The sequence below is a fragment of the Pseudarthrobacter sp. 10T415 genome, from assembly GCF_056394175.1.
In genome coordinates, this window is record NZ_JBFTHJ010000008.1 from 113658 (window position 1) to 167415 (window position 53758).

The following is a 53758-nucleotide window of genomic DNA, read 5'->3' on the forward strand; positions in this document are numbered from 1 at the left end:
GCGGGTGTGGCCCTGGCGGTTCACGACGACGTGCGGCGGCCGCGCAGGGCGTCAAACACCTCGGCCAGGTCCAGGCGGCCCTCGGCGGCGCGTCCCAGGACCGCACCAATGCCCATGAAGAGCAGGGTCAGGATGAAGCCCCAGAATCCGAAGGCCAGCGCCACTATCGCCAGGACTGCTCCGGCTGCCGCGCCGCCGATGACCGGGGTCATGCCACCCTCGGCTCGTGGCCGGCGTCGTCAGCCTCATCGTCGTTGTCCTCAGACGGAACATGGATGTCCGTGATGGTGATGTTGACCTCGGTGACTTCCATGCCCACCAGGTCCTCCACCGCGGAGTAGACGGCGTCGCGGGCGTTGTCCGCCACCTGCTGGAGGGGGTGCGGGTACTCGACCACCAGGGTCACGTCCACGGCCACCTGGGTCTGGCCCACTTCAACGCTCACGCCCTGGGTGAGGTCCTTCTGGCCCACCCGCTCGCGGAGGTTTCCGATGGCCCGGGCAGCGCCGCCGCCCAGGGCGTGGACGCCGTCGATTTCCTGGATGGCGATGCCGGCGATCTTTGCCACTACGCCGTCGGCGACGGTGGTGCGGCCGCGGCCGTCGTGGCCTTCGGCCGTGCCCAGGGAGTGGGTAGCTGCCGGCTTCTTCTGCGCGGCGGTACCCGGTGCGGTGGTGGCCTGCGCTGCGTTGTTCTGCGCTGCGTTGCCGGTCTGCTGCGTGCTGGCGTTTGTCTGCGTGGTCATTACGTCACTCCTGCTCGGTTGGCGTTCTGTTCCAGGCGCGGGTTTGCGCCGTTACAGGTAAGACGCAGCGGGGCGGGAGATCGTCACGGTCTTGTTCGTGTGACGTGCATCACGTGCAGTGGGAGGTGGTCAGTACAGGAAAATGTTGATCCATTCGCGGTTGTGCGCATGGATCAGGACCAGGAACAGCACGAAGTCGAACAGCAGGTGGACGCTGACAATGTAGGACAGCGATTTGGTCACCGTGAACAGCCGGGCCTGCAGCAGGGCGAACGGGAAAATGAAGAACGGCGCCCAGGCATGGAAGCCGAGTTCCCACAGGAACGAGGTGAACAGCAAGGCCTGGAGCAGGTTGGCCTGCCAGTCCGGAAGGTGCCGGCGGAGCAGTGTGAAGGTGGTGCAGATGAAGAACAGTTCGTCCCAGATGCCCAGGACGTTGGTGCCCAGGAAGAGCCGGGCTATGCCGTCAGCGTCACTGACCGCGGGCCAGTTCTCGTAGACGCCGGTCCGGATCATGTACACGGGCATCAGGGCGTAGCCGATCACCAGGACCGCCGGCAGGTACCACTTTTCCGCCCGCGTCCACGGCTGCCCGGTCCGGATGGGGAACCGGATGGCGTGGTCCTTGGTAATGAAACGTGAGGCGGCGTAGGGGATGCCCACCGCCAGCACCATGGCGGTGCCCATGACGGCCATGTGTTCAGTGCTGATGTCCGTGGTGATGGGCACCAGGCTCATGGCGGTCAGTCCCACGGCGATCAGGGCCAGGTCGATCACCAGCTTCCGGCTGAGGAACCCCGCGAGGATAAGGGCGGCCGCCAGGAGGAGGAAGCCGGAGATCCGGTCTTCGCGGGCGAACAGGAGGAAACCAGCGGCCGACAGCATCACCGCCGGAACAACGGCCAGCCTGGCCCGAACGGGCGCCGGCCCAGCCTGCCCGGCTTCGGGGTCCGACGAGGGCATGCGCATGGAATTACCGCCAGCCTGCATCTTCCAAACCTTTGGGTCGCGGGTTTTGCCACGACTCTACTGGACGCCCTGCTTGCTGGTTTCCTGCTCTGCTGGATGCCTCCCCTAATGGACGCCTGGCGGCGGGAGGGGCCAAAAAGAAAAGCGGACGACGACGGGAGGGCCCGTCGTCGTCCGCTTCCGTGCGGTGCTGGTTGCCTAGGCGGTGGCCAGGGCGCCGCTGTTGCGCAGGCTCAGCGTGAAGGTGTTCGGGCCGCTGCAGGTCACGGCCACCTGGCAGGTGGTGGTGTTGTGGCGGGAGGAGAGATCGGTGATGGCGGCATCAAGGGTGTGGTGGAGGGCTGCCTTGTCCCAGATCTTCAGGGTTACGGAGTGAGTGGCATCGAACGTCATTATTCAACTTCCATTTCTTGCGGTGGGCGGCCTGGCTGAACAGGCCGGGTCCTCGTCGGTGAGGCAATCAGGTGGGAAAGCGCATTCCCGTTCTTCCATGGTGCATGCCGCTGCCGGAGATGGCAACCAATCGAGCCGCAATGTGAGCAATCACACCGGGCCCATGCGGCGGCAAGGGATTCACGGTTCTGTACTTTCTGGGGACCCCGGCGGGAAGCCGGGAAGCGGCCTGGTCGAGCTCTGAGGCGTCGGCGGCCGGGGGCGCACCGGTGCGCTTCATTGCTTCACCAAGTGGGTCGAGGGCCGGATATTCTCCAGCCCTGCCCTTCCATAGTGCACAGGGCTTCGGGGGCCGCCCAACCAGATGGCCGAATATTGCAGGTGAAACTCATCACACACCCGTGGCTGGGTGAGGAGGGTAGGCGGTCGGCGGGCTGGAGGGTGGTGGGCAGGAGGGCGGTAGCAACGGAAGGAGGTGGCGCGGCATTGAGCCGTTGGGTGGGGCCGCAGGGAAACCTCGGTGTGTTAGCCCGGACTATCCTTCCGGTGTCTCCGCCAGTCCATCCGGGCCGCCAGCAAGGCCGCTGTCGTCGCCTGATCCTTCTTCAACCGGGCCCTGCCCGGTGGCTGCGCCGGAATCCTGGGCAGGCTCCGCGATGACGGGCTCCGTGTGGCCGGGTTCCTCGCTGAAATCATCCGAGTACGGGGCCCGTGGGCGGGGGAGGTCATCGATCAGTTCGTTGGCAGCCAGCGCCAGCAGGTCGCGCTGGATGGACGGGAGTGAGAGGAGTCCCTGCAGGTACGCTTCCACCTCGTATTCGCCGGCATCTCCGGACAGGCTGAAGTATTTCAGCCACAGTTCGGACAGCGGGATGTCCGCCGCCTTCATCGCTGCGCGGAGGCGCCGCCGCTGTTCCGGTTCGTTCGGATCGAAGCCCATTGCGGCGTTCCTAGGCCCTGGGCGCCGGCGGCCCGGAAAGGACAGCCTCGCTCACCTGCTGGAGGGTGGCGCCGCGGTCCCTGGCTTCCTTGATGAGCTGCCGCAGGGCAGCCTCGTGGGGAACACCCTGCCGTTCCATCAGGACTCCGCAGGCGCGGTTCACCACGTCCCGGCTGTACAGCGACTGGCGCAGCCCCTCGGTCAGCTTGTGCGGAGCTTCGCTGGCCTGGATGTGCGCGATGAGGGTGGCCGCCGGTGCTGCGAAAAGCTCCAGGAGGCGTCCGCTGGAGCCGTCATAGGTATGCGGCCCTGCGGAGTAGAGCTTCAGCGAGCCGATGGCTTCCTTGCCGGCGATCAGGGGAGCGGTGACCACTGAGCGGACAGGCAGCTGCCGGACGGCCCGCCGCCATTCCGGCCAGCGGTGCTCGCCGTGGACGTCGCGGACCAGCACCGGCTGCTCCGTTGCCCAGGCAGTGAGGCACGGGCCTTCTCCGAGCTCGTACTGCACGGCGTCGGCCTGCTGGACAATGCTGTCCGTGTAGCCGCTGCTGGTACGCGTGCCGCGCGAATCCAGCAAGGAGACGCCGGCGCCGATGGTTCCCGGTACAGAGTCTTTGGCGGCCCGGGCCAGGGAGTGGACAGCTGCCACCACTTTCTCCTCGGTCAGCAACAGTCCGCGGATGCGGGCAATAAGCATGCTGAGCTCGTCAAGGGGAAGCTGCTGGGCCATGCCTCCCAGCATATGCCAATCGATTTGGCCGGTCAGGAAGTTCCCCGATTGGCTGCCGCAGTAGGATAGGCGCATGTCGAAACCGGCTGACAACAACGTTGTCCACGAACTCCAGGAAATCCTCACCGGCGCTGAGAGCGTGGTGGAGTTTCTCTCCGGGCTGTCCGGAATTGCCGCAGCTGCTGTCTCCGAGGCGGCCGGCGACCGGATCGAATGCGCCGTCACGCTGAAAGTCCAGCGGCGGCCCGCAACCGCGGCCGGCAGCAGCGAACGGGCCGTGGAGCTGGACCGGGTTGAGCAGGCCCTGGGCGACGGTCCCTGCATTGAGGCGATCCGCGAGATGACCCCGGTGCTGGTGGAAGACGTCGCCGCGGACCAGCGCTGGCCCACCTACAGCAAGGCGCTCCTGGATGCCGGCGTCCACAGCACGCTGGGCGTTCCGCTGGAGATCACCGAAGGCGCAAGCGCGGCCCTGAACTTCTTCGCTGACAAGCCGGATGCCTTTACGGAAGAGGTGTACGCGAAGGCCGTGGGCTTCGCGGCCTCGGCGCATAACACCTTCAATCTCTCCGTACGGCTCAACAGGGCCCAGAACCGTGCAGACGATCTTGAGGCTGCGCTGGAGAGCAGGACCGCCATCAACCTCGCCTGCGGCGTCATCATGGCGCAGAACCGCTGCTCCCAGGCCGAGGCCATGGAAATCCTCACCAGGGTGTCCAGCAACCGGAACCGCAAACTCCGCGATGTGGCAGCGGAGCTGATCCAGCAGCTCTCCGGAGACCGCATCCAGACCCACTTCGAGTAGGCGCCCACCCCGGCGTGGATTGCCGACGGCGTCAGGCGGCCTGCGCCGTCGTCGTCAGTCCCGCGTCGGTTCCGCCGTCCGTGCGGTGACTACCGCGGCTCCTCCGCCAAGGCCCGGCCCGCGGTCAGCCCGGACATCCCAGGACGTGCCCGCGCCAATCACCGTGTAGTCCCCGGCGTCCGCTGCGGCAAGGATGATGGCCGTGCCCTCGTCGATCGCCACGGCATGGTCTACCAGTCCGGCCGCCACGGCGCCGACGGCCCGGCTCAACGTGCCGGCCTGTGCGGCGTGGACGTCCACCGCGAATGGGGCAATCCCCAGCCCGGTGCGGAATTCCAGGTCCGCCAGGCCTTCGGAGCACTCCTCGCCGCAGACCTCGATCCCGTTGACGAGGTATCCACCAATCAGCGCCCGGCCGGGCGCCACCATCGCACCCGCGGAAAAGCCGAGGTAGGGAACGCCGTCTCCCACCAGTTGAGCGAGCGTGGGGGACGCTTTTTCGACGCCGCGCAGGTAAGCCGGCGTCAGACCGCCGCCCACCACCACGCCGTGCACTCCGGCGAACGCCGCGGGATCCGCGATGCCTCCGTTGCCGAGCAGTACGGGAACCACGTCACAGCCAATCCGTTCCTGCAGCGGACCGGCATACTCCGGCAGCCGGGTCATCGGGGCGCCGCCGCTGTCATGAACCACCACGGCAATGCGGGCCTGCCATCCCGGTCTTGCCCTCAGCTCCGCCTCGGCTGCAAACCTGTCAAACACTTCGGGGAACGAATCTGAGTCCGGCCCGGCACCCACCAGGAAAATGCTCATGCCCCTCAACATACAGAACCTTGACATGCCGTTTGCCGGGGGCTAGCGTACAACCAAATGGTTGTAGATCAGCTCCGCGAGACCGAACTGGACCGCCTCTTCCAGGCGTTCGCCGATTCCACCCGCCGCGACATCGTCCGCAGGGTGACCGTTGGCGAGTTCTCGGTTTCCGGCCTCGCAGCGCTCTACGCCATGAGCTTCGCCGCAGTCCAAAAGCATGTTGCGGTGTTGGAGCGTGCCTCCCTGGTGACCAAGGAGAAGCGCGGAAGGGAGCAGATTGTGCGGGGTAATCATGAAGGCCTGCAGAAAGCCCGCCGGCTGCTCGACGAATACGAACACATCTGGCGGCACCGCGCCGCCCGGATGGCCGACATTCTCGCTGAAGGTTAGGAAGGCATTGCCATGACAGTCATCAGTACGGACAAGAACTTCGAGGCCCTGAGCCTTACCCTGGTTGCCGAGTTCGAGGCCGGCGCGGAACGCGTGTGGCAGCTCTTCGAGGACCCGCGGCAACTGGAGCGCTGGTGGGGTCCGCCCACGTACCCGGCAACGTTCTACCAGCACGACTTTGTGCCAGGCGGCAAGGCCGGCTACTACATGACCAGCCCCGAGGGTGAAAAGTTCCACGGCTGGTGGGAGTTCACCAGCATCCAGGCGCCGCAGCAGCTGGAATTCAACGACGGCTTCGCGGACAGCGACGGCAATCCCACCGGGGAGCACGGAACCAGCCACGCCACAGTGACCCTGGAGCAGCTCGGGGACCGCACCCGGATGACCATGCTCTCCGCCTTCGAATCCGAAGAGCAGCTGGAACAGATGATGCAGATGGGCATGGAAGAAGGCCTCAAGGAGGCCGTCGGTCAGATGGACAGCATCCTCGCCGAGCACGCCAACGCCTGACGCGCCGGGCTGACTGCACCGCAAACACAAGAAGCGGACGACGCCGGAGCCTCCCGGCGTCGTCCGCTTCCGTGTGCCTGGGCTGCTGCCGGGCGCGGTTACGTCGCCGGGGCCTCCTGCCAGGCCGTCCAGCCGACCAGCCGGACAGTATCCAGCGCGGCAAGGTCGCCCTGCGAAGCATCCCGGCGCCGTTGCGCCTCGGCGGGCAGCCCCACCTCGGCCGCCGGGGAAAGCGGCAGGATCTCAAGGACGACGTCGGCACCGGGCCCGATTCCGGCGTCGGACACGTTAATAACCCAGGGGGAGCCGTCCCAGAACCTGTCGGCCACCACCGCCCCGTCCACCAGCAGCCGGGCCACATCCCCGGCCCAGTGGATTTCCAGCTCGGTGTGCCCTCCGGCCAGCGCCTGGCCGGGAAGAGGCAACCGGTAGGCCTCGGCCAGCTCAGTGATCACCGCAGGGTCCGGCGCCGCGGCCCGGTTGGCGGAGGAACCGTAGGTTGCGGGGGCAGGGCCTGCCGCCTTGACCAGCTCCGCGGCAACGTCCACGCTGGCTGCTGCCGGGACTGCGGGGAGTACCGGCAGTGTGGCTGCGGGTTCGAACGAGCGTGCCCCCGGGCGGTAGCGCAGTACTTCAGCAGTGGCCCGGGAACGGCCCTCCAGGTTGCCGCTGCCATCCAGCCACACCGGATCGCCGGAAAGGACCAGTTCGCGCCGGGCGGGGCTGCCCAGGACCCAGGCGGTGTCAACAACCTCTGCCGGGAGGACCAGGATGTCCAGCCGGGCGTCCCCGTGGCGAGCGGTGGCCACGACGGGTTCGTTGCCGTGGATCCGGTAGGAGCCCGCAGCGTCCGATCCTCCAGCGCCATGGACCTCTGTTCCGGCGGCGAAGCAGAGTTCCACGGGTATTCCGGGCTCGGCCGCGAGGACCAGGGTGGGCAACGAATCCGGGTCCTCGGCGGACGGCTCCAGGAACGTCAGCGGGGAGGCCGTGGCCCAGGCGATGGTCACGCCGGCCACCTCGAGGTTCACGGGCCAGTGCGCCACGGTGCCCGCCGGAATGTCCACCGGCTGCCCCGGAAAGGTGACCGGGCCGGCGTCGAGCGCTACCTCGAAGCGGGCGTCGTCATAGGTGGGCAGCGGAATGTGCGGCTGGTGCCACGTGATGAACACAAAGCCGGCGGTGCCGTCGCTCCGGAGCGCCCAGCGAAGGGTGGTGGTGTCCTCGATGCCGTGCGGCAGGGCCCCGGGGAGGGATGACGGCATCTGGGCCAGCCGGTCGCCGAAGGCTGCCAGGAAGGCGTGCTGCTTGCGCAGGGCAGCGAAGCTGGCGGCCAGCCGGCCGGACGCGCCGATGGGGGCGTGGAAGTCGTAGTCGAACCGGGGCAGGTCGTTCGGGTAGCCGGTGTCCTGGGATTCCTGGAGCCCGTCGGATGGGTTCATCCCGCCGGCGAACATGTAGTAGCCCTGCCAGGCCGAGCCGTTGCCGATCTTGTTGTGCGCCACGGCGGCCACGTCCAGCCCCTGCGGCCAGGGGCGGCGCTGGTAAGCCGTGGCCATGCCACCGGCCAGCTCGCACGTGGCCGGCGGAAAGAGGGCGGACGGCGTACGGGGTGCAGGTGCCGCTGCGCCAGTCCCGCTGCCCGCGCTGCCTGCATCCCCGGCGCCGTTACCCACGAACTCGCGGATGTCCGCGCCGATGCCCGGATCGTCCCACATATGGCTGAAGAAGTAGTGCTCCCTGAACGTGGGATCCCAGGGGGCGTCCGCATCCACCCAGAACCCGTCGCCGTAGCCGCCGAACAGGGGGAGGACCTCCCCGGCCGGCAGGTCGGCGCCGCCCCAGGCCGTGGCGGTCCAGATGGGTGCGGTCAGGCCGGCGTTCCTGGCCAGTTTCTTGAGCTCCACGAAGTGGCCGGGCTGGTCGTACAGCTCGTTTTCCAGCTGGATGCCCATCACGTTGGTGTCCGGCCCGGTCAGCTGGTGGAGTTCTTCCCCGAGGTGCCCGAACCAGCCCTTCACCAGTTCCAGGTAGGCGGGATCGTTGGTGCGGTGCTGCACCGGAGCCTCCTGCACCCAGTCCGGAAAGCCGCCGTTGCGGACCTCGCCGTGGCACCAGGGACCGATGCGCAGCACCACGTCCAGGCCGATCTCCGCGCACAGGCGGACGAACGCACCCACGTCCAGGCCGCCGTCGAACCTTACCTTGCCCTCGGTCTGTTCATGGTGGATCCAGAATGCGTAGGTGGCCACCACCGTGATGCCGCCGGCCTTCATCAGCCGCAGACGCTCCTCCCACCGCGCCCGCGGCACCCTGCTGTAGTGCAGCTCGCCGGACACGGGAAGGACTGGCTGCCCGTCCGCCTCCAGGTAGCGGTTGGTGACGCGGTAGCGGCGGTGCCGGTCAAGGGTGTTGCTCATGGCCGGCAACGTCAGGGGAGTTTCCCATGGCGTGTGGGCGGCGCGCAGGACGGACGGGGAACCGCTGGAGGGTGATGGCATGGGAGGAAGTATTGCACACTCGGGAAACGTTTTCTTGGGGCGGTTGCTGCTGGGCGTTGAACCCGGCGGGATGCTTCGAAATACTGGGAGGACGGCATCAAGCAAGGCAAGGCGGTGACACGGATGGGCGGCGGCGCATCGGAATACCGGAAACGGCTGGAGCGCGCAGCCGAGGTCCGTTCGTACCGCGGGGCGGGCATCAGTTCGGAGGAAGAAGCCGCCCTGGACGCGATTGACGCCAGTGAGCGGGAGAAGCGCCGCAAAGTCAGCGACTCAGCCCGGGCCGAGTATCTGGTCCGGGACGCGATGGCGCAGGGAAAATTCGACGACCTCAAATACGCCGGCAAGCCGATCCCCGGGCTGGGCGAATCCTACGATCCCGACTGGTGGGTCAAGGGCCTGCTGCAGCGCGAGAACATCAGCGGTCTGGGACCGCCGGCCATCCTGCTCCGGGCGGAGGATGCCGGGCTGGACGCCGAGTTGGATGCGCAGTACACCGAACAGCAGGTCCGTGACCTCCTAACTGATTTCAACCGCCGCGTCATTGATGCGCGCCGCCAGCTCCAGGGCGGGCCTCCGGTGGTCACGCAGACCCGAGACGTGGAAGAACAGGTGGAGCGGTGGCGGGCCAGGCGTGCCGCACGGACGCCTGAGGTGGTGGAGGAGCCCACGCCGGAGCGCTCCTGGTGGCAGCGGCTCTGGAAGGGGCCGGGCTAGGCCGCCGGGTTCGTCAGTTGGTACAGCTCGCAGAGGGCGTTGTAGTACCTGCTGGTCTGCCCCTGGTGGAGCAGGCCGATCCTGGTGCACACACTTTGCGACGCCGCGTTGGCGGGGTTGGTTACCGCCACCACTTTGGGCAGGCCGCCTGCGAACGCGTAGCGGAGGACCGCCGCCGCGGCCTCGGTGGCGTAGCCCTTTCCCCAGTGGTCCGGGTGGAGGTGCCAGCCGATCTCCGTGTCGCCCGAGGGCTGCAGGGGGAGTTCAGCGCCCGACGCCGGAATGGATTTGAGGAGCAGCGTCCCGGCGAGTGCGGGCCGGGCGTGTCCGGGGATCTTTGGCTGCGCAGGGTTTGTTTGCTGCGCGGGGTTCGATGGTTGGGCTGCGCCTTTCAGCTGCACGGCCCAGACGGCGTGGACCGGATGGTCCATGGCCCGCCACACCCGGATGCGGTCCTCGGCCTCACCGCGGTGCGCCATCACGCGGGGCGGGTTTCCGATGAAGCGCTGTACCTCCCAGCGGGAGTACAGATCCAGCACAAAGTCAGCATCCTCGGGCTCCCAGGGCCGGAGGATCAGCCGCTCTGTTTCAAGGTTCTCCACGCCGTTCATTGTGCCCGTGATCGCCCCGGAAGCAATGCTTTTCGACGTAGGGCTTGTGGGCGGCAGGTTCAGGCAGCCTGCCTGCGTTCCTACCGCTTGGGCGCGGGGGTGGGTGCCGGAACCGGACCGATCATCGACTGGGGAGGCCCCGGGAATGCCGCAGCCGGATACAGCGGGACGGCCTTCAGCATGAAGTACGCCCACTGCGGGCCGGCGATCATGTACCCATCGAGGCGGGGATAGAACGTTCCGTTGATGGTGACGTTCTGGCCTGCACGTTTCTGCCCCTCAAGTGCGTCCCCGAAGAAGGATGCTGTGGCCAGTCCGCTGGTGTACCCAACAATCCAGGTGGCGCCGTTGTTGTTCGAGGTGCCGGTCTTGGCGGCCGTTGGCCACTTGTCGTGAACCTTCGGCTGGATCCAGAAGCCCGAACCCCTCACCAGCACGTCCTGGAGGACGCTGTTGACGCCGCGTGCCACCTCCGGCTTCACGGCATCCCTGCACTCGGTTGTTTGGGCGGGAAGCTTTCCACCCGTGGCGTCCTTGATGTCCAGCAGGGCGATGGGGTTGCAGTAGCGGCCGTCGTTGGCGAAGGTGGCGAAGGCGTTGGCAAGGTGGAGGGGTGCCACGCCGGTGGCTCCGAGCAGATTGCCCAGCTGGTGCATGTTGATGGGTGTCCCGTCCAGGCCGCTGTGCAGGCCCACTGCGTCAACCATCTTTTGAATGCCGCAGAAATCCAGCTGCGCCGCTGACGCGAAGGTGGCCGTATTGATCGAGTTGTAGAGGCCGTAGTTGATGGGCATCTTCCGGTAGAAGCCCTCCTCCGAATTCTGCAGGTCATCCGCCGCACCCAGCTCGGGGTTGTTTTGCGCTGTGCTGTAGGCGCCCAGCACCTTGCCGCAGCTGGAGCGCCACGGGAAACCAAGCGGATAAACCCGCCGTGAAGCATCAATTTCGGTGGTCAGGGACTTGCCCTCGTTGAGCCACTCGGCGAAGGTGAACGGCTTCATGGTGGAACCGGTCTGGAAGCCGCCTGCCCCGTTCAGGTCGTTCCCCTGCGGATCGCGGGCATCCACGTTGAAGTTCAGCTGCGTGTCGAACTTGCCCGGTTCGGGCAGGAACACGGTGTTCTGCGCCATGGCCAGGATCTTGCCCGTTCCCGGTTGCACCGTGACCAGGGCTGCACCCCACTTGTCCGGATTGGCGCCCGCTGTGCTGTCCACCTGGGCCTGCGCCGCCGCCTGCAGCCTGCTGTCCAAAGTGGTGACGATCGTCAGTCCGCCGCGGTAGAGCTTGCGCTCGCGCTCCACTTCGTTGGGCCCGAAGGCGGGGTTGTTGAGGATGAGGTGGGAGATGTAGTCGCAGAAGTAGGGGGCCATGGCGGCGTTGGCGCAGCCCTGACGTTCAGGGGTGATCTTGAGTTCCACCGGCGTGGCTTTTGCTTCGTCATGCTGCGCCTGCGTGATCCTCTTGAGGCGAAGCATCTCGTCAAGGACCTGGTTGCGGCGGGCCAGCGAGTTCTCGGGGTTGATGGCCGGGTTGTAGAAGGTGGGACTGTTGACCAGGCCGGCCAGGAGGGCGGCCTGCGGCAGCGTGAGGTCTTTTGCGGTGGTGCCGAAGAAGTAACGTGCCGCCGCCTCGACGCCATACGCATCGCTGTTGAAGAAGACGATGTTCAGGTACCCCTCAAGGATCTGGTCCTTGCTGTACTTCTTTTCCAGGGCGATGGCCAGCCGCATCTCCCGCAACTTGTCGCCCATGTCCTTCTGGCCGCTCAGGACCACTTCGTCCGGCCGGTCCTGGGACAGCCGCGCCTCATTGACCACGTTGGTGACGTACTGCTGCGTGATGGTGGACGCGCCCTGCTGGTCCCCTTTCGTCACGTTAGCGATCACCGCCCGGAGGATGCCCTGGGGGTCGATTCCCGCGTGCTCGTAGAACCTGCTGTCCTCAATGGAGATGATGGCGTCCTTGATATACGGCGACATCTGGTCCAGTGGAATCCGCACGCGGTTCTCGGCGTAGAACGTGGCGATCGGCTGGCCGTCGGAGGTGAGGACCCTGGTGGATTGCGACGGCGGCTGGACCGTCAGCTCTTTGGGCAGGCCCTCGAAGAATCCGATCGAATTGCTGACTCCGATCCCGGCTGCCGCAACTGCCGGGACAACCAGGCTGGCCACCAGCACGCCACACATGGCACTGGCTGCGAGGAACCCCAGGAATCGTCCCAGGGCGGCGCCGAAACCGCTTCTGCGCTTCTTCTTCTTCGCCATCTATCAGCCCTCAAGCTTGGAGGTGCGTCCAGCCTACGCCGCTGGGATGGGCTGATCCAGAACTTCGAAGGTCAGGATACGGTCACAAAAAATCCTTGACCGGCGATACTTAACGACATATCGTTAAGTATCGCCGAAGAGATCGGCGTAAATAAGAAGATTGAAAGGCGGATGCCATCATGAGAGGCATTTCTGACGAAAAATTCCCTGGCCCAGAGTTCGCAAGGGGCCGGTTTGAACGGGGCAGGGGACGCCGGGGACCGCATGGTCACCGCGGCGGCGGCGGCGGGTTCGGCCCAGGTTTTGGTCCCGGGTTCGGCCCTGGTTTTGGTCCAGGCTTTGGCCCGGGTTTCGGTCCGGGATTCGGGCGTGGAGGGCGGCGGGCAAGCCGTGGTGACGTTCGCGCCGCCATACTCTCGCTCCTGGCGGAGTCACCGTCGAATGGTTACGGGCTGATCAAGACCATCGCCGAAAAGACCGAAGGAGCCTGGCGACCAAGCCCGGGCTCCATCTACCCCACGCTCCAGCAACTGGTGGACGAAGGGCTGATCGAGGCCATGAGTGAAGGCCGCGGCACCGAGTTCTCGCTCACCGAATCCGGCCGGGAGTACGTGGCCGGGCACGCGGAGGAGATGGACAGTGCATGGAACGCGGTCCCGGAAGGATCGGACCGCGAGTTCCACCACAGCATCGGCAAACTGATGGGCGTTATCCACCAGTTCCGGGGCGGTGTCACTGAGGAGCAGCGGACCGCCGCCATCGAGAAGCTGGACGAAACCCGGCGCGCGCTCTACAAAATCCTGGCGGACTAGTGGCGGGGCTGCCGGAGTACGGGCGGCCGTCAGGCGAAAGTATCTTCCTTTGCCTGACGGTCCGGGCCCTGGGTGCCTGAAACCTCGCGGTTTGAACCCTCGGCGGCCTGGCGGTCTGCGGAGTGCCCGCCGGCCGGAATGTGGCCGAATACCGCCCGCAGCGGGTTGAAGCCGGCGCCCACCTCGTTGAACGCGTAGGCGCTCTCGGCGTGCTCGGACAGGTCCACGCCAGCCGTTTCGGCTTCGTGGCTGACCCGGAAGCCGATGGTCTTGTTGATGGCGCGGCCGATCACCAGGGTGCCAAGCCCTGAGACCAACAGCGTGATGACTACCGCAGCCGTCTGGGCAATGAGCTGCTGCACGCCGCCGCCGTAGAAAAGACCCCCGGCCTGGCCGGCTGACGGCAGGGCAATGAACCCGAGCGCCAGGGTGCCGATGAGTCCGGCGCCGAGGTGGACACCCACCACGTCCAGGGAGTCATCGAGCCCGAAGCGGTACTTGAGGTCAACGAAGACGGCGCATGCAGCACCTGCCACCAGGCCCAGGCCGATTGCGGCCACCGGGCTGATGTTGGCGCAGGAAGGTGTGATAGCAACGAGGCCGGCCACCACGCCGGAGGCGGCCCCCAGGGAAGTGGGGTGGCCGTGGCGCATCTTCTCGGTCACCAGCCAGCTGAGCATTGCTGCGGCAGGTGTAACCAGGGTGTTGATCCAGATAAGGCCTGCCTGTTCGGCGCTGGTCGCCGCGCCACCGTTGAATCCGAACCAGCCGAACCACAGCAGGGCCGCACCCAGCATGATGAAAGGGAGGTTGTGGGGGCGGTGGTTGGGGTCTTTCGCGAAGCCGTGGCGCTGGCCCACGATGACGGCGAGCACCAGCGCGGCTGTGCCGGAGCTGATTTCCACCACGGCGCCACCAGCGAAGTCGATGACTTGGCCGAAAATGGCCGTCACTGCACCGCCGGCGCTCATCAGTCCGCCGCCCCAGATCATGTAGGCGAGGGGGCAGTAGATCAGGGTGATCCAAACCGGCACGAACACGGCCCAGGCGCTGAACTTGGCACGGTCTGCAATAGCGCCGCTGATCAGAGCCACGGTGATGATGGCGAAGGTTGCGCTGTAGCCGGCCTTGATCAGGTCCGGGGAGCCCATCAGGTTCTGCAGCCCGAAATTGGTGAACGGGTTGCCGAAGATGCCCAGGAAGCCGTCACCGGTGGTCATTGAGTAGCCCCACAGGACCCAGACAACTCCGACGATGCCTGCGGAGATGAAGCTCATCATGATCATGTTCAGCGCGGCCTTGGCACGGGTCATGCCGCCGTAGAAGAGACCGAGCCCGGGGGTCATCAGCAGTACCATCGCTGCCGAGATAAGCAGCCAGACGTGTTGGGCAGAGATCTCCACCGGTGGTCCCTTCGCATGAGATTCAAGGGGGTGATGTGCCACCCCGGCTTTTCCCCCGGGGTCTATTTTTCGTCGCCCATGTTTCATCCGATGCTGTGGAAAGTTGCCGTTACGTTACACAAAACGTGCCTGCGTGAAGTTCGCGTGTCAGCAATGTTTCAGGCATGTAAACGCGCTCCCACCGATACGGCCCCGCCCGTCGTCGTCCGGCCTGCGCGGGCCCGCAACCAAAGGTGCGCAAGGGAATACCAGGGTGAGCTCCCGCCGTCGTGCCCCCGATCGGTCAAGGTTTCCCGCCCGTGAACGGCGACTCACCGCCGTCGGACGCTTCTGCGTGCCGTAGCGTGGCACCATGCCACCGCGGACGAAACTGGGAATGGGCATGGCTGCGTTCACCGTTGGCCCTGCTCCCGGCGTCGAGCTGAGCTGCTATGACTCCGGTGGCGACGGGCCTGCCGTGGTGCTGCTGCACGGTTTGGCGGGGACAGCCCGCGAATTCTTTCCGACGGCGGCCGCGCTCCCCGAGTACCGTGCCGTCCTGGTTGATCTCCGGGGCCATGGGGGCAGCACCCGGGTCCCTCCCGGCGTCGCGCGGTCGGATTATGTTTCGGACGTTGTCAGAATCATCGAGCACGTTGGTGCGCCGGTGGTTTTGGTTGGCCAATCAATGGGAGCGCATACGGCCATGCTCGTCGCGGCGGAGCGCCCCGACCTGGTGGGCGGCCTGGTTCTCCTGGAGTGCGGCGCGGCCGGCGGAGACTTCGACGGTCATGAGGCCATTGGGGAGTACTTCAGGTCCTGGCCGACGCCGTTCAGCAGCCGGGTGGCGGCGCGCAGCTTCCTGGGTGATGGTCCGTTGGCCCGGGCATGGGCCGAAGACCTCGAGGAACGGGCGGACGGTTTCTGGCCGAGGTTCGATCCGGATGTCATGGCGGAAGCGGCGGCCGGGTTGGCCGCGCCGCGCTGGAAGGAATGGCATGCGGTCCAGGCGCCGGCGTTGGTGGTCTATGGCGGCCGGGGGATGTTCACCGCAGACGCCAAGGACGCGTTCGTTCAGCAAGGTCATCGGGTTTCGCGGGTTGACCTGCCTGAAGCGTCGCATGACGCCCATCTGGACGCTTTCGACGACTGGGTGGGCGCCCTCCGCGGTTTCCTGGAAAGTGAAGGGCATGGACAGCGACCGGACCGCCCCTAGAACTGGCGGGCGTTGGCCAAGACGGGCAGTTTGGTGCGGACGTCCTCAATGACGGCGGGATCGACGTCCACGACGGCGAGTTCCGGCTTTCCGCCCAGCGCAACCAGGGCGCTGCCCAGCGGAGAGATGACGGCGCTGTGGCCGATTCCGGTGGGGGCACTGCCGGCGGGCCCGGCACCGATGGTTTCGGGGTCGCCCTGTCCGCAGGCCACCACGAAGGTGGTGCTGTCCAGGGCCCTGGCGCGCACCAGGAGGTCCCACTGCTCTGCTTTACCCTCGCCGGCACCCCAGGACGCGCAGACGATGTTGACCTGCGCCCCGGCGCGGGCATTGGCCGTAAAGAGGGCCGGGAAACGGACGTCGTAGCAAGTGGCCAGGCCGAAGACCGTCCCGTTGAGCTCAAACGTCACCGGGCTCTGGCCGGCGTCCACCGTCTTGGACTCGGTGAAACCGAAGGCATCAAACAGGTGCACCTTGTCGTATGAAGTATCGAGGCCGGGCCCGGTAACCAGGAGGGTGTTGCGGACGCGGCCGTCCTTACCCGGCGTGAACATCCCGGCGACGATCGCAATGTCCAGTTCGTTGGCGATGGTGCGGACCTTGTCCGCCCACGGGCCGTCCAGCGGCTCTGCGATTTCGGTCAGCGAATGGCCGAAGGCACGCATGGCGGCTTCGGGGAAGACCACCAGCTCCGCGCCAGCAGCCTTGGCCTGCGTGGCGTACTCCCGGATGAGCTCCAGGTTGGCTGTCGTATCGGCGCTGCTGATGATTTGGGCGACTGCGAGGCGCATGGATGAACTCCGATCTGTTGTATCCATCATGCACGCCCATACCCGGGGCTACTGCTTGTAGCCCTCCACCTCGCTGACGGGACGGGTCTCGGCTTCATCGGGATTCTCGCCGGAGTCTTTTTTCGCCCGGCGCTGCCGCAGCAGGTCCCAGCACTGGTCCAGGCTGATCTCCACCTGGCGGAGCCTGGCGTGGTCCGGCGTCTGGCCGTCCCCGGGCCCCTCCCGAAGTGAATGCTCCTCGTCCACGAGGGCCTGGATACGCGTCAGGATGTCTTCGTCGTTCATGCTTTCCCCTTCGTCCGGACCGGTCTCCTCAGCGTACGTAGTCTGTGCTGATGCCACCAGCCCCCGGGCGGTACCATCAAGGTCATGCCCGATGTGCTCGATATGGCAGGACCAATCCTGGAAATGCTGACGTGGATGTGCCTGCCCGTTGGCTTGCTGCTGCTCTTTTATGTGGGCTTCCAGCGACGCTTCGTGCACCCCTGGGACGTGGCCGAGGCCGTGGTGTACTCGGACCAAACCGGCGTGGGCTTCAGGTGGCTGGACCGTAAACACCTGGTGCACAATGCCCCCATGTCGCCCCATGACATCAGGGACCTGGCGGTGGGCGATACCCTGCCCATTTACTACCATCCCAAGCGCCCCACGCAATGGCAGATCACTCCGCCCGAGGAAGCCGCGAAAACAGCCTCAGTGCTGGGTCGTGTCCTGACGGCCATTGGCTCCGTGGCGCTGCTGGCAGGCTTCGTCCTGCCCATGTTCTAGCCGGCGGCTTCCCGGGCGTCACCCGGCGAGCACCACACCGATCCCCAGGACTCCCAGGGCAATACCGGTGAAAGCCGTCCAGAGCACCGCGGTGATGTCAGCGTCCACGTGTTCCTGGGAGACGCCGTGCGACTTGGCGCCGTACCGCCTGCGCTGCGTGAGGTAAATGGCCAGGGCAGCCCCGGCAGAGACCCCGAACAGCAGCAGGATGGGAAGCCCGTGGTGCGGCAGCCAACGCAGGAATAGTGCGCTCGCCGTCACCAGTGCCAGCATGGTCCGGCCCCAGGCCAGCGAGGTGCGCTCCGGCTGCAGGCCCGGATCACCGTGGGTATCTCCCGTTGGAAGGTACGGCGCCACAGGAGTCAGCGCCAGAGCACAAAAACGAGGACGACGGCGGCCGCCACCGCGCCTGCCCCGGCCAGCAGGGGCACAATAAGCGGCAGGGGGAGGGGCGCCTTGTGCCGCATGCTGCGTTCCACGCGGAGCCACCTCAGCGCGGCCCCGGCACTGAGCAGCATGCCCAGCAGGAGCAGCACGATGGCCAAGCCCTTGCGGACGGGTTCCAGGAACAGGTCCGAGGTGAACGCCTCGATGGCGATGCCGCCAGCCAGCAGGGCCAAGGAAGTCCGGATCCAGGCGAGGAACGTCCGTTCGTTGGCCAGGGTGAACCTGGGGTCCGGTTCCTCGCCGCCGGGCAGCAGCCGTTCGGCGATCTTGCCGCGCGGCGGCGGTGCCTCGTCTCGCGGTGCGTGCTGGCTGTTGGTCACGGTGCCAGTTTAGCGGCGCGGTAGTCCGCGCCCCCGGCACGGGCCGTTGCCTACGCGGATCTCCGCAGCGCCGCCCGTGAGGCGAGGTGTTCGCCGATGGGCAGGGCCGCCGTCGCTGCCGGGGACGGGGCGTTCAGGACGTGGATCATCCTGTCGGTCTCGGCGAGCAGGAAATCGTGAATGAGGGTGCCGTCCCGGCGTACCGCCTGGGCCCTGATTCCTGCCTCGTACGGCAGCAGGTCTGCCTTGGCCAGCCCGGGCGCGTACTTCCGGCATTCCTGCAGGTAGCTGCCTTTGAACAGGGAATTGCGGACCTCCCGGACGGCAGTCAGTGCGTTGGCGCGGGCCACGTGCCATAAGCCGGGGAACTTCGCGTAGCGGGCCACATCACGGAAGTCCACCGAGAATTTGGGGTATCCCTCCCGGGCCATTCCCAGCACAGCGTTGGGGCCAACGGTGATGGTGCCCTGCACGGTGGGGGTGAGGTGGACGCCGAGGAACGGCAGCGCAGGATCCGGGACGGGGTAAATGAGATGGCTGACGTAGCCGGACTTCTCGGCCGGAAGCTCGAAGTACTCTCCGCGGAAGGGGATGATCTGGACGTCGATATCCACCCCGGCGGCCTCTGCGAGCCGGTCCGACTGCAGCCCTGCGCAGGCCACAAGCTGCCGGCAAGAGTAGACCCCGTCCTCAGTGCGGACGTCCACACGGTCCGTGTGTTCGGAAACAGCGGTGACGCGGGCCTTGGTGATCACCTGCCCGCCTGCCTTTTCCACCAGGTGCGCGAGCTTCCGCGCCACTGCGGGGTAGTCCACGATGCCGGTGCTGGGAATGAACAGGGCGCCGAGCCCGGTGACATTCGGCTCGCGCCGGAGGAGTTCCTGCCGGTCCAGCCGTTCACAGTCCAGTTCGTGGACCGCCGCCCGGTCCTCGAGCTGCGCCAGCCGCTCCAGCTCCAGCGGGGTGGTGGCCACCAGCAGCTTTCCGGGCTCGCGGTACGGGATGCCGTGCTCCTGGCAGAACTCCTTGGTCTGCTGGGCGCCGGCTTTGCTGAACCTGGCCTTCAGGCTGCCGGGGGCGTAGTAGATTCCCGAATGGATGACGCCGCTGTTGTGCCCGGTCTGATGCGCAGCGAGGGTATCCGCCGCTTCCAGCAGGACGAGGGACGCATCAGGTTCCCTGCGCAGCAGCTGGTACGCGGTGGCAAGGCCAACGATGCCGCCTCCGATAATGCAGTAGTCCACGTGCTCCACAGGGAAAATTCTGCCCCATGACGGCGGTGGCCGCATGTACCGGCGCCTGGCGGGTTATGCCGGGTCAGCCGGCGCTTCGCGGGGCAAACATGATCACTGCCACCCCCAGCAGGCAGATGACCGAGCCGGCCACGTCCCACCGGTCGGGCCGGAAACCGTCGAAAATCATTCCCCAGGCAAGGGAGCCGGCAACGAACACCCCGCCGTAGGCCGCCAGGATCCGGCCGAAGTGGGCGTCCGGCTGGAGGGTGGCCACAAAGCCGTAGGCGCCCAGGGCAATCACACCAAGTCCCGCCCACCACCAGTCCTTGCCTTCCCGGACTGCCTGCCACACCAGCCAGGCGCCGCCGATTTCTGCCACAGCGGCCAGCACGAACAGCACGATGGTCTTGAGGACGCTGACAGTTTCTTCCGGGATAACCACCCGGCCATCATGCCAGCCGGGAATGCCGGCAACGGGGAATGCCACCGGGCAGCCGGAGGTTGGGGCAGGTATGGAGCGCATAGGATTCCTTTCATTCGGCCACTGGGGACCCGGCCAGGGTTCCCGCACCAAGACCGCGGGCGAGGCGCTGGTGCAGGGCATCGAATTAGCCGTAGCCGCCGAGGAACTCGGTGTGGACGGTGCCTTCTTCCGGGTCCACCACTTCGCCCGCCAGCAGGCCTCGCCGTTTCCGCTCCTTGCGGCCATCGCAGCACGCACCCGCCGGATCGAAATCGGTACCGGTGTCATTGACATGCGTTACGAGAACCCGCTCTATATGGCGGAGGAAGCGGCAGCCACTGACCTGATCAGTGGCGGCAGGCTCCAGCTCGGCATCAGCCGCGGCTCACCCGAGCCGGCCCGGCAGGGTGCGTCGGCTTTCGGCTACGTGCCCCGGGACGGCGAAACCGACGCCGACATGGCACGCCGCCACACCGAGCTGTTCCGCAAAGCGATCACCGGGGCTGGAGTAGCTGAAGCCGACCCCCGGTATGCCGGTGGTGCCACGGGCCTCCTGCCCGTGCAGCCGCAGTCGCCCGGACTGGCGGAGCGGATCTGGTGGGGAGCCGGCACCCGCAAGACGGCCGTCTGGGCGGCGGAGCTCGGCATGAACCTGATGAGCTCCACCCTGCTCACCGAGGACACCGGCGTGCCCTTCCACGAACTCCAGGCGGAACAGATCCAGCTGTTCCGGGATACCTGGCAGGCAGCCGGCCACTCCCACCAGCCAAGGATCTCGGTCAGCCGCAGCGTGCTGCCCATCGTGGACGACGAGGACCGCCGCTACTTTGCCGGCAGCGCCCTCCGCGACGGCCGGGACCAGGTGGGCACCATTGACGGGCTCACGGCGCGGTTCGGAAAAAGCTATGTGGGCGAGCCCGACCGGCTCGCGGAGGAACTGGCGGCGGACACCGCTGTCCAAGCGGCTGACACCCTGCTGCTGACCGTCCCCAACCAGCTAGGCGTGGATTTCAACGCCAAGCTCCTTGGCCACATTGCGCAGTTCGTGGCCCCGTCCCTGGGATGGAGCCGGTAGGACGCTGGGAACCTTTGACGAGACCGAACCGTTACTCTTAAAGTGCGGTGTGGGGGCTTCGCGCCCCAACTACACTGTGACTGCTGAACGGTCATATGACGGAGAGAGAGAAATATGGCTCGCGCCGCCTTAGGCTTTAACGCATGATCCGGCTACGACAGCTGGCCCAAGCGGCTTCGGTACTCACCACCCCTTTAACGCCAGAGGACGTCCTCTCGCTTTTCAACCCTGTCTACTCAGCCCGGCAGCTCAGGGGCGTCGTCACCAAGGTGGTCCAGGAGACCGCGCAGTCGGCGACCATCTTCTTCCGTCCCGGCCGCGGCTGGAAGGCGCACCTTGCCGGGCAGTGGGCCCGCATCGGCGTCGAACTCGACGGGGTCCGCCACTGGCGCTCCTACTCACTCAGCGCCCCCGCCGGCAAGGACCCGGCCATCACGGTCACTGACGTCGGTGCCGTATCCGGCACCCTGGTGCGTTCCACCAAGCCCGGCGATGTCCTGTTCCTGGCCCCGCCGCAGGGTGACTTCGTGCTGCCGGAGCATCCCCGCCCCCTTCTCATGGTCACCGCGGGCAGCGGCATCACACCGGTGATGTCCATGATCCGTACCCTGGTGCCGCGGCGTCCGGATGCCGACGTCGTACTGGTCCACTCGGCCCGTACCCCCGGGGACAGCCTGTTCCGTGAGGAACTGGCGGAGCTCGCGGACCAGTTCCCCAACTTCCGGCTGGCGCATTGGTACACCGGCGAGCAGGGCCGGATGGACTTCTCCAGCACCAAGGAGCTGGACGAGATCTGCCCCGACTGGAAGGAACGGGCAGCCTACGCCTGCGGCCCGGACAGCTTCCTGGATGACGCCGAGGCGCTGTGGAAGCGCGCCGCCCTCACCACCGCCGCGCCCGGCACCGACGTCGCGGTGGCCGGCGATGCCGGCAACCTGATGATCGAACGCTTCAACACCACCTTCAACGCCGGGGTGGGGCACGACGGCGGCCTGGTCACCTTTGAAGCCTCGGACCGGGAAGTGGAGGCCGACGGCGACACCCCCATCCTCGACATCGGCGAGGACGCCGGGGTACTGATGCCCAGCGGCTGCCGCATGGGTATCTGCCACAGCTGCCTCACCCCGCTCCTGGCCGGCCAGGTCCGCGACCTCCGCACCGGCGAAATTCACGGCGATCCCGGCCAACTGATCCAAACGTGTGTCTCGGCAGCTGCCGGGCCCGTCAACCTCGAACTCTGAGGAGCAGAATAATGTCTGTCATTTCACCCGCTAAGGCCGCCTCCACCGAAGGAGCGAACGCCGGCACGTCAAGGACGCGCCCCGGCAAGCTTGCCGATTCCGGCAGCCCCACAGTACGGCCGCCTGCTGCCGCCCACCTGACGGACGAGCAGGTGGCGGAGCTGGGCCGCGAGCTCGACGCCATCCGTGACGAGGTCCTCGCCAAGCGCGGCGCCGAAGACGCCGCCTACATCCGCCGGGTGATCAAGGTCCAGCGCGGCCTTGAAATCTCCGGCCGCGCCGCACTGCTGGTTGGCAAGAACAAGGCTGCCTGGGTCACCGGTACCACCCTGCTGAGCCTGGCCAAGATCCTGGAAAACATGGAAATCGGGCACAACGTGCTGCACGGCCAGTGGGACTGGATGCGGGACCCGGATATCCACTCCACCACCTGGGAGTGGGACTTTGTCACCCCCTCGCGCTCGTGGCAGCACACCCACAACGACCTGCACCACCGCTGGACCAACGTGGTGGGCAAGGACAACGACGTCGGATACAACCTCCTGCGGATGGACGAACAGCAGCCGTGGAAGCCGATGAACCTTGGCAACCCGCTGTACAACGCCATCCTGGCACCCCTCTTCGAGTGGGGCATCGCCATCTACGACCTCGAACTGACCGAGTTCAAGGAAGGCAAGAAGTCCAAGGAAGCGCTGCTTAAGGACCTCAAGGCCCTGGGCAAGAAGGTGGTCACGCAGTTCACCAAGGACTACGCCGCGACTCCCGCTGTCGCCATGCTGACCGGTTCCGGAAAGCAGGCGCTCTACGGAACGCTGACCGCCAATGCCGTGCGCAACGTCTGGGCCCACGCAGTGATCTTCTGCGGCCACTTCCCTGAAGGCACGGACACCTTCACGGAGGAGATGGCGGAAGGCGAAACCCGCGGCGACTGGTACATCCGCCAGATGATCGGCTCCGCCAACATCTCCGGATCGAAGTTCATGCACATCATGACCGGTAACCTCTCGCACCAGATCGAGCACCACCTCTTCCCGGACCTGCCCTCCAACCGGTACGCCGAGGTTGCGCCCAAGGTCCGTGAGATCTGCCAGCGCTACGGCCTGAAGTACACCACCGGCCCGCTGCTGAAGCAGGTCGGCTCCACCTGGGGCAAGATCTTCAAGCTGGCGCTGCCGGGCAAGACCGCCAAGGCCTGACCACAGCACCGCCGCCGGCTCTAGGCCCGCCTGCCGGGTGACAGGACCATGTCATCCAGCTTCGGCAGGGCGTGCCTGAGCCGGTGGCCCGCCTGGTCCAGCACATCCTGGGCCGAGGACAGGCTGCCGTCCTCCACCAGCACGATGGCGGTGCCCTGCAGCCGGTGGCCGCTCCAGCGCAGCTGCAGGCGCTGCACCCCAAGAACCCCCGGAGTGCCTTCCAGCGCCTCGGCGGCACGGGACACCAGATCGGGTTCAATGCCGTCCATGAGCCGGCGGCCGATACTGCGGACGGTTCCCCACAGCAGCACCATGATCGCCACGGATATCAGCAGGCCCACGATGGGGTCCGCCAGCGGGAAGCCCAGCATGACGCCAAGGGCACCCAGCACCACAGCCAGGGACGTGAAGCCGTCCGTCCTGGCATGGACGCCGTCGGCCACCAACGCGGCGGACCCGATTCTGCGGCCTACCCGGATGCGGTACATGGCCACGGCCTCGTTTCCGGCGAAGCCGATCAGCCCGGCCGCCATCACCCAGCCCAGGTTCTGCAGCGGCTGCGGATGGATCAGCCGGTCCACGGACTGCCAGCCGGCCACCACGGCCGAGAGGGCCACTACCCCCACGATGAAGAGCCCGGCCAGGTCCTCTGCCCGCCCGAAACCGAACGTGTAGCGGCGGGAAGCCGCCTTCCGGCCCAGGATGAAAGCGATCCACAGCGGCACCGCCGTCAGGGCATCGGAAAAGTTGTGGATGGTGTCCGCGAGCAGTGCCACGGAACTGCTGAACAGCACCACCATGAACTGCAGCACGGTAGTGCCCAGCAGTACGAACAGGCTGATTTTCAGGGCGCGGATCCCCTCGGTGCTGGCCTCCATCGCGTCGTCGATCGAATCCGCGGAGTCGTGCGTGTGGGGGACGAACAGCTCCATCAGCCAGCCCTTGAATCCGCTGCGGTGATGGTGGCCGTGGTCATGGCTGTGCCCGTGACTGTGGTCGCCGTCGTTGTGGCCGTGCCCGTGGTGGGTGTGCTGGGCCGCCTGCCGGCCGGGCCCGTTCATAAGGCGTGCCCCTCTCCGCCTTTGCCGGGTAGTCGGTGGTGGGCCGGCTCGCCACCCAATGCGTGCTCCGCCTGGAAGATGGCGTCGGCCACGAGCTGGCGGGCATGCTCGTTCTCCAGCCGGTACAGCACCCGGGTCCCGTCCTGGCGGGTAGAGACCATACGGGCCAGCCGCATTTTTGCCAGATGCTGCGAGACGGCCGCTGGGGACTTGCCCACCACGTCTGCCAATGCACCCACGGCCATTTCGCCGTCGCGCAGCGCCAGGATGATCCGTACCCGCGTGGCGTCGGCCAGCATGGAAAAGACCTCCACGGCCAGCTCCACGTATTGGCTGTCCGTGCCCAGCAAGCATCTATTCGTATCTGCATTCATGCGCATATAGTGTCATATGAAGTCCCTGCCCCGCACTATGGTGCCGGGGCGCCGCCGTCGCATAATGGATCGCACAGCGCGGCCTTTGGAGGAAAGATGAAATTTGTGGGAGCCCTCATCGTCATCTGGCTGATCATCGGCGGCGTGGCCGCCTGGCAGCGGGGCTACTTCGGCGGAGCCCCGGGGTCCTGCGCAGAAGCAGGCACCGTCGCCGTTACCATCGTTGCGGGGCCGCTGAACTACATGGGCGTCAACCCGCAGATCACCTGTGAGCTGCCGCAGCCGTCCCAGTAGGCGAACAGGGCCGCCCCGCGGCTGCGTGAGAACGGCCGGAGCGGTCCTAGAGTAGGGACTGCGCAGGTATTGGCATGCCGCCTGCCTGCTCCGATCAGTCTCGAAAGGAATTCGCCGCGATGGCTTTCATTACCGTTGGAACTGAAAACAGCACCGACATCGAGCTCTACTACGAGGACCACGGCTCCGGCCAGCCGGTGGTGCTGATCCACGGCTACCCATTGGACGGTGCCTCCTGGGAACGGCAGGCCACCGCCCTCCTGGCTGCCGGCTACCGCGTGATCACCTACGACCGGCGCGGCTTCGGGAAGTCCAGCAAGACCACCGAAGGCTACGACTACGACACGTTCGCGGCGGACCTCAATACCCTGCTGACCACGCTGGACCTCAGCAACACCGTCCTCGTGGGGTTCTCCATGGGCACGGGCGAGGTGGCACGCTACCTGGGCAGCTACGGGTCGGAGCGCGTTGCCAAGGCCGCCTTCCTCGGGTCCCTGGAACCCTTCCTGCTCAAGACCGATGACAACCCCGGCGGTGTTCCGCAGGAGGTTTTCGACGGGCTGAAGGAAGCCGTCACCGCGGACCGGTATGCGTTCTTCACCGAGTTCTTCAAGAACTTCTACAACTCGGACACGTTCCTGGGCACACCCCGCCTCAGCCAGGAGGCCGTCACCGCCAGCTGGAACGTGGCCGCAGGCTCCGGTGCCACCGCGTCCGTGGCCGCGCAGGCCACCTGGATCACGGACTTCCGCCAAGACATCCCCAAGATCGACGTTCCTGCGCTGATCGTGCACGGCACCGCGGACAACATCCTGCCCATCGACTCCACCGGGCGGCTGTTCGCCAAGGCACTGCCTGAGGCCGAGTACGTGGAAATCGAGGGGGCGCCGCATGGCCTGCTCCTGACCCACGCCGCCGAGGTCAACGAAGCCCTGCTCGGCTTCCTGGCCAAGCGGGGCTGACTGGCCAAGCTGGGTTAAAAACATCCGGCGACGGCGGGAAACCGCCGTCGCCGGATGTCTGAGCCGGATGTCTGAGCCGGATGTCTGAGCCGGAGGCCCTACCGGAGGCCCTACCGGAGGACTACCGGCGGAAGCCGCCGCCTCCGCCGCCGGGGCCCTGCTCCGCCGTGTATTCGCCGGCGGTGACGGTGTCCACCTTCGTGGCGCCGTCGAGCGAGCCCTCACCCAGGCCCGCGCTGACTGTTGCCGTGCCCCCGGTGTAGACGGTGTATTCGGTGCCCGCGGTGATCGCCGCTGAGGAGAAGACCAGCGAGGCAGCAGCTTTGGTGGTGACGAATGCTGCCACCACGGTCCCGGAGGAATCAGCGATCTGGATGACGGTGCCGGCCGGGACGGACGAGCCGAGCGTCACCTGCACGCCGGACTGGGTGGAGGACGCCCCGGGGGTGACCGCCATGCCGGCGCTGCCGGCAGCGGCCATGGTTCCGCCGGATACGGCTAGTTCGCCGTTGACGTCCAGGGCACCGTTCCCGTCGTTCGTGGGGCCGTTGACTACCACGGTGCCGCCGGAAATAGTGGCGTTGCCGTTGGAGTCGAGGCCGTCGCCCTGCGCATTGATGGTCAGCAGGCCGCCGCTGATGTCCACGGTGTAATCGCCCGCTTCCATGCTGCCGCCGCCCATGCCGCCGCCTGCTCCTGTACCCGAAGAAGCCGTGCTGCTGCCGCCCGAGGCGTTCACGCCGTCGTCGTTGGAGGTGATGTTGGCGGTGCCGCCGGACACTACTATGTGCTGGGCCTCCAGGCCCTCCTCGGATTCCTTGACGGTGGTGTCGCCGGCGGCGATGGTGAGGGTGTTGAAGGCCTTGACCCCGTCATCGCCGGCCGACACGGTGAGGGTGCCGCCATTGATGAGGACCCATCCGCGGCCCTCGTCGGTGTCATTGTCGGACTTGAAGCCGTCGTCGGCCGCGGTCACCTGGTAGGCGCCGTCCAGCAGCACGGCGTAGTCCTTGCCCACGATGCCGTCGTCTGCCGCGTCCACCGTCACGGTGCCGCCGGCCAGGACCAGCCCGTCCTTGCTGGAGATGCCGTCGTTGTAGTTGCCGTCCACGGCCAGTGTGCCCGGGCCGGCAATAGTGAGGTCCGCCTTGGAATAGAGGGCGGCGTTGGGGGCGTCCGTTCCCTGATCGGAGTAGGTGGCGGCGTCGCTGATCGAGTTATTGGTGCCGTCCGCCAGGTAGACGATCGCCTCGTCTGCGCTTTCCACCACGAAGGGGGACCCCGTGGAGTTTGCCAGGGTGGCGCCGTCCAGGATGATGCGGACGGTGTCCTCCTCGCCTGCGGCCACCACGATCCTGCCGTCGGTGAGCGCCCCGCTGAGGCGGTAGGTGCCCGCGGCGCTGATGGTGACAGTGTCGCCGTTCACCGAGACGCCGGATGACGACCCGGATGCCACGGCACTGGCGCCGTCCGCCAAGGTCACGGCTACTTCGGAGGCGGCATCCCAGATGAGGTCGTCGCCGTCGAAGTGGGTGTCCTGGGCAAGCGTGTCCAGTGACACCGCCGTGGTGGTGCCGGCGGAGCTGGAGGAGACCGAGCTGGAGGAACCGGTGCTTGAGGTGCCGGTGATGCCGGTGGGGGACGTGCCGGCCACGGAGCAGCCGGCCAGGCCGATGGCGGCTGCCATGGCGGCAACGGAAAGGTAAGTGCGGAGGCTTTTCATGGAGTGTCCTTGGGTGGGGGAGAGCGGGTGGTGAAGCGTGCAGGATGGTGTGCCGGGCAGCGTGCTGTTGGCCAGGCGGTCAACCAGGCGCCCAGTCAGGCGGGTCGGAGGTGGGCCTCTCAGGCGGCTGGGCGGAGGGGGAGGCTGCGGGACAAGGTGCGGTTCCAGCGGTTGGCGGGAAGCTCTGGCCGGAGGGCGGCCATCCCGGTGGCGAACTTGGAGATCCGGGACGGCCTGACGCCGGCTGCCCACAGGTGCCGGTCCAGCGGCCCGGCGGTGGAACCGGACTTGGTCTCGAGGATGACGGCGTCGTGCAGGAGCCACGGCTCCCGGCCTGGCCGCTGCCACGTCACACCGGTATCGATGGTGGCGCGGCTGCCGGACTCCTGGAGGTAGAAGGTGGTCCGCTGGTACCGGGTTTCGAGGACGGGTTCCAGGGTTCCGGCGGGGACTGACCCCACCGCGGCGGCCAGGGTTTCCCGAACATAGTCCAGCCCCTCGGCAGTCAGCCGTGAACGGTCCTCGGGCAGGTATGGAATGCGTTCCTTGACGGTGGCTTCCCGGGCGCCTTCGGTTTTGACTTCCAGGAAGCTGATGGCGCTGTCCACGTAGGTCCGCGTGCGGATCTTGTAGCGGCGCCGCCGGCCGCGGGCTGCCAGCAGGTAGCTGTCCAGGGCGGCGGTGTCGAAGTAGACGGAGTCGTAGGCGAAGCTGCGGGCTCCGTCCATTTCCAGGACCCGCATGTCCGCCCCGAAGGTGGCCAGCAGGTGCCGCGCGGTCCCGGTGGCCAGTACGTATTTGCGGTCCACGCGGGTCTGGAGTGCGGCCTCCGCGTTCAGTTCATCCAGTCCCACGGAGGGGAAGAGATGGAGATTCCCGACGGCGGCGCCCGCGAGGTTCATCGCACGCCTGCCTGGACGTGGCCGGGAAGCTGCTCCGGGCTGGGGATGTACTCAGCGGCGGGGATGGTGCCTGCTGTGGCCGGCGCCGTCGTCGTATATCCCGTGAGGGTTCCCGTGACGGAAGGGGCGGGGTAGGCGGCGGGGGAGTAGGCGTAGCGGACGTCCACGATGGTCTTGTCATTGACCAGGTCCAGCTGCTGGATGGTGGCGGAGTGGACCTTTCCGTGCAGCACTTCCTCCAGCCGGGCGTACAGCTCGCCGTCTTCGGCGATGGCCCGGTCCAGGATGACTGTCTGGTGGCGGTGCGCCGGCAGGACCTTGGGGTGGTCGCCCACGAACATCACCAGCAGGATCAGGGCCATCAGCGAAACGGTCAGCCAGAGCGGCTCGATGCCGAGCCCGGCGATCAGGCCCAGGGCCAGTGCCGAGAAGTAGTAGGCCACCTCGTGCTGGGCCAGTTCGGTGGAGCGGAGCCTGATGATGGACAGGACGCCGAACAGTCCCAGCCCCAGTCCCAGTCCGGCCGCTGAGCCGGACAGTGCAGTGGCGACGGCCAGGACCCCCACGTTCATGCCGAGGTAGGAGACCACCAGGTCGCGCCGGCGGTGGCGGCGGAGGTAGAGGGCGAAGGTGAGGATGCTGATGGCTGCCAGGTCGGCGAGGATGAAAATGAGGTTCATGGGATTCTCCGGAATGTTTTTCGGTGGGCTGTTTCTTACGATGCCCGGCCATACTGTGCAGGTGCTGTGACGGAACCTAGCCGGATATATGAGCTTCGGAGGGGGATTTGCCGGCAGCCTTCCCAGCCTCTTCGCGTGCGGGTTCTGCGGCAGGAAGACGATCCTGCTTCCGGGCGAAAAGCCAGCGCTGCTGTATGGAGAAGCTGATGGCGAGCAGCATGATTTCGGCCAGGATCTTGGCCGCCAGGGCCGGCACGGCAATCGCCTCGAGGGCCCAGATCAGCGCAACGTTGGCGACGAGGAGTACCGCCACCAGGCTGAAATAGCGGAGCCCCGCGGACCGGGCCGGGCGTTGCCTGCCGTGTTCGAACACCACATGGCGGTTCACCAGGAAGTTCACCGCGGAACTCACTGCCCGGGCCCCCAGCACGGCCAGGAGCAACGAATCCACCAGCACAGTGAGCAGCAGGAACACCGTGGTGTCCACCAGGAACGCCGCGAACGATGAACCGAGGAACTTCAGGAGCGGGGCATAGATGCGCACGGAGTCTGCCAGCGGCCGGAAGTGGGAACCGGAGTTGTGGTCCAGGTACACGGTGGCGATGTCCAGGGACTGGATGGAGTAGCCGGCGTTCTTCGCTTCCAGCAACAGGTTCAGCTCGTACTCGTACCGGTCGCCGCGGACGGACCGGAGCCACGGGAGCATGGCAGCCGGGTAGCCGCGGAGCCCGGTTTGGGTGTCCGGGATGCGCTCGCCGGTGGCAAGGGTGAACAGCGCCCTGGTGGCCGTGTTGCCGAGGCGGCTGCGGGCAGGCACGTCCCCTGTGAAGCTCCTGCTGCCGAGCACCAGGGTGGCCGCGCCGCGCTGGTCACTGCCGTTCCCGTGCACCTTGCCGGCCACCCTGAGGATGTCCGTCACCTTGTGCTGGCCGTCGCTGTCCGCACACACCACGTCATGGCCGGGCAGGTTGTCCGCGATGAAGCCGAAGCCGGCCTTCAGGGCGAAGCCCTTCCCCCGGTTGCGTGCGTAGCTGAGGACGTGGCACCCCAGTGCCCTGACGTCGTCGAACACGTCCTTGTAGCCGGGGCCGCTGCCGTCATCAACCACCACGACGGCGGTCCACGGCTCGGCGGCGCGGATCCGGCGGATCAGGGCGGGCAAATGGTGGTCCGGTTCGTAGGCCGGTATCAGGATGATCATGGCCGCCTACCCGGCGATGTAGAGAATGTCGGAGGTGCCGCGTTCCTTGTTCTCGCCCAGCGGGTTGTTGACCAACCCGCCGTTGAAGTACATGGTGGACGATCCGCCGCCGTCGATGTTGTACGCGGTGGTGGCACCCAGGCCCTGCATGATTTCGGCCAGGCCGGTCATGGTGACGCCGGCGCTGTAGCCGGGGCTGCGGCCATCCACCACCACGAACACCAGGTGGTTCTCATCGATGATGCCCACGGCCGTTCGCGGCTGCTCGCCCTGGATGGAGTGGTTGCCGAAGTTGGTGTCCACCTCCACGTCCTCGATGCCGGAAGCCACCTCACCGTTGTCGAGGAGGGACGGGCCGAAGGAGAGGGTGTTCCAGACGCCGTCCGCCAGTAATTGTTCGGCGGTGGTGCTGGTTTCGTCGTAGACCTTGACCGTGCCGTCGCGGTAGAAGGCGAGGCCCTGCCGGGCGCCTTCGTCGCGGAACACCACGCCGTTGCGGATCACGATGCCGGTGTCCCGGAACCCGTAGTAATCGCCGTTGATGGCGAAGATGGCGTTGTTCGCCTCGGCGATGGCGGAGGTGGTTTCGGTGATGTTCTCGCCGAAACTGTCGTTGGCGAAGGCGGACTGCAGCGTGGTGGCGTCAGCGAGCACGACGTCGGCAACGTAGTACGTGACGGTGCTGTCGCCGCTGCCGGTGGTCACCGTGGAGATGCTGATGTTGGACGCATCCGACGTGTAGGACGTATCAGTGGTGACTGCTGCGGTGCCGGATCCGTCGCTGGACGCGGTGGTGGTGCCGGACTCGGCAGTGCCGCTTTGGGCGGTCCCGGCCTGGCTGGCTTGGTATGCGGAGACGTCCGAAATCTCCACATGCTGGACCACGAACCGGTCCAGCGCCCAGGCGGTGGCGCCGCCGGCGGAAAGAGTAAGGGCTACGGCCCCGGCGATGACGGCTCGCCTGACGCGGCCTGGTTTACGTTTGGTGGTCTGCTGGGATGTCATGCCCCATTTCTACGGAGGCAAGTTAGCAGAAGGATTTGCCGTTGATGTGATTGGCCTGTGAAATGTGGGGAGCCTCTGGGCTGGAGGCCGCCGGGGCAGGCGCAGCGGGGCAAAGCCGGTTGGCCAGGTCCTTGAGTTCCTACGGGTGGAAGGGCTTGGTGAGGTAGGCGGCTGCGCCCGAGGCCATCCCGGCCAGGACATCGTCCTCTTCGGAGCGGGCGGTCAGGAACAGCAGCGGCGCCTTGCTCAGCGCCCGGACGGCCCGCGCCACCACGTGGCCGTCCATGTCCGGCAGCCCAAGGTCCAGCGTTACCAGCGAAACCGACGGGTCGGCTGCGGCGGCGATGCCCTCAGCACCGCTCGCCACTGCCCGCACCTCGAATCCGGCGCGCGTCAGGACCACGGTGATGAGACCGCGGATATCGTCGTTGTCCTCCACCACAAGGCAGACACGTTGTTGTTCCATCGAAGCCCCCCAGGCCAAAAGATGGCATCAGTCTAGCGTGGCGGGGCTAGCCGTCGTAGTGTGTCTTCGCCGGCCCCTGGCCCAGGGAGTTGACCACCGCGCTGGCCACCTCGTGCAGTTTGGAGTTGCGGGTGCTGGAAGCGGTCTTGAGGATATCGAAGGCGTCCTGCTGGCTGCACCGGTTCTGCGCCATGATGATGCCCACGGCCATATCGATCACGGTCCGGGATTCAAGCGTGGCGCGCAGGTTTGCCGCCGTCTCGCTGTAGTGGGCAAAGCGCACCGCCAGGCGGAGGGCCAGCGATGTCTGGCCGACGAAATCCTCGGCGAACTTGAGCGCCCGCCCCTCGAAACGGTGCGGCCGCCGAGAATACAGGAGCAGGGCGGCCTTGGTTTCGCCCTCCAGCCGGAACGGCAGTGCAAGCACAGAACGGATCCCCTGGCCCAGGACGGCCTCGGCATACTCCGGCCAGCTGCCGTCCTTTTCCAGGTCCGGCACATGCACTGTCACCTTCTCCAAGGACGCCGTCAGGCTGGGCGTCTCCGGGTACTGGTGCTCGAGGAGGCCGAGCGATGCGGCTTCCGGGCTGCTGCTGGCCACGGTTGCGGGCTTGCGCTGCCGAAGAAGCGCGATGGCGCACAAAATCTCGTCGCCGGGTTCGGAAAGATTGCGTGCGGACACCTGCGCCAGTTCATTAAGGAAGTCCTCAACGTCGGAGCTGCTGAGGACCAGCTCGTGCAGGTGTTCAGTGATGGATGTATCGGTTTTAGCTGTTGACTCGCTGGCCACGATTCTCTGGTGCCATTCGCTCAGGTCAAAACGAGCCAGGCAACATGGACACCGGCCGGCGGGAAGCCGGAAGGGGTTCAGGTCGCTGGATCGACGAACTTTCCAACGGCCTGCTGCTAAACCGATATTCAGAAGTATATACATGGCTTTGCAGGCGAAAGTGTCATGTTTCCGCGCCCCCACCACTGGCGGACGCGGGGTGTTCCCGGCAGAATGAAGCGGTCGCCGCGGCTGCGGTGGCAACCGGACGCCAACGGACACTTCGCCGGAGGGACGCGAACATGACAAGACTGCTCATCATCGGTCCGCCGGGTTCGGGCAAGGGGACGCAGGCCGAACACCTTGCCCGCCACTTCAACGTTCCGGCCGTCTCCACGGGCGACATTTTCCGCAGCAACGTGAGCAGGGAAACGGAGCTTGGCCGCCAGGCCGCGGGATATCTCGACGGCGGCAGTTTCGTTCCGGACCACCTCACCAATGCGCTCGTCAGGGACCGGCTGCAGGACACGGACGTCCGTTCCGGTTTCCTGCTGGACGGCTATCCCCGCACCGCGCCGCAGGTGGCGGAGCTGGACAGCATGCTGGCCGAGCAGGGCCGGGTGCTGGATGCCGTCATTGAACTGCTGGCCCCTGACGCCGAACTGGAGCAGCGCATGCACCGGCGGGCACAGGAGCAGGGCCGCTCGGATGACACAGAGGAGGTGTTCCGCCGAAGGCTGGAGCTCTATCACACGGACACGCATGAAGTAGTCTCGGCCTATGCGGGCCGCGGACTGTTGGTGTCCGTGGACGGCACCGGAGACCCCGGGGAGATCACCGCCCAGGCCATCGCCGCCGTCGAAAAATTCCTGGCCGCTTTCCCTCCCCGCACCTGACCGGCCCCACCAGAAAAGGACACCCCCATGAAGATTGCCGTCACCGGCGGAAACGGAAAACTTGGCCGGCATGTGGTCCGCCGCCTGACGGATGACGGCCACCAGGTCCTCACCCTGGACCGGGCGGGAGCGCGCAGCCCAGGGCTCCTGGTGGTGGACCTGCGCAACTATGGCCAGGTGCTGGACGCCCTGTTAGGGGTGGATGACCGCCACGACGGGTTCGACGCCGTGGTGCACCTTGGTGCCATACCGGCGCCGGGCATCCTTCCGGACGCCGCCACGTTCGAGAACAACATGCTGTCCACCTACAACGTCTTCCAGGCCGCGCGGCGCGCCGGGATCAAGAAGGTGGTGTACGCCTCCAGCGAGACGGTGCTTGGGCTGCCGTTCGACGTCGACCCGCCCTACATTCCCGTGGACGAGGAGTACCCGGCCCGGCCCGAAAGCACGTACTCCCTGGTCAAGAAGCTGGAAGAGCAGATGGCCGTGGAAATGACCCGCTGGGACCCGGACCTCAGCATCGTGGGACTGCGGTTCTCAAACGTCATGGACATCGAAGACTATGAGCGGTTCCCGTCCTTCGACTCCGACGCGATGCTGCGCAAGTGGAACCTCTGGGGCTACATCGACGGACGCGACGGCGCGCTGGCGGTAGTGAAGGCACTCGAGAACGGAAAGCCGGGGTTCGAAGCGTTCATCGTGGCCAACGCGGACACCGTCATGAGCCGGTCCAGCGCCAGCCTCGCCGCAGAGGTCTTCCCCGCCGTCAAGGTCACCAAGGATCTCGGCGAGCACGAAACCATGCTGTCCATCGACAAGGCCCGGCGGCTCCTCGGATTCGAGCCCGAGCACAGCTGGCGCGACCACCAGGGCGCGGGCGCAGCGGGCGCCGATGGGGGTGCCGGAGACCAGGAGGACTGAGTCTCCGCAGGAACCCCCAAGGGTTCGCGCAGGATCCTGCAAGGACGCCGCGGCGCGTCGCAACGGGCTCCTATCCTTTTGGTAATGGCGGCGCTTCCCGGCCCGCCAATCAGCCAAATTCCAAGGACCCAGCCATCCGTACCCCATTCTTTGCGCTGCCCTCCGCCGCAGCCGTGCTCTCCGCCGTCGCAGGTCTTGCCGTCCTTTCCGCCTCGGCCCTGGTGACGGCCGGGCCGGCGGGCGCCGCGCCCACGACGGATCCCGGCGCGGCCGTACGCTACATCGTCCAGTACCGGGCCGCCACGGACGTCGACACAGAGGCGGCCGGCCTGCGGAAGCAGGGCATCGGCGTCGGGCGCACCTTCACGCACGCGGTGCGGGCCGCCGTCGTTACCGCCAACCCGGCCCAGGCCGCGGCGCTGGCGCGGTCCGCACGCGTCGCCTCTGTGGAACCGGACGCGCCGGTCAGGCTCGCGGGGTCGCAGCAGCCTGCGCCCTGGGGGCTTGACCGCGTGGACCAGCGGCCGTTGCCGCTGTCCGGCTCCTACACCTGGACGGCCACCGGTTCCGGCGTGACGGCGTACGTGGTGGACACCGGGGTCCTGGCCCAGCATGCCGAGTTCGGCGGGCGGGTGGCGGCCGGCTGGACCGCTGTGAATGACGGCCTGGGCTCCGGGGACTGCAACGGCCACGGCACGCACGTTGCCGGTACCGTCGCCGGCTCCACCTACGGCGTGGCCAAAGCCGCCACAGTAGTGCCCGTGCGCGTGCTGGACTGCAGCGGTTCCGGGCATAACTCCGATGTTGTGGCAGGACTCGACTGGGTGGCCGCCAACCACCCCGCCGGCGCCCCGGCAGTGGTCAACCTCAGCCTGGGCGGCACGGCCAGCACGGCCGTGGACGCGGCCATCCAGGCAGTGATGGACGACGGCGTTGCGGCAGTGGTTGCCGCGGGCAATTCCGCCGTGGACGCTTGCGGCAGTTCGCCGGCCCGGGTGCCCGGGGCCATCACCGTAGCGGCCAGCGATTCCACGGACCGGCAGGCGGCCTTCTCCAACTTCGGCCCCTGCGTGGACCTCTACGCGCCGGGCGTTGGCATCACGTCCGCTTACTACACCTCCACCAGCGCCACGGCATCAATGTCCGGAACGTCCATGGCCTCCCCGCACGTCGCCGGAGCTGCGGCGCTGCTGCTGTCCCAGAACCGTTCACTCACCCCGGCCCAGGTGGCGGCCGCCCTGGTTTCCACCACAACAACCGGGGTGATCGGCGGAGCGTCCGGCGGAACACCCAACCGCCTGCTCTTCGCGGCAGGTACGGCTCCTGCTCCTGCGCCCGCGCCGGTTCCTGCACCCGCCCCGGTTCCTGCGCCCACCGTGACGTCAGCGTCCCCGGCCGCGAACTCCACGGCCGTTGCCGCGGGAACCAACGTGACTGCAACCTTCAGCGCCGCCGTCCAGGGCGTTGGCGCTGCAACGTTCACAGTGAAGAACTCCGCCGGCGGCACCATTCCCGCCACCGTCACCTACAACGCCGCCACCCGGACAGCCACACTCGACCCGTCCGGCAACCTCCCGGCAGACGGTACCTACACGGCCACGCTCACCGGGGGCACCACGGCCATCCGTGATGCCGCCGGGACGCCCCTGGGCACCACCAGTTGGCGGTTCACCACCGGACCCGCCCCGGTAGTCACGGCCTTTACCCCTGGCAGCAACGCCCTGCTGGTCCGGCGGGCGAACAACATCACCGCCACCTTCAGCGAGGCTGTGCAGGGCGTGGGCGGATCCTCCTTCACAGTGCGGAACGCGGCCACCGGCGCCCTGGTTGCCGCCACGGTTTCCCTGAACGGCGCCACCAACCAGTGGATCCTCGACCCCCAGCAACCGCTGGCCGCCCGGACCAAATACACGGTGACCGTTGCCGGCGGGACGGCCATCCGCGACCTTGCCGGGAACCCGCTGGCCGGAAAGAGCTGGCAGTTCACCACGGGATCCCTTTAGCAGCGATAATCTTCACCCTAAGCAATCTTCTTATCGAAGCTGCGCTGGATGAACACTCACTGGGCATTGACCCACGCGGCAAGGACGGACACCACGGTGGCACAGCACGAAACAGCAGGCTCCGGAACGTCCCGCACGGCGGCCGGCAGGAAGCCCGGGCGCTGGCGGGCCTTCCACGACAAGTTCGTGGTGGAGGAACGCTTTGTGGAACCGGAGGACCGGCGGGGCCTCTACCGCGCCTCGGTCATCCTGGCTGTGGCTGGCCTGGCACTGTTCATCGCCACCCTGGTCAGCGTGGTGCAGGCGGACGGCCTGTCCGCGGCAGACAGCCCGGTCCGCGACTGGCTGCTGACGGAGCGCTCCGGCGCCCTCACCGCCGTCATGATCTTCCTGGCCGTGGTCTTCGGCCCCATCGCGCTGCCCATCATCGTCCTGGTGGTCATCGTGGTGTGGGGATTCGCGGCGAAGCACGCCTGGCGCCCCATCCTTCTGGCTTCAGCAATGCTCAGCGGCGTCATCATCTCGCAGATCATCCTGCACATCGTCCAGCGGTCCCGCCCGCCGGAGGACACGATGCTCTTCGGAATCGACCACACCTTTTCCTTCCCGTCCGGCCACGTCCTGGGCGCCTGCGACTTCCTGCTGGTGGGCACCTTCCTGATCTTTTCGCGCCGCAGGAACACCCGGGCTGCCGTGTTCGGGTTCGTCGGTGCCGGTGTGGGCATCGTGCTGGCGTCGGTGAGCAGGCTGTACCTGGGCTACCACTGGCTGACCGACACCCTCGCCTCGTTTTCGCTCTCGCTGCTGATCCTGGGCGGCGTGATTGCGCTGGATACCTGGCGGACAGCGAGGGTCCCGGGCGAACGGGTCACGGGGGAGCTGTCCAAGGCGGAAACCCCGCGCGACTGAGGCTGGTCAGCCCGACGGCCGCTGCCGGGCGCGCTTCAGGGCGCTGTGCAGCTTCAGGTTCGCGGCTTCGAGTTCCAGCACCATGGCTACCCCGGCAAGGTTCAGACCCTGTTCCAGCAGCTCGCCAATCCGCAGCAGCACCGCGATGTCATCCTCGCTGTACTGCCGCGTCCCGCCGGAGGTCCGGGCCGGCGTCAACAGGCCCTTGGTCTCGTAAAGGCGGATGTTCTGCTGGCCCGTGCCGGTGAGCCGGGCCGCTACCGAAATGGCGTAAACCGCAGTGGAACCGGGCCGCGCGGAAGGGGGGACCTGCGGTTCGGCCATGCGTCCTCCAGGTATTCGGTGCGGTCTTGCTTCAGTTTTTCACGGGTGCTATAAAAAATCTATATCAGCCACCATAGAACTTGCGCCGTAAGAAGAAGACTCGAAACACCTGTCCCGCACCAACAAGCTGCAAGGAGTGGGCGATGATGGCCGGCCCTCCGGACTACTACGCCATCCTGAACGTGCCGCCCGACGCCGGCCGTCTGGACATTGCGCGGGCCTACCGCGGCCTCATGCGCACCCACCATCCCGACGTCGGCCCGGCGGATCCCGCCCAGGGCACGCCGCACGACGAGCTGCTGCGGATTATGGACGCCTACGGGGTGTTGAACGACCCGGCCCGGCGGGCGGCCTATGACCGGCAACGGGCTTTGTCGACGGGCAAGACCATATCGACAGGCCAGCCCCTGTCCACAACCCGGCCCGCCGCTGTCCGGAAGGTACCCGGCAACGGCGGAGCCCCCGGAGACATCATCCGCGTCACGCCCGTGCGCTGGGAGAGCGGGCCATGGGCCTGACTCCCGGCAGCCGGGGAAGCATCCAACGCACACACAACATCACACAATGAGGAAGGAGAGAGCCGCATGAGCGAGTGGCGGCGTTACGATTCACACCTGATCCCGGCGTTCCATGAACGCTTTGAACGGCGGTGGGGCAAAGGGACGGCACCCTTCCTGGACCCTGAAGCCCACGAGGAGCCGGTGCCGCGGGCGCAGTGGATCAACCCGTCAACCGGCGCAGCCCTTGCTGTGGTGCCGGTGTGGACCGTGGATGAAAGGCAGCAGCGGTCCTTCGGCGTTTTCTACCTGCCGCCTGGGGGTGACATCTGGGTCCTGAGACCGGGTTACACCGCCTACCTTGAACCTGCCGACGGCGAACCCGAACACCTGGTCACCCTGCGCAATGATGCGTTCCGGAAGGCCGTGGCCCACGCCAAGGATTTCCTCTTCGGCTCCCAGTAGCCGTCCGCAGCAGGCTCACTGACGGGCGCCGCAGCGGTTCCTCGTCAGAGGGCATTTGCTGTGCCATCCTGAGACGTACTTATCCGCCGATCACCACAAAGGCAGCCCGATGCACATCTCCGCCAAGGACCTCGCAGCAATCATTCCTCCGGGGTTCACGCTCGGCGTCGCCACCGCTGCCATCCAGATCGAGGGGGCCCTGGACGAGGACGGCCGCGGTCCCGCAGGCTGGGACGTTTTCGCCGCCAAGCCAGGCGCGATCGTGGAGGACCACAGCCCTGCGGTAACCACGGACCACTACCACCGGATGCCGCAGGACGTTGCCCTCATGAAGCAGCTGGGAGTGGACTCGTACCGGTTCTCCTTCGCCTGGCCGAGGATCCAGCCCACCGGCCGCGGACCCGCCAACAGTGCAGGCCTCGCGTTCTACGACCGGCTCCTCGACGAGCTCCTCGCCAACGGAATCTCCCCAATGGCCACCATCTACCACTGGGATACGCCGCTCGCGCTGGACGAGGCGGACGGCTGGATGAACCGTGACACCGCCTACCGGCTGGGGGAGTATGCCGCCATCCTTGCGGAAAAGTTCGGCGACCGGGTTGCCCGCTGGGTCACCATCAACGAACCGGCCACCGTTACCACCAACGGCTACACGCTGGGCCTGCACTCCCCGGGCAAGGAGCTGATGCTGGGTGCCTTCCCCACGGTGCACCACCAGCTGCTGGGCCATGGACTTGCCGTGCAGGCGCTGCGTGCCGCCAAGGTCCCCGGCGAAATCGGGATGACCAATGTCTACTCACCCATGGTCCCCAACTCCATCAATCCGCTGGACCGGATCAGTGCCGGCCTCATGGACCTCGCCCAGAACCGGCTGTACGCGGATCCGGTCCTCACCGGAAAATACCCGGACCTCATCAGGGCCGCGAAGTTCTTCTCCTCCTTTGAGCATCCCGAGGAGGACATGCAGCTGATCTCCCAGCCGCTGGATTTCTACGGGCTCAACTACTACATGCCCACCAAGGTGGCCGTGGGCCCCGGCGGCGGGGCAGTCCCGGCCAGCATGGCCGAAGCTATGGGCAGCGACCTGAGCGCGGCAGGCAGCGGCGGAACGCCCTTCCACGTGGAAACCTGGCCCGAAGCGGACATCACGTCCTACGGCTGGCCGGTGAAGCCCGAGTACATCGGGGTGGCGCTGAAGGAAATGGCTGAGCGCTACCCCAACCTCCCGCCCGTCATCCTCACCGAGGGCGGCGCAAGCTTCGAGGACATCATCGTCCGGGACAAATCCACCAATACCCGGTTCATTCCGGACGAGCGGCGCCTGAAGTACCTTTCGGACCACCTTGAGACGGCCCTGCGCGCCACCGCTCCCGGGGGCGAAGCGGAGTCCGTTGACCTGCGCGGCTACTACGTCTGGTCACTGCTGGACAATTTTGAGTGGTCAGCAGGCTTCAACCAGCCGTTCGGGCTGTTGCACGTGGACTTCGAGACCCTTGAGCGCACCCCCAAGGCGTCCTACTTCTGGCTGCAGGAACTCATTGAAGAGCGGGACCTGTTCCAGGCTGCAAGTGCGGCAATCGCCCAGGCAGTCATCCCGGAGGACGCCGCCTAGTTCCACGTTCAGGCGGAGCGTGTTTCCTAGAGCAGGTCCAGCATGCCCAGTTGCTTGGCCATGCCGGCCCCATCGGGGGAGTAGATCCACGGCACCTTGGACGCGGTGTGGTCCCCGTCCTCTGAGTGGCCGCCGGCAAAAACCGACTCGCTGACGGACAGTTGGCGGATGGCGATGGCCGCCACCTTGTCCGGGTTCTCGGAGGCGAAGCCGGAGTAGATGGCTTCGTCGTGCTGGCCGTTGTCCCCGATGAGGAGCCAGCGCATGTCCGGGAACTCCTTGCTGAGCCGTTCCAGGTTGCGGTGCTTGTGGTCCTGGCCGCTGCGGAACCAGCGGTCCTGCGTCAGGCCCCAGTCCGTCAGCAGCAACGGCCCGGATGGGTACATGTTGCGGCCCAGGAACCTGGCCAGGGTGGGCGCAGCGTTCCACGGCCCGGTGGAGAGGTAAATGACAGGGGCATCGGGGTGTTCGATGGTCAGCCGGTCCAGCAGCACGGCCATCCCCGGCGTTGCCATGCGCGCCCGCTCGCTGAGGACGAACGTGTTCCACAGGGCCAGGAATGGACGGGGCAGTGCCGTCACCATCACGGTGTCATCAATGTCGGACACGATGCCGAACTTCACGTCGGGGGCAATGACGTGGATCAGGGCTTCAGCCGGCTCGGTGCCCTCAGCCTGCAGTGTCGCTGTGTGCCAGCCCGGCGACAACTGGACGTCCACCTCGGTGTCCACCAGGCCGCCCCGGTCCGCCTGTACGTGGGTGACAACATCGCCGATGGTGATCTCGACGTCGGTGAACTGCAGTGGCACGCCGGTAAAGGCGCGCCAGCCGCGGACGTTCTGGGTAGCGTTCTTTGCCTCCTGCTCGGCCTGGCTTCCGGGAAGCGGCTTCTGCGTCATCAGCACGCGGCCAAGGACCCGGATGCGGCTGGTGGATCCGTAGCCCTGGTAGGCAATGGTTCGGGGCACGAAGTCCCAGCGCCTTGCGAGCCGGATCCGGAAGCTGTTGAACCCGTCGGAGATGCGGTGGGCCAGGCGGAAGGCCTGGTTCCCGCCAAGCTCGGGCCGGCTCTCCGGAATCTGTCCAGGCTGCCCGGAAGCGGGCTGGGTTGCGGGCTGGGTCGGGTTCTGCGGCGCCGGGTCCATGGTTCCACTCTGCCACAGGGCGGCGGCCCATGTGGCGATGTGTGTGGGAGCCGGCGGCACAGTATGACGTCAGGCGCCCAGGATGGCGCGCAGGGTCCGGGCGTTGCGCACCGCGTGCCCGCCGCCGTCGTTATTGAAATAGGCGTACACGTCCAGCCCGTTGGCTGCCCAGCCGCGGATCCTCGCCGCCCACCAGTGGAGGTCGTCGTCCGAATAGGAGCCGGCGTAGAGGTGCTGGTGGTCAGGCCCGTGCAGCCGGACGTAGGTGAACGGGGCGGTGGTCTGTAGCAGGCACGGCAGATTGGCTCCGCTCATGATGCAGTAGGCGGCGCCGTGCCGCTCGAGGATGGTCAGGACTTCCGGGCAGTCCCAGGTGGGGTGCCGGAATTCCACGGTGACCCGGATCCATTCGGGCAGCGCGGCCAGGAAGTAATCCAGCCGGGCGTCGTCCCGCTCCAGCTGCGGCGGAAGCTGGACCAGGAGTACCGCCCGCTTGTCCCCGAGTTCGTGCCAGCAGCGGGCAATCCGGTCCACCCAGACTTCGGGCTGGTACAGCTTCCGCGCGTGCGTGAGGCCGCGCGGAGCCTTAACGGACATGCTGAAGCCCGGGGGCAGCCGGCGGTTCCAGCCGGCAAAGGTGGTGTCCCGGGGCCAGCGGTAGAAGCTGGCGTTCAACTCCACGGTGCTGAACTGCGAGACATAATGGGCCAGCCGGTCCTTCGCCGGCAGGCCGGGCGGGTACAGGACGTTCTCCCAGTGGTCATAGCTCCAGCCTGAGGTGCCGATATGGACTGCCACCCCTGCAGGCTACACCGGGTCCCCTGCGGTTTACCCGGATCGGGGAGCACGTTTGTGGCAGGGTAAGGTCATGGCGCGAATCGAAGATTATGCGGTAGTCGGCGACCTTCAGACCGGGGCGCTGATCAGCAAAGAAGGTTCCATCGACTGGCTGTGCCTGCCCAGGTTCGACTCTCCGGCCTGCTTCACCGCATTGCTGGACACGCCCGATGCCGGCCGCTGGCTGCTGGCACCCGAAAGCGGCGGGCCGTGCACCCGGCGCGGATACCGGGACGGCAGCCTGATCCTGGAAACCGAATGGGACACCCCCGACGGAACGGTGCGGGTCATCGACTTCATGCCGCCGCGTGACTCCGTGGCGGACATCGTGCGGATCGTCGAGGGCGTCAGCGGCACCGTGAAAATGCACTGCGAGCTGGTCCTGCGGTTCGACTACGGCCACATCGTTCCGTGGGTACGCCGGGACAAGCACGGCCTGCACGCCATCGCCGGGCCCGACGCTGCCTACTTCGTGACGCCGGCGGAGGTGCACGGCGAGAACATGCACACCGTGGGCGACTTCACCGTCAGCGCCGGAGAACGCATCCCGTTCGTCCTCACGTGGGCTCCCAGCCACGTGGGTCGTCCGCACTCGGTGGACGCAGAAAAGGTCCTGGACACCACCTTCGCCTTCTGGCGCGGCTGGACCACGCAGTGCACGGTGCAGGGCGAATACCAGGAGGCGGTGGTGCGCTCGCTGGTGACCCTCAAGGCGCTCACCTACGCACCAACGGGCGGCATCGTGGCTGCCGTGACCACCTCCCTGCCCGAACAGCCCGGGGGTCCGCGCAACTGGGATTACCGGTACTGCTGGCTGCGGGACGCCACCATGACGCTGCAGGCGCTCCTGGCCGCCGGCTACACCGCCGAAGCGGCGGCCTGGCGGGAATGGCTGCTGCGCGCGGTGGCCGGGGACCCCGCGGACCTGCAGATCATGTACGGCATCCATGGCGAGCGGCGCCTGCCCGAGCTGGAGCTGCCCTGGCTCAGGGGATATGAAAACTCGGCGCCCGTGCGGATCGGCAACGCGGCAGCCGAGCAGCTGCAGCTGGACGTGTGGGGCGAGGTGCTGGACTGCCTGGCGCTCACCCGCAATTCACTGCTGAGGCATCCGGACGATTCGTGGGACCTGCAGTGCGCACTGATGACCCACCTGGAAACCATCTGGGACCAGCCGGACAACGGGCTGTGGGAAATGCGCGGCCCCCGCCGTCACTTCACCCACTCGAAGGTCATGGCGTGGGTTGCCGCCGACCGGATGGTGAAGGGCGTCAGGGAGTCCGGGCTGCCGGGGCCGGTGGAGCGGTGGGAGGCGCTGCGTGACACCATCCACCGGGATGTGATGGACAACGGATTCGACGCCGAACGCAACACCTTCGTGCAGTCCTACGGCAGCCAGGAACTTGATGCCAGCCTGCTGCTGATCCCGCGCGTGGGCTTCCTGCCGCCGGACGATCCCCGCGTCATCGGGACCATCGAGGCGATCCAGCGCGAGCTGACCGAAGACGGGTTCGTGCTGCGCTACCGTCCGGAAAAGAGCGACGACGGCCTGCCGGGGAGCGAGGGCGTCTTCCTCGCGTGCTCGTTCTGGCTGGTGGAGGCGCTGCTCGGCGCGGGCCGGCATGAGGAGTCGCGCGAACTGTTCGAGCGGCTCCTGGAGCTGCGCAATGACGTGGGGCTCCTGAGCGAGGAATGGGCAGTCCGCGCGGGCCGGCAGCTGGGCAACACCCCGCAGGCGTTCAGCCACTTTGCCCTTGTGACTAGCGCTTTGGAGCTGCATCAGGATACCGTTCGGCGGAGTGACACCCCTATCCCGCCGGAGTCGGCGGGGCGGCGCTGAGGCGGTGCCGGTACGGGGCTGAACTTTCCCTTCGCAGAATAGATAAGTAGACTTACTAACACCTCATGGAGTGCTCCACAAGCACAATGCCGTGACTGACGGAGGAGGAGTGATTCGCATGGCCGGGTATTTTGAGCTCGTTGATGCCCCTGACGGTGGCTACAGGGTCAGGATGATGGACGGGGCGGGGCACATGATGGCGATCTCGGTGACCTTCCCAACGAAGCGGGCGGCGGTGGCCGGAGTGGCCATGGCCCGTGAAATTGCAGGGACAGGCCTCATTCGGGATAAAAGCCTGGACGGTGCCGGAACGGTGATCAGGGAACGGGTCCGGCCGGTGGCAACGCCCAAGGAAGAAGCTGCCCGGCACAAGAAGGCCCCGGAGGCCAGGCGGGCCGCGGTGGGCTGATGGGCCAGCAGGACACGCCGCCGGCGTCTAACGGAACACGCCGCCGGGGGGTTCTCTTTGACGTCGACGGAACGCTGATCGATTCGTCGTACCTTCACACCGTTTCCTGGTGGGGCGCCTTCCGCCAGTTCGGCTACGACATTCCGATGGCCTCCATCCACTACCTCGTGGGCATGGGCGGGGACCGGCTGGTTGACACCCTGCTGCCCGCGGACCGGGACCGCAGCGCCGATGCGGACATCATGGACAGCCATGGCGCACTGTATGGCGCCCACTGGCCCTCGCTGCGTGCTTTTGACGGCTCGAAGGACCTGCTGGCCCAGTGCCATGCCGGTGGCCTCGCCGTCGCCCTGGCCTCATCGGCCCGGGAAAAAGACCTGCAGGTCATGAAGGGCATCCTTGACGCCGACGCCTTCATCGATGCCGCCACCAGCTCCAAGGATGCCGAGGAAAGCAAGCCTGCCCCGGACATCCTGGCTGCTGCCCTGGAAGCGATCAACGTAGAGCCTGCCGATGCTGTCTTCGTTGGAGACGCGGTCTGGGATATGAAGGCCGCGGCCGCTCTCGGCATCCCCGCGGTGGGTGTCACCTGCGGCGGAATCAGCGCCGATGTGCTCCGGGAAGCCGGCGCCGTGGACGTCTACGACAGCCCCGCCGACCTGTTGCGGAACCTGGCCGGCAGCGCCATCGGGAAGCTGCTGAACCGCGGCAGCTAGCCCGGGTTTTCATGGAAGAGCCGCCTGCAGCGTCCTCCTCGGTCATCAGCATGCTTACTTTTTGCCCGAAAATTCGATAGCGTCGAATGATGGGCGCACGGCCCGGACTGCGAGGAAAAGGAGAACACCGTGAAAGCACTGACCTGGCAAGGAAAACGATCAGTCAGCGTCGAAGAAGTACCCGATCCCGTGATCCAGGAGCCCACCGATGCGATCGTACGCATCACCTCCACGGCGATCTGCGGGTCCGACCTGCACTTGTACGAGGTCCTGGGGCCCTACATGCACAAGGGCGACGTGATCGGCCACGAACCCATGGGCATCGTGGAAGAAGTGGGAAGCGCCGTCACCAACCTGCGCAAGGGTGACCGCGTGGTGATCCCGTTCAACATCTCCTGCGGCTCCTGCTACATGTGCAAGCTGGGGCTGCAGTCGCAGTGCGAAACCACCCAGGTCAAGGAAAAGGGCTCCGGAGCGGCCCTCTTCGGCTACTCCGAACTGTACGGCTCGGTCCCGGGCGGCCAGGCCGAGTACCTCCGCGTCCCGCACGCCGATTACGGACCCGTCAAGGTGGGGACCGAGCTGCCGGACGAACGGTACCTGTTCCTCTCTGACATCCTCCCCACGGCATGGCAGGCGGTGGAGTACGCGGACGTGCAGCCCGGCGGCACCCTTGCGGTGCTGGGGCTCGGGCCGGTAGGACAGTTCGCCGCCCGCATCGGCGTCCAGCGCGGCTTCAACGTGGTGGGCGTGGACCCCGTCCCGGAACGCCGCGCCATGGCGGCCCGGCACGGCGTGGACACGTTCGCCTACACCAAGTCCCTCGGTGACGAACTGCGGGAGAAGACAGCCGGAAGGGGTCCTGACGCGGTGGTGGACGCCGTCGGGATGGAAGCCCATGGCTCCCCGGTGGCCGGATTCGCGCACCAGGCACTGGGACTGCTGCCGGACAAGCTGGCGCAAAAGGCCATGGAGACCGCCGGCGTTGACCGCCTCGCCGCACTGCACACGGCTATCGACGCCGTCCGGCGCGGCGGAACGCTGTCCCTCAGCGGCGTCTACGGCGGCCAGGCCAGCCCCATGCCGCTGCTGACCATGTTCGACAAGCAGATCCAGGTGCGGATGGGCCAATGCAACGTGCGGCGCTGGACGGATGACATCCTCCCGCTGGTGGAGGACGACGCCGATCCGCTGGGCGTCATGGACCTCGTCACCCACCGCTCGGGCCTGGACGGGGCACCGGCACTCTACGAGAAGTTCCAGAAGAAGGAAGACGGCTGCATCAAGGTTGTCCTCAACCCGGGCGCCTGAGCCGCAGCACGAACGCCGCTCAGCACAGGTGGTTGAGCGCGTCCTGGGACACGTCCGTGAGCTCGGAAATCAACGGGTTGACCCCCAGGGTAGGCGGTTCGGGGGGATAAGCCACCGCCATGGCCAGCTGGGTCTTGCCGTCCTCGCTGGTCATGACAATGGTTCCGTAGCCGTCGGTATCGCCGGGCAGGCCGTAGTAGAAGCGGTTGTTGCAGGTGTTGTTCCAGCGGCGCAGCGCAAAGCCGTAGTACTGCAGGTAGCCGCCCTTCATGGCAGTCACACTGTCCGGCGGGAGCAGTTCACCCGTCAGGAGCGCGGCGTAGAACCGGTTCACTTCCGGGAGGGTGGAAACTGCTCCGGACGAGGGAGCCTCCGCCTGCCATTCGGGCATGGTGGCATCCAGGCGCGCTCCGCCTACCGTGACGTAGCCATGGACCATGCCTGGAAGGCCCGGCCCGCCAAGCCGGGTTGCAGCCAGTCCCAGCGGACGCGCTATGTCCGTGTCCAGGGCCTGTGCAATGTCCTGGCCGCGGAGCCGTTCCACGATCAGGGCCAGCGCCGCGTAGTCGGTCCGCGAATAGTTGAAGATCCGTGCCAGCCGCGGCTCCCACGGGACGGTGGCCGCCAGGGTCAGTTGCTGTTCGAGGCTGACCTTCCGGACCGTGACCTGTTCCCAGGAGCCGGATGCCAGCAGTGGATCGGTGAAGTCGGGCAGCCCCGATTCATGGGTTAAAAGCTGGCGCACGCTGACGGGGCCGGGCGGATGCAGGACGCTCCCGAACTCCGGCAGGTAGCGGCTCACGGGGTCCTCGAGGCCCAACTTTCCTTCGGCCACCAGCTTCAGCACGGATACCGCCACGAATGATTCGGTGATGCCGCCAACCCGGACGGGGTCGGACGCCGTTGCAGGTTCGCGCGTTTCCAGGCTCCGCACCCCGGCCGCGTGAGTCCAGGATTTGCCTCCGTACCGGACGTCAATCAGGACAGCGGGTGCGCCCTCGCCGATCATGCGGTCGCTGAAAGCTTCCAGGAGGGCGAAAGCGGCAGCTGTGTCCGGGTCCGTCGGAGTGGGATCCGGAGGGCGGGGTTCGCCGGTGCAGCCGGCAGCTGCGATCAGGGCCGTGCACAGGGCAGCAGCCGCCCGTATCCATCCGCCGCCCCGGCGCGCACCCATGGACCCATTTTCCCCCCCAACCCAGCAGCAGCACCTGTCCTTTTGGGGATCCAAAACGGGCAGATGCTGCTACTGGGGTGGAAGGGGCGAGGCGCCTAGGTGAGCTTCACCTGGCGGTTCATGTCCTTGTACAGCAGGTAGCGGAATTCGCCGGGGCCGCCGGCGTAGCAGGCCTGCGGGCAGAAGGCGCGCAGCCACATGAAGTCGCCTGCCTCCACCTCCACCCAGTCGTTGTTGAGCAGGTACATGGCCTTGCCCTCCAGGACGTACAGGCCGTGCTCCATGACGTGGGTTTCGGGGAACGGGATGACGCCGCCGGGCTGGAACGTCACGATGTTCACCTGCATGTCGTGCGCCAGGTCGCTGGAGTCGGTAAACCGCGTGGTCTTCCAGGCGTCGTTGGTGTCCGGCATGGACGTCGGCTGGACGTCCTTTTCGTTGGTGACGAAGGACTTGGCCTCGAAGCCTTCCAGCCGTTCGTAGGCCTTGCGGATCCAGTGGAAGGACACGACGTCGTCCGACACGTTCTCGAGGCCCCATTCCGCGCCGGCGGCAAGGTACGCGTAGCCGCCTTCCTCGAGCTGGTGCAGTTCGCCGTCGAGGGTGAGGTTGACCTGTCCGCGGGTCACGAAGACCACGCCTTCGACGCCGGCTTCGAACTCGGCCTTGGGTGCGCCGCCGCCGGGGCCGATCTCCACGATCAGCTGGGAGAACGTGGTGGCGAAGCCCGAGATGGGGCGGGCGATGATCCACGAGCGGGTGTTCGCGAAGCCGGGCAGGTTGGACGTGACGATGTCCGTCATGACGCCCTTGGGGATCACGGTGTAGGCCTCGGTGACGATGGCCCGTTCGGTGGTCAGGTGCGTCTGCGGGGGCAGGCCGCCGGTGGGGGAGTAGTACTTACCCATGGAGGAGATCCTTTGCTGAGGTGGTGGAGGTGGCGAGCCGCGGGTGCGCCAGTGCGGTGAGCTGGGGAATCCCGACGCCGGCCAGCGCCTGGACTTCCTCGGCACCTACTGCGCCGCACTGGACGCCGCGGAGGACGAAGGCGGCCAGGGCACGGGCGGTGGCGGGCTCGTCCATGACGCCGCCTTCGGTGCGTTCGACATAGTTGCGGAGGCGGGCAGCGGCAGCCGGGAGGCCTTCGCGGTAGAAGGCATAGGTGGCGGCGAACCGGCTGGGAAGCTGGGCCGGGTGCAGGTCCCAGCCCTGGTAGTAGCCGCGTTCCAGGGACCGGCGGACCAGCCGTCCGTGCAGCCGCCAGGCATTCTCCACGTTGTCGCCCACCGGAATGATGTTGGTGGACCCGTCGGAGAGCCGGATGCCGGTGCCGGCGACGGCCAGCTGCATGACTTCCTTGGCGAAATCGGCCACAGGGTGCTCCATGGACTGGTATTCGGCGGAGATCTGCAGTGAGGCGGAGTAGTCGTAGGTGCCGTAGTGCAGCCCGCTGATGCGGCCCGGCACGGCATGCGGCAGCTGCGCCACCGGCGAGGTGCCGTCCGGGCCCAGGATCAGCTGGGGTGTTTCCACCTGGACCTCGAAGCGCAGCCGCCCGGCGGGCAGCGAGTGGACTTCCTCCAGCCGGGACACTGCGTAGTCCATGGCCCGGACCTGGGCCACGGTGGTGACCTTGGGCAGGGTCAGGACCAGTCCCTCGGGCAGCTCGCCGGCAGCGGCGAGTCCGGACACGAACAGGTCCAGGGTGCGCAGGCCGCGGGCCCGGGTGGCTGCTTCGAAGCATTTGAAGCGGATGCCGACGAACGGGGGAGCGGACCCGGCCGCGACGGCCTGGGCCACCGCGGAAGCCGCGGCAACAGCGGCGGCGTCCTCGGCGTCGTCGCCCCTGTCCCCGAAGCCGTCCTCGAAGTCCAGGCGCAGGTCCTCGATGGGTTCGCTGGCGAGCTTGGCTTCGACGCGTGCGGCCACGGCCTCGGCCAGGCCGGGTTCCTGCCCCAGGAGCCGGCCCAGTTTGCCGTAGCCGCCGTGCGCGTCCACGGTGGCCCTGGCCTCGGCGCCCCACTGGGCAGCGAACGACGGCGTGAACCGGTCCGCAGGTACGTACACCGTGTGTACGGGCTGGCGGGAGCCGTCGTCGCCGGGGTAGTTCTGCTCGAGCAGGTGGTCCGTGGCGGCCAGCTGACCGTCGATGGCGGCGAGGTCTCCCGCGGACAGCGAGGGTTTGGGTGTTGCGGCCATGCCTCAGCCCACCAGTTCGTAAGCGGGGGTGGTGAGGAAGTCCGTGTAACCGTCCGAGAGGCAGATGTCAGCAATCAGGTCGCTGGCCGGTTGGTAGTACCGGCTGAAGGCTTCGTCGCCCACTTCGGTTCGGAGCCGCTCGGTTTCCTCGCCCAGGATCCGCTCCACCAGGTCCTTGGTGACGGTGTTGCCGGTGTCGGCGAGGACGGACTTGTTGCGGATCTGCTGCCAGACCTGCGAGCGGGAGATCTCCGCGGTGGCGGCGTCCTCCATGAGGTTGTGGATGGCAACGGCACCGTTTCCGGACAGCCACACGGCTGTGTAGGCCACCGCGACGTACAGGTTCAGGCGCAGCCCAGCCTCGGTGACCTGGCCCTCGGCGGAGGAGACGTCCAGCAGCTGTTCGGCCGTGACGGAAACTTCGGGCCGCTGCCGGTCCACCTGGTTCGGCTTGTCGCCGAGCACGGAATCGAACACCTCACGGCAGGTGGACACCAGGTCCGGGTGCGCAACCCAGGAACCGTCGAACCCGTCGTTGGCTTCGCGGGTCTTGTCCGCCCGGACCTTTTCGAAGGCCGCTGCGGTGACCTCCGGGTGGCGGCGGTTGGGGATGACGGCGGCCATGCCGCCCATGGCGAAGGCGCCGCGGCGGTGGCAGGTCTTGACCAGCAGCTCGGTGTAGGCGCGCATGAAGGGCGCGGTCATGGCCACGGAGGCGCGGTCCGGCAGGACGAACTCCTCGCCGGCGTCACGGAAGTACTTGATGATGCTGAACAGGTAGTCCCAGCGGCCGGCGTTCAGGCCCGAGGCGTGGTCCCGCAGCTCGTAGAGGATTTCGTCCATCTCGAACGCGGCCGGGATGGTCTCGATCAGCACCGTGGCGCGGATGGTGCCCTGGTGCAGTCCGAGGAAGTCCTGGGCGAACACGAACACGTCGTTCCACAGCCGGGCCTCGAGGTGGCTTTCCATCTTCGGCAGGTAGTAGTACGGGCCCTGCCCGTTCAGCACCAGCTGCTTGGCGACGTGGAAGAAGTGCAGGCCGAAGTCCACCAGTGCGCCAACGGCCGGTTCGCCGTTGATCAGCAGGTGCTTTTCCTGCATGTGCCAGCCACGGGGGCGGGCCACCACGACGGCGAGCGGCGCGTCGGTGCGGAGCTTGTATTCCTTGCCCTCGTCCGAGGTGAAGCTGAGCGTGCCCTGGGCGGCGTCGCGGAGGTTCAGGATGGCGTCGATGACGTTGCCCCAGGTGGGTGTGCTGGCGTCCTCAAGGTCCGCCAGCCACACCTTGGCGCCCGAGTTCAGCGCATTGATGGCCATCTTCGCCGGCGAGGCAGGTCCTGTCATCTCCACGCGGCGGTCCTGCAGGGCCGCAGGCGCGGGCGCGACCTTCCAGTCGCCGTCGCGCACGTCCTGCGTCTCCGGCAGGAAGTCCAGCTTGCCGGTGTCGGCCACGCGCTGCCGCTTGGCGGAACGGGCCGCCAGGAGCTCGTTGCGGGTGCCGGCGAACCGGTTGTGCAGTTCCTCCACGAACGCCAGCGCCTTGGGGGTGAGGATCTCCTCCGCGCGGTTGATCGGCAGGGGATCTGTGACAGTGATGGCCATTTCTGGTCCTTTCCTTAGGCTGAAGACTTGTGCTGAAGTCAGGCGGTGAATCAGGCGTTGGCCAGGGCGGCTTCCGGTTCCGTCTGCTCCGACGCTGCGGCGGTTGCCACGTTGGCGGCGTGCGCTGCGGCGGCAACGGCTGAGGCAACATCGGCGGCCACATGGGGATCGAAGACGCTGGGGATAATGTAGCTGGCATTGAGCTCATCGTCAGCTACCCGATTGGCGATGGCTTCCGCGGCGGCCACCAGCATTTCGGGCGTGATGTCCGAGGCTCCGGCGTCCAGCAGGCCCCGGAAGAAGCCGGGGAAGGCCAGCACGTTGTTGATCTGGTTGGGGAAGTCGCTGCGGCCGGTGGCCACCACTGCCGCGTGCTTGGCGGCGATGACGGGGTCGATTTCAGGCGTGGGGTTGGCCATGGCGAACACGATCGCGTCCGCGGCCATGGAAGCCACCTGTTCTTCACCGATGACGTGCGGGGCGCTGACGCCGATGAACACGTCCGCGCCGACGAGGGCCTCGTGCAGGGTGCCGGCGAAGCCTTCCTCATTGGTGTTCGCGGCAATCCAGCTGCGGTGCTCGTCGCTGTAGGTTTCGCCGGAGTGGATGGCACCCGAACGGCCGGCGGCGACGATATGTTCCGCGCCCTGGGCCTTGAGCAGCTGGATGATGGCTGAGCCCGCGGCGCCGACGCCGGAGACGACGATCCTGACCTCGGACAGCTTCTTGCCCACCACGCGCAGCGCGTTGACCAGGGCTGCGAGTGTGACGATGGCGGTGCCGTGCTGGTCGTCGTGGAACACCGGAATGTCCAGTTCCTCGCGGAGGCGGTTCTCGATCTCGAAGCAGCGCGGTGCGGCGATGTCCTCAAGGTTGATGCCGCCGTAGACCGGGGCCATGGCCTTGGCGATCATGATGATTTCTTCGGTGTCCTGGGTGTCCAGGCAGACCGGCCAGGCGTCCACGTTGGCGAACTGCTTGAACAGGGCTGCCTTGCCTTCCATGACGGGGAGGGCGGCGGCCGGGCCGATGTTTCCCAGGCCCAGGACGGCGGAACCGTCGGTGAGCACAGCGATGGTGTTGCGCTTGACCGTCAGGTTGCGGGCAGCGGCGGGGTCCTCGGCAATGGCCAGGCAGACGCGGGCGACGCCGGGGGTGTAGGCACGCGAGAGATCGTCGCGGTTGCGCAGGGCTACCTTGGGGACCACTTCGAGCTTGCCGCCGAGGTGCATCAGGAAGGTGCGGTCCGAGACGTACTGGACCGTGACGCCGTCGAGCGCGTTCAGGGCGTCCTTGACGCGGGCGGCGTGTTCGTCGTCGGTGGTGTTGCAGGTGACGTCCACAACGAGGGTCTCGTGGTGGGACTCGCTGACGTCCAGGGCGGTGATGGCGGCGCCTGCCGCACCCACTGCGGCCGCGAGCTCGCTCGTGGCGCTGAAGCTGGACGGCGCTTCGACGCGCAGGGTGATCGAGTTTCCGGGGCTGGGGTTCGCCATTGAATGTCCTCCTGTTGGGGCCGTGCATCGGCCTGTTCCGGTAAGCCTGTTCTCTACGAATGTTTTCGTATTATGGATATTATTATCTACAAGACGGAAATACAACCCCTCCGAATGCGACTGGAGGACGTGGGTGCCGGCGCGTGCCCGCAACTCTGCGCTTGATGTATGTTGGGTGTTCTAAGCACTCTTTTCACGATGTGGATAAGAGTTGTCGGATTCCGAGCCGTAGGAGACAACGGAATGGCAGAAAAAGCGTCCGGTGGCGTGCAGTCGGTAGAGCGCGTCTTTGAACTGCTGGAGCTGATCACGGATGCCGGCGGTGACGTCACGCTGAGCGAGCTGTCCTCCTCCACCGACCTGCCGCTGCCCACCATCCACCGCCTGCTGCGGACCCTGGTGTCGCTGGGCTACATCCGGCAGCTGCCCAACCGCCGCTACGCCCTGGGCCCGCGGCTGATCCGGCTCGGCGAAGGCGCCAACAAGCAGCTTGGTGCGGTGGCCCGTCCCCAGCTGAAGGCCCTGGTGGACCAGCTCGGTGAGACCTCCAACATGGCCGTGCTGGATTCGGACATGGTCATCTACGTAGCCCAGGTGCCCTCGCTGCACTCGATGCGGATGTTCACCGAGG

Annotated in this window: 59 protein-coding genes (2 of these 59 only partly in view); 24 read left to right on the forward strand and 35 right to left on the reverse strand. The window is 66.8% G+C overall.

What is annotated here, in order from left to right; genetic code table 11:
- The 7 genes from AC1DBN_RS12465 to AC1DBN_RS12495 form a co-directional block, all read right to left on the reverse strand.
- Window positions 1-24: the 5' end (the start) of a hypothetical protein gene (locus tag AC1DBN_RS12465; RefSeq protein ID WP_477723326.1), read on the reverse strand. It extends 282 nt beyond the left edge of the window; 24 of the gene's 306 nt are visible here — the first part of the coding sequence; the start codon lies at window positions 22-24; its stop codon lies beyond the left edge, outside the window.
- Window positions 21-212 (reverse strand): DUF2273 domain-containing protein, encoded by a 192-nt coding sequence (locus AC1DBN_RS12470; RefSeq protein ID WP_091723139.1) that lies wholly within the window; start codon window positions 210-212, stop codon window positions 21-23. Before AC1DBN_RS12470 ends, AC1DBN_RS12465 begins: the two co-directional genes overlap by 4 nt.
- The gene (locus AC1DBN_RS12475) at window positions 209-745 is read right to left on the reverse strand and encodes an Asp23/Gls24 family envelope stress response protein (protein ID WP_477723327.1); all 537 of its coding nucleotides are present in this window, start codon (window positions 743-745) and stop codon (window positions 209-211) included. Before AC1DBN_RS12475 ends, AC1DBN_RS12470 begins: the two co-directional genes overlap by 4 nt.
- A 129-nt stretch (window positions 746-874) precedes the next feature.
- Complete coding sequence (locus AC1DBN_RS12480; RefSeq protein WP_477723328.1) at window positions 875-1735, reverse strand: CPBP family intramembrane glutamic endopeptidase; 861 nt, start codon at window positions 1733-1735, stop codon at window positions 875-877.
- Window positions 1736-1912: 177 nt separating this feature from the next.
- A complete protein-coding gene (locus AC1DBN_RS12485; RefSeq protein ID WP_091723135.1) occupies window positions 1913-2107 on the reverse strand; it encodes a hypothetical protein in 195 nt (64 codons plus the stop codon).
- A gap of 535 nt (window positions 2108-2642) precedes the next feature.
- Entirely contained in the window at window positions 2643-3047 is a 405-nt protein-coding gene (locus AC1DBN_RS12490; RefSeq protein ID WP_231994357.1) for a hypothetical protein, read from the reverse strand.
- A 10-nt stretch (window positions 3048-3057) separates the two neighbouring features.
- A complete protein-coding gene (locus AC1DBN_RS12495) occupies window positions 3058-3777 on the reverse strand; it encodes a GAF and ANTAR domain-containing protein (RefSeq protein ID WP_477723329.1) in 720 nt (239 codons plus the stop codon).
- A 73-nt stretch (window positions 3778-3850) separates the two neighbouring features.
- On the opposite strand from AC1DBN_RS12495, the gene AC1DBN_RS12500 reads away from it, so the two are divergent.
- Window positions 3851-4582, forward strand: a complete 732-nt coding sequence (locus AC1DBN_RS12500; protein ID WP_477723330.1) for an ANTAR domain-containing protein — start codon at window positions 3851-3853, stop codon at window positions 4580-4582.
- 54 nt (window positions 4583-4636) lie between these two features.
- Here the strand turns inward: AC1DBN_RS12500 and AC1DBN_RS12505 are convergent, their stop codons facing one another.
- The gene (locus AC1DBN_RS12505) at window positions 4637-5395 is read right to left on the reverse strand and encodes a type 1 glutamine amidotransferase family protein (RefSeq protein ID WP_477723331.1); all 759 of its coding nucleotides are present in this window, start codon (window positions 5393-5395) and stop codon (window positions 4637-4639) included.
- Between the two features lie 57 nt (window positions 5396-5452).
- On the opposite strand from AC1DBN_RS12505, the gene AC1DBN_RS12510 reads away from it, so the two are divergent.
- Both AC1DBN_RS12510 and AC1DBN_RS12515 read left to right on the forward strand, forming a co-directional pair.
- Window positions 5453-5785 carry an ArsR/SmtB family transcription factor gene (locus tag AC1DBN_RS12510; RefSeq protein WP_477723332.1) on the forward strand — a complete coding sequence of 111 codons (333 nt, stop codon included), beginning with the start codon at window positions 5453-5455 and terminating at the stop codon, window positions 5783-5785.
- Between the two features lie 12 nt (window positions 5786-5797).
- Complete coding sequence (locus AC1DBN_RS12515; protein ID WP_314215052.1) at window positions 5798-6295, forward strand: SRPBCC family protein; 498 nt, start codon at window positions 5798-5800, stop codon at window positions 6293-6295.
- A 98-nt stretch (window positions 6296-6393) separates the two neighbouring features.
- Here the strand turns inward: AC1DBN_RS12515 and AC1DBN_RS12520 are convergent, their stop codons facing one another.
- Entirely contained in the window at window positions 6394-8796 is a 2403-nt protein-coding gene (locus AC1DBN_RS12520; protein ID WP_477723333.1) for a beta-galactosidase, read from the reverse strand.
- A 123-nt stretch (window positions 8797-8919) separates the two neighbouring features.
- Between AC1DBN_RS12520 and AC1DBN_RS12525 the strand changes: the two genes are divergently transcribed.
- Entirely contained in the window at window positions 8920-9513 is a 594-nt protein-coding gene (locus AC1DBN_RS12525) for a DnaJ family domain-containing protein (RefSeq protein WP_477723371.1), read from the forward strand.
- On the opposite strand, the gene AC1DBN_RS12530 is transcribed toward AC1DBN_RS12525, so the two are convergent.
- Window positions 9510-10124 (reverse strand): GNAT family N-acetyltransferase, encoded by a 615-nt coding sequence (locus AC1DBN_RS12530; RefSeq protein ID WP_477723334.1) that lies wholly within the window; start codon window positions 10122-10124, stop codon window positions 9510-9512. The genes AC1DBN_RS12525 and AC1DBN_RS12530 overlap by 4 nt on opposite strands.
- A gap of 80 nt (window positions 10125-10204) precedes the next feature.
- A complete protein-coding gene (locus AC1DBN_RS12535; RefSeq protein ID WP_091723124.1) occupies window positions 10205-12388 on the reverse strand; it encodes a transglycosylase domain-containing protein in 2184 nt (727 codons plus the stop codon).
- A 179-nt stretch (window positions 12389-12567) separates the two neighbouring features.
- Here AC1DBN_RS12535 and AC1DBN_RS12540 point away from each other — a divergent pair, with 179 nt between their 5' ends.
- On the forward strand, window positions 12568-13200 hold the full coding sequence (locus AC1DBN_RS12540) for a PadR family transcriptional regulator (RefSeq protein WP_091723122.1): 633 nt from the start codon (window positions 12568-12570) through the stop codon (window positions 13198-13200).
- A gap of 29 nt (window positions 13201-13229) precedes the next feature.
- On the opposite strand, the gene AC1DBN_RS12545 is transcribed toward AC1DBN_RS12540, so the two are convergent.
- Window positions 13230-14603 (reverse strand): ammonium transporter, encoded by a 1374-nt coding sequence (locus AC1DBN_RS12545; RefSeq protein WP_091723121.1) that lies wholly within the window; start codon window positions 14601-14603, stop codon window positions 13230-13232.
- A gap of 352 nt (window positions 14604-14955) precedes the next feature.
- Between AC1DBN_RS12545 and AC1DBN_RS12550 the strand changes: the two genes are divergently transcribed.
- Window positions 14956-15798, forward strand: coding sequence for an alpha/beta fold hydrolase (locus AC1DBN_RS12550; protein WP_477723335.1), 843 nt, complete (start codon window positions 14956-14958; stop codon window positions 15796-15798).
- Here AC1DBN_RS12550 and AC1DBN_RS12555 read toward each other — a convergent pair.
- Both AC1DBN_RS12555 and AC1DBN_RS12560 read right to left on the reverse strand, forming a co-directional pair.
- The gene (locus tag AC1DBN_RS12555; RefSeq protein WP_091723119.1) at window positions 15795-16589 is read right to left on the reverse strand and encodes a carbon-nitrogen hydrolase family protein; all 795 of its coding nucleotides are present in this window, start codon (window positions 16587-16589) and stop codon (window positions 15795-15797) included. The two genes, AC1DBN_RS12550 and AC1DBN_RS12555, sit on opposite strands and share 4 nt — an antisense overlap.
- A 48-nt stretch (window positions 16590-16637) precedes the next feature.
- Window positions 16638-16874, reverse strand: coding sequence for a DUF2630 family protein (locus tag AC1DBN_RS12560; protein ID WP_091724165.1), 237 nt, complete (start codon window positions 16872-16874; stop codon window positions 16638-16640).
- 84 nt (window positions 16875-16958) lie between these two features.
- Here AC1DBN_RS12560 and AC1DBN_RS12565 point away from each other — a divergent pair, with 84 nt between their 5' ends.
- Window positions 16959-17357, forward strand: a complete 399-nt coding sequence (locus tag AC1DBN_RS12565) for a hypothetical protein (RefSeq protein WP_477723336.1) — start codon at window positions 16959-16961, stop codon at window positions 17355-17357.
- Between the two features lie 18 nt (window positions 17358-17375).
- Here the strand turns inward: AC1DBN_RS12565 and AC1DBN_RS12570 are convergent, their stop codons facing one another.
- The 4 genes from AC1DBN_RS12570 to AC1DBN_RS12585 all read right to left on the reverse strand — a co-directional run bounded on the left by AC1DBN_RS12570 (window position 17376) and on the right by AC1DBN_RS12585 (window position 19801).
- Entirely contained in the window at window positions 17376-17714 is a 339-nt protein-coding gene (locus tag AC1DBN_RS12570; protein WP_091723116.1) for a DUF202 domain-containing protein, read from the reverse strand.
- 5 nt (window positions 17715-17719) lie between these two features.
- A complete protein-coding gene (locus AC1DBN_RS12575) occupies window positions 17720-18124 on the reverse strand; it encodes a YidH family protein (protein WP_314215064.1) in 405 nt (134 codons plus the stop codon).
- Window positions 18125-18174: 50 nt separating this feature from the next.
- On the reverse strand, window positions 18175-19377 hold the full coding sequence (gene lhgO, locus AC1DBN_RS12580; protein ID WP_477723337.1) for an L-2-hydroxyglutarate oxidase: 1203 nt from the start codon (window positions 19375-19377) through the stop codon (window positions 18175-18177).
- Window positions 19378-19441: 64 nt separating this feature from the next.
- Window positions 19442-19801: a YnfA family protein gene (locus AC1DBN_RS12585; RefSeq protein WP_091724157.1), complete on the reverse strand. Its 360-nt coding sequence runs from the start codon at window positions 19799-19801 to the stop codon at window positions 19442-19444.
- 70 nt (window positions 19802-19871) lie between these two features.
- Between AC1DBN_RS12585 and AC1DBN_RS12590 the strand changes: the two genes are divergently transcribed.
- The 3 genes from AC1DBN_RS12590 (at window position 19872) to AC1DBN_RS12600 (ending at window position 23334) form a co-directional block, all read left to right on the forward strand.
- Window positions 19872-20897 carry an LLM class flavin-dependent oxidoreductase gene (locus tag AC1DBN_RS12590; protein WP_477723338.1) on the forward strand — a complete coding sequence of 342 codons (1026 nt, stop codon included), beginning with the start codon at window positions 19872-19874 and terminating at the stop codon, window positions 20895-20897.
- A gap of 143 nt (window positions 20898-21040) precedes the next feature.
- Entirely contained in the window at window positions 21041-22138 is a 1098-nt protein-coding gene (locus AC1DBN_RS12595; protein ID WP_091723109.1) for a ferredoxin reductase, read from the forward strand.
- 11 nt (window positions 22139-22149) lie between these two features.
- Window positions 22150-23334: a fatty acid desaturase family protein gene (locus AC1DBN_RS12600; RefSeq protein WP_091723108.1), complete on the forward strand. Its 1185-nt coding sequence runs from the start codon at window positions 22150-22152 to the stop codon at window positions 23332-23334.
- A gap of 20 nt (window positions 23335-23354) precedes the next feature.
- On the opposite strand, the gene AC1DBN_RS12605 is transcribed toward AC1DBN_RS12600, so the two are convergent.
- A complete protein-coding gene (locus AC1DBN_RS12605) occupies window positions 23355-24395 on the reverse strand; it encodes a cation diffusion facilitator family transporter (protein WP_477723339.1) in 1041 nt (346 codons plus the stop codon).
- Entirely contained in the window at window positions 24392-24769 is a 378-nt protein-coding gene (locus AC1DBN_RS12610) for an ArsR/SmtB family transcription factor (RefSeq protein WP_477723340.1), read from the reverse strand. The genes AC1DBN_RS12605 and AC1DBN_RS12610 overlap by 4 nt, the downstream gene beginning before the upstream one ends.
- Window positions 24770-24865: 96 nt before the next feature.
- Here AC1DBN_RS12610 and AC1DBN_RS12615 point away from each other — a divergent pair, with 96 nt between their 5' ends.
- Window positions 24866-25063 (forward strand): hypothetical protein, encoded by a 198-nt coding sequence (locus tag AC1DBN_RS12615; protein WP_015938384.1) that lies wholly within the window; start codon window positions 24866-24868, stop codon window positions 25061-25063.
- Between the two features lie 119 nt (window positions 25064-25182).
- Window positions 25183-26025: an alpha/beta fold hydrolase gene (locus AC1DBN_RS12620; protein ID WP_477723341.1), complete on the forward strand. Its 843-nt coding sequence runs from the start codon at window positions 25183-25185 to the stop codon at window positions 26023-26025.
- 121 nt (window positions 26026-26146) lie between these two features.
- Here AC1DBN_RS12620 and AC1DBN_RS12625 read toward each other — a convergent pair whose 3' ends face one another.
- The 7 genes from AC1DBN_RS12625 to AC1DBN_RS12655 form a co-directional block, all read right to left on the reverse strand.
- On the reverse strand, window positions 26147-27748 hold the full coding sequence (locus AC1DBN_RS12625) for a carbohydrate-binding domain-containing protein (protein WP_477723342.1): 1602 nt from the start codon (window positions 27746-27748) through the stop codon (window positions 26147-26149).
- A gap of 119 nt (window positions 27749-27867) precedes the next feature.
- Window positions 27868-28650: a polyphosphate polymerase domain-containing protein gene (locus AC1DBN_RS12630; protein WP_091723100.1), complete on the reverse strand. Its 783-nt coding sequence runs from the start codon at window positions 28648-28650 to the stop codon at window positions 27868-27870.
- The gene (locus AC1DBN_RS12635) at window positions 28647-29330 is read right to left on the reverse strand and encodes a DUF4956 domain-containing protein (protein WP_091723098.1); all 684 of its coding nucleotides are present in this window, start codon (window positions 29328-29330) and stop codon (window positions 28647-28649) included. Before AC1DBN_RS12635 ends, AC1DBN_RS12630 begins: the two co-directional genes overlap by 4 nt.
- A 76-nt stretch (window positions 29331-29406) precedes the next feature.
- Window positions 29407-30531, reverse strand: a complete 1125-nt coding sequence (locus tag AC1DBN_RS12640) for a GtrA family protein (RefSeq protein WP_477723343.1) — start codon at window positions 30529-30531, stop codon at window positions 29407-29409.
- A gap of 6 nt (window positions 30532-30537) precedes the next feature.
- Window positions 30538-31536, reverse strand: a complete 999-nt coding sequence (locus AC1DBN_RS12645) for a phosphodiester glycosidase family protein (protein ID WP_477723344.1) — start codon at window positions 31534-31536, stop codon at window positions 30538-30540.
- A 139-nt stretch (window positions 31537-31675) separates the two neighbouring features.
- On the reverse strand, window positions 31676-32002 hold the full coding sequence (locus AC1DBN_RS12650; protein WP_477723345.1) for a response regulator transcription factor: 327 nt from the start codon (window positions 32000-32002) through the stop codon (window positions 31676-31678).
- A 46-nt stretch (window positions 32003-32048) separates the two neighbouring features.
- Complete coding sequence (locus AC1DBN_RS12655; protein WP_091723088.1) at window positions 32049-32792, reverse strand: GAF and ANTAR domain-containing protein; 744 nt, start codon at window positions 32790-32792, stop codon at window positions 32049-32051.
- A 281-nt stretch (window positions 32793-33073) separates the two neighbouring features.
- Between AC1DBN_RS12655 and AC1DBN_RS12660 the strand changes: the two genes are divergently transcribed.
- The 4 genes from AC1DBN_RS12660 (at window position 33074) to AC1DBN_RS12675 (ending at window position 37500) form a co-directional block, all read left to right on the forward strand.
- Window positions 33074-33667 carry an adenylate kinase gene (locus AC1DBN_RS12660; protein ID WP_477723346.1) on the forward strand — a complete coding sequence of 198 codons (594 nt, stop codon included), beginning with the start codon at window positions 33074-33076 and terminating at the stop codon, window positions 33665-33667.
- A gap of 27 nt (window positions 33668-33694) precedes the next feature.
- Window positions 33695-34588, forward strand: coding sequence for an NAD-dependent epimerase/dehydratase family protein (locus AC1DBN_RS12665; RefSeq protein WP_314215085.1), 894 nt, complete (start codon window positions 33695-33697; stop codon window positions 34586-34588).
- Window positions 34589-34761: 173 nt separating this feature from the next.
- The gene (locus AC1DBN_RS12670; RefSeq protein WP_477723347.1) at window positions 34762-36591 is read left to right on the forward strand and encodes a S8 family serine peptidase; all 1830 of its coding nucleotides are present in this window, start codon (window positions 34762-34764) and stop codon (window positions 36589-36591) included.
- Between the two features lie 48 nt (window positions 36592-36639).
- Entirely contained in the window at window positions 36640-37500 is an 861-nt protein-coding gene (locus tag AC1DBN_RS12675) for a phosphatase PAP2 family protein (protein ID WP_314215088.1), read from the forward strand.
- A gap of 6 nt (window positions 37501-37506) precedes the next feature.
- On the opposite strand, the gene AC1DBN_RS12680 is transcribed toward AC1DBN_RS12675, so the two are convergent.
- The gene (locus AC1DBN_RS12680) at window positions 37507-37824 is read right to left on the reverse strand and encodes a MerR family transcriptional regulator (protein WP_091723077.1); all 318 of its coding nucleotides are present in this window, start codon (window positions 37822-37824) and stop codon (window positions 37507-37509) included.
- A gap of 143 nt (window positions 37825-37967) precedes the next feature.
- Between AC1DBN_RS12680 and AC1DBN_RS12685 the strand changes: the two genes are divergently transcribed.
- From AC1DBN_RS12685 to AC1DBN_RS12695, 3 genes are all read left to right on the forward strand, one after another.
- Entirely contained in the window at window positions 37968-38342 is a 375-nt protein-coding gene (locus AC1DBN_RS12685) for a J domain-containing protein (RefSeq protein WP_231994353.1), read from the forward strand.
- Window positions 38343-38408: 66 nt separating this feature from the next.
- Window positions 38409-38786, forward strand: coding sequence for a hypothetical protein (locus tag AC1DBN_RS12690; protein ID WP_314215091.1), 378 nt, complete (start codon window positions 38409-38411; stop codon window positions 38784-38786).
- 109 nt (window positions 38787-38895) lie between these two features.
- On the forward strand, window positions 38896-40398 hold the full coding sequence (locus tag AC1DBN_RS12695; protein WP_091723072.1) for a glycoside hydrolase family 1 protein: 1503 nt from the start codon (window positions 38896-38898) through the stop codon (window positions 40396-40398).
- Between the two features lie 26 nt (window positions 40399-40424).
- Here AC1DBN_RS12695 and AC1DBN_RS12700 read toward each other — a convergent pair whose 3' ends face one another.
- Both AC1DBN_RS12700 and AC1DBN_RS12705 read right to left on the reverse strand, forming a co-directional pair.
- Window positions 40425-41543, reverse strand: a complete 1119-nt coding sequence (locus AC1DBN_RS12700) for an App1 family protein (protein WP_091723069.1) — start codon at window positions 41541-41543, stop codon at window positions 40425-40427.
- 69 nt (window positions 41544-41612) lie between these two features.
- Window positions 41613-42341: a DUF72 domain-containing protein gene (locus AC1DBN_RS12705; protein WP_477723348.1), complete on the reverse strand. Its 729-nt coding sequence runs from the start codon at window positions 42339-42341 to the stop codon at window positions 41613-41615.
- Window positions 42342-42411: 70 nt separating this feature from the next.
- Here AC1DBN_RS12705 and AC1DBN_RS12710 point away from each other — a divergent pair, with 70 nt between their 5' ends.
- From AC1DBN_RS12710 to AC1DBN_RS12725, 4 genes are all read left to right on the forward strand, one after another.
- Complete coding sequence (locus AC1DBN_RS12710; RefSeq protein ID WP_477723349.1) at window positions 42412-44220, forward strand: glycoside hydrolase family 15 protein; 1809 nt, start codon at window positions 42412-42414, stop codon at window positions 44218-44220.
- Window positions 44221-44338: 118 nt separating this feature from the next.
- A complete protein-coding gene (locus AC1DBN_RS12715) occupies window positions 44339-44629 on the forward strand; it encodes a hypothetical protein (RefSeq protein ID WP_477723350.1) in 291 nt (96 codons plus the stop codon).
- Window positions 44629-45345 (forward strand): HAD family hydrolase, encoded by a 717-nt coding sequence (locus AC1DBN_RS12720; protein WP_477723351.1) that lies wholly within the window; start codon window positions 44629-44631, stop codon window positions 45343-45345. The genes AC1DBN_RS12715 and AC1DBN_RS12720 overlap by 1 nt, the downstream gene beginning before the upstream one ends.
- Before the next feature lie 129 nt (window positions 45346-45474).
- On the forward strand, window positions 45475-46656 hold the full coding sequence (locus AC1DBN_RS12725; protein ID WP_477723352.1) for a zinc-dependent alcohol dehydrogenase: 1182 nt from the start codon (window positions 45475-45477) through the stop codon (window positions 46654-46656).
- A gap of 19 nt (window positions 46657-46675) precedes the next feature.
- On the opposite strand, the gene AC1DBN_RS12730 is transcribed toward AC1DBN_RS12725, so the two are convergent.
- From AC1DBN_RS12730 to AC1DBN_RS12750, 5 genes are all read right to left on the reverse strand, one after another.
- Window positions 46676-47830 carry a serine hydrolase domain-containing protein gene (locus tag AC1DBN_RS12730; protein ID WP_477723353.1) on the reverse strand — a complete coding sequence of 385 codons (1155 nt, stop codon included), beginning with the start codon at window positions 47828-47830 and terminating at the stop codon, window positions 46676-46678.
- A gap of 95 nt (window positions 47831-47925) precedes the next feature.
- A complete protein-coding gene (locus AC1DBN_RS12735; protein ID WP_091723056.1) occupies window positions 47926-48738 on the reverse strand; it encodes a bifunctional allantoicase/(S)-ureidoglycine aminohydrolase in 813 nt (270 codons plus the stop codon).
- Complete coding sequence (locus AC1DBN_RS12740; RefSeq protein WP_477723354.1) at window positions 48731-50029, reverse strand: DUF6986 family protein; 1299 nt, start codon at window positions 50027-50029, stop codon at window positions 48731-48733. The genes AC1DBN_RS12735 and AC1DBN_RS12740 overlap by 8 nt, the downstream gene beginning before the upstream one ends.
- 3 nt (window positions 50030-50032) lie before the next feature.
- Window positions 50033-51631, reverse strand: a complete 1599-nt coding sequence (gene aceB / locus AC1DBN_RS12745; protein ID WP_477723355.1) for a malate synthase A — start codon at window positions 51629-51631, stop codon at window positions 50033-50035.
- A 50-nt stretch (window positions 51632-51681) separates the two neighbouring features.
- The gene (locus AC1DBN_RS12750) at window positions 51682-53127 is read right to left on the reverse strand and encodes an NAD-dependent malic enzyme (RefSeq protein WP_314215104.1); all 1446 of its coding nucleotides are present in this window, start codon (window positions 53125-53127) and stop codon (window positions 51682-51684) included.
- Between the two features lie 243 nt (window positions 53128-53370).
- On the opposite strand from AC1DBN_RS12750, the gene AC1DBN_RS12755 reads away from it, so the two are divergent.
- Window positions 53371-53758, forward strand: partial view of an IclR family transcriptional regulator gene (locus AC1DBN_RS12755; protein ID WP_015938365.1) — the 5' portion only. Its footprint extends 368 nt past the window's final position; only the first 388 of its 756 coding nucleotides appear in the window; the start codon lies at window positions 53371-53373; its stop codon lies off the right edge, out of view.

Excerpts from the sequence above, each read along its gene's own strand:
- AC1DBN_RS12685 (WP_231994353.1), top strand. The coding sequence starts at position 37,968 with ATGATGGCCGGCCCTCCGGACTACTACGCCATCCTGAACGTGCCGCCC.
- AC1DBN_RS12645 (WP_477723344.1), bottom strand. The coding sequence starts at position 31,536 with ATGACATCCCAGCAGACCACCAAACGTAAACCAGGCCGCGTCAGGCGA.
- AC1DBN_RS12720 (WP_477723351.1), top strand. The coding sequence starts at position 44,629 with ATGGGCCAGCAGGACACGCCGCCGGCGTCTAACGGAACACGCCGCCGG.
- AC1DBN_RS12515 (WP_314215052.1), top strand. The coding sequence starts at position 5,798 with ATGACAGTCATCAGTACGGACAAGAACTTCGAGGCCCTGAGCCTTACC.
- AC1DBN_RS12660 (WP_477723346.1), top strand. The coding sequence starts at position 33,074 with ATGACAAGACTGCTCATCATCGGTCCGCCGGGTTCGGGCAAGGGGACG.
- AC1DBN_RS12680 (WP_091723077.1), bottom strand. The coding sequence starts at position 37,824 with ATGGCCGAACCGCAGGTCCCCCCTTCCGCGCGGCCCGGTTCCACTGCG.
- AC1DBN_RS12700 (WP_091723069.1), bottom strand. The coding sequence starts at position 41,543 with ATGGACCCGGCGCCGCAGAACCCGACCCAGCCCGCAACCCAGCCCGCT.
- AC1DBN_RS12690 (WP_314215091.1), top strand. The coding sequence starts at position 38,409 with ATGAGCGAGTGGCGGCGTTACGATTCACACCTGATCCCGGCGTTCCAT.
- AC1DBN_RS12735 (WP_091723056.1), bottom strand. The coding sequence starts at position 48,738 with ATGGGTAAGTACTACTCCCCCACCGGCGGCCTGCCCCCGCAGACGCAC.
- AC1DBN_RS12520 (WP_477723333.1), bottom strand. The coding sequence starts at position 8,796 with ATGCCATCACCCTCCAGCGGTTCCCCGTCCGTCCTGCGCGCCGCCCAC.
- AC1DBN_RS12740 (WP_477723354.1), bottom strand. The coding sequence starts at position 50,029 with ATGGCCGCAACACCCAAACCCTCGCTGTCCGCGGGAGACCTCGCCGCC.
- AC1DBN_RS12665 (WP_314215085.1), top strand. The coding sequence starts at position 33,695 with ATGAAGATTGCCGTCACCGGCGGAAACGGAAAACTTGGCCGGCATGTG.
- AC1DBN_RS12630 (WP_091723100.1), bottom strand. The coding sequence starts at position 28,650 with ATGAACCTCGCGGGCGCCGCCGTCGGGAATCTCCATCTCTTCCCCTCC.
- AC1DBN_RS12480 (WP_477723328.1), bottom strand. The coding sequence starts at position 1,735 with ATGCAGGCTGGCGGTAATTCCATGCGCATGCCCTCGTCGGACCCCGAA.
- AC1DBN_RS12485 (WP_091723135.1), bottom strand. The coding sequence starts at position 2,107 with ATGACGTTCGATGCCACTCACTCCGTAACCCTGAAGATCTGGGACAAG.
- AC1DBN_RS12490 (WP_231994357.1), bottom strand. The coding sequence starts at position 3,047 with ATGGGCTTCGATCCGAACGAACCGGAACAGCGGCGGCGCCTCCGCGCA.
- AC1DBN_RS12695 (WP_091723072.1), top strand. The coding sequence starts at position 38,896 with ATGCACATCTCCGCCAAGGACCTCGCAGCAATCATTCCTCCGGGGTTC.
- AC1DBN_RS12640 (WP_477723343.1), bottom strand. The coding sequence starts at position 30,531 with ATGATCATCCTGATACCGGCCTACGAACCGGACCACCATTTGCCCGCC.
- AC1DBN_RS12470 (WP_091723139.1), bottom strand. The coding sequence starts at position 212 with ATGACCCCGGTCATCGGCGGCGCGGCAGCCGGAGCAGTCCTGGCGATA.
- AC1DBN_RS12550 (WP_477723335.1), top strand. The coding sequence starts at position 14,956 with ATGCCACCGCGGACGAAACTGGGAATGGGCATGGCTGCGTTCACCGTT.
- AC1DBN_RS12505 (WP_477723331.1), bottom strand. The coding sequence starts at position 5,395 with ATGAGCATTTTCCTGGTGGGTGCCGGGCCGGACTCAGATTCGTTCCCC.
- AC1DBN_RS12495 (WP_477723329.1), bottom strand. The coding sequence starts at position 3,777 with ATGGCCCAGCAGCTTCCCCTTGACGAGCTCAGCATGCTTATTGCCCGC.
- AC1DBN_RS12610 (WP_477723340.1), bottom strand. The coding sequence starts at position 24,769 with ATGAATGCAGATACGAATAGATGCTTGCTGGGCACGGACAGCCAATAC.
- AC1DBN_RS12595 (WP_091723109.1), top strand. The coding sequence starts at position 21,041 with ATGATCCGGCTACGACAGCTGGCCCAAGCGGCTTCGGTACTCACCACC.
- AC1DBN_RS12540 (WP_091723122.1), top strand. The coding sequence starts at position 12,568 with ATGAGAGGCATTTCTGACGAAAAATTCCCTGGCCCAGAGTTCGCAAGG.
- AC1DBN_RS12510 (WP_477723332.1), top strand. The coding sequence starts at position 5,453 with ATGGTTGTAGATCAGCTCCGCGAGACCGAACTGGACCGCCTCTTCCAG.
- AC1DBN_RS12615 (WP_015938384.1), top strand. The coding sequence starts at position 24,866 with ATGAAATTTGTGGGAGCCCTCATCGTCATCTGGCTGATCATCGGCGGC.
- AC1DBN_RS12590 (WP_477723338.1), top strand. The coding sequence starts at position 19,872 with ATGGAGCGCATAGGATTCCTTTCATTCGGCCACTGGGGACCCGGCCAG.
- AC1DBN_RS12605 (WP_477723339.1), bottom strand. The coding sequence starts at position 24,395 with ATGAACGGGCCCGGCCGGCAGGCGGCCCAGCACACCCACCACGGGCAC.
- AC1DBN_RS12560 (WP_091724165.1), bottom strand. The coding sequence starts at position 16,874 with ATGAACGACGAAGACATCCTGACGCGTATCCAGGCCCTCGTGGACGAG.
- AC1DBN_RS12475 (WP_477723327.1), bottom strand. The coding sequence starts at position 745 with ATGACCACGCAGACAAACGCCAGCACGCAGCAGACCGGCAACGCAGCG.
- AC1DBN_RS12625 (WP_477723342.1), bottom strand. The coding sequence starts at position 27,748 with ATGAAAAGCCTCCGCACTTACCTTTCCGTTGCCGCCATGGCAGCCGCC.
- AC1DBN_RS12535 (WP_091723124.1), bottom strand. The coding sequence starts at position 12,388 with ATGGCGAAGAAGAAGAAGCGCAGAAGCGGTTTCGGCGCCGCCCTGGGA.
- AC1DBN_RS12600 (WP_091723108.1), top strand. The coding sequence starts at position 22,150 with ATGTCTGTCATTTCACCCGCTAAGGCCGCCTCCACCGAAGGAGCGAAC.
- AC1DBN_RS12710 (WP_477723349.1), top strand. The coding sequence starts at position 42,412 with ATGGCGCGAATCGAAGATTATGCGGTAGTCGGCGACCTTCAGACCGGG.
- AC1DBN_RS12730 (WP_477723353.1), bottom strand. The coding sequence starts at position 47,830 with ATGGGTGCGCGCCGGGGCGGCGGATGGATACGGGCGGCTGCTGCCCTG.
- AC1DBN_RS12650 (WP_477723345.1), bottom strand. The coding sequence starts at position 32,002 with ATGGAACAACAACGTGTCTGCCTTGTGGTGGAGGACAACGACGATATC.
- AC1DBN_RS12525 (WP_477723371.1), top strand. The coding sequence starts at position 8,920 with ATGGGCGGCGGCGCATCGGAATACCGGAAACGGCTGGAGCGCGCAGCC.
- AC1DBN_RS12635 (WP_091723098.1), bottom strand. The coding sequence starts at position 29,330 with ATGAACCTCATTTTCATCCTCGCCGACCTGGCAGCCATCAGCATCCTC.
- AC1DBN_RS12750 (WP_314215104.1), bottom strand. The coding sequence starts at position 53,127 with ATGGCGAACCCCAGCCCCGGAAACTCGATCACCCTGCGCGTCGAAGCG.
- AC1DBN_RS12620 (WP_477723341.1), top strand. The coding sequence starts at position 25,183 with ATGGCTTTCATTACCGTTGGAACTGAAAACAGCACCGACATCGAGCTC.
- aceB (WP_477723355.1), bottom strand. The coding sequence starts at position 51,631 with ATGGCCATCACTGTCACAGATCCCCTGCCGATCAACCGCGCGGAGGAG.
- AC1DBN_RS12715 (WP_477723350.1), top strand. The coding sequence starts at position 44,339 with ATGGCCGGGTATTTTGAGCTCGTTGATGCCCCTGACGGTGGCTACAGG.
- AC1DBN_RS12555 (WP_091723119.1), bottom strand. The coding sequence starts at position 16,589 with ATGCGCCTCGCAGTCGCCCAAATCATCAGCAGCGCCGATACGACAGCC.
- AC1DBN_RS12500 (WP_477723330.1), top strand. The coding sequence starts at position 3,851 with ATGTCGAAACCGGCTGACAACAACGTTGTCCACGAACTCCAGGAAATC.
- AC1DBN_RS12675 (WP_314215088.1), top strand. The coding sequence starts at position 36,640 with ATGAACACTCACTGGGCATTGACCCACGCGGCAAGGACGGACACCACG.
- AC1DBN_RS12565 (WP_477723336.1), top strand. The coding sequence starts at position 16,959 with ATGCCCGATGTGCTCGATATGGCAGGACCAATCCTGGAAATGCTGACG.
- AC1DBN_RS12530 (WP_477723334.1), bottom strand. The coding sequence starts at position 10,124 with ATGAACGGCGTGGAGAACCTTGAAACAGAGCGGCTGATCCTCCGGCCC.